At 69.1% G+C, this 55,413-nt stretch carries 58 protein-coding genes and 1 tRNA gene (1 of these 59 running past the window's edge); 31 read left to right on the top strand and 28 right to left on the bottom strand.

The window, feature by feature from the left end; all coding sequences use genetic code 11:
* The 4 genes from AB0M48_RS31645 to AB0M48_RS31630 form a co-directional block, all read right to left on the bottom strand.
* Window positions 1-1,002, bottom strand: the 5' portion of a protein-coding gene (locus AB0M48_RS31645; protein WP_363848964.1) for a cation acetate symporter. Its footprint begins 798 nt before the window's first position; only the first 1,002 of its 1,800 coding nucleotides appear in the window; the start codon lies at window positions 1,000-1,002; its stop codon lies beyond the left edge, outside the window.
* Between the two features lies 1 nt (window position 1,003).
* Complete coding sequence (locus tag AB0M48_RS31640; RefSeq protein ID WP_030480300.1) at window positions 1,004-1,432, bottom strand: hypothetical protein; 429 nt, start codon at window positions 1,430-1,432, stop codon at window positions 1,004-1,006.
* A complete protein-coding gene (locus tag AB0M48_RS31635; RefSeq protein WP_266036481.1) occupies window positions 1,429-2,295 on the bottom strand; it encodes a LytTR family DNA-binding domain-containing protein in 867 nt (288 codons plus the stop codon). Before AB0M48_RS31635 ends, AB0M48_RS31640 begins: the two co-directional genes overlap by 4 nt.
* A gap of 63 nt (window positions 2,296-2,358) precedes the next feature.
* Complete coding sequence (locus AB0M48_RS31630; RefSeq protein WP_319983537.1) at window positions 2,359-3,219, bottom strand: S49 family peptidase; 861 nt, start codon at window positions 3,217-3,219, stop codon at window positions 2,359-2,361.
* Window positions 3,220-3,317: 98 nt separating this feature from the next.
* On the opposite strand from AB0M48_RS31630, the gene AB0M48_RS31625 reads away from it, so the two are divergent.
* The gene (locus AB0M48_RS31625) at window positions 3,318-3,485 is read left to right on the top strand and encodes a hypothetical protein (protein ID WP_319983536.1); all 168 of its coding nucleotides are present in this window, start codon (window positions 3,318-3,320) and stop codon (window positions 3,483-3,485) included.
* Between the two features lie 233 nt (window positions 3,486-3,718).
* Here the strand turns inward: AB0M48_RS31625 and AB0M48_RS31620 are convergent, their stop codons facing one another.
* Window positions 3,719-4,981 carry a histidine kinase gene (locus tag AB0M48_RS31620; protein WP_363848961.1) on the bottom strand — a complete coding sequence of 421 codons (1,263 nt, stop codon included), beginning with the start codon at window positions 4,979-4,981 and terminating at the stop codon, window positions 3,719-3,721.
* A 111-nt stretch (window positions 4,982-5,092) separates the two neighbouring features.
* Here AB0M48_RS31620 and AB0M48_RS31615 point away from each other — a divergent pair, with 111 nt between their 5' ends.
* From AB0M48_RS31615 to AB0M48_RS31605, 3 genes are read left to right on the top strand one after another with little or no spacing between them, the layout of a single operon-like run.
* On the top strand, window positions 5,093-5,800 hold the full coding sequence (locus AB0M48_RS31615; protein ID WP_363848983.1) for a (Fe-S)-binding protein: 708 nt from the start codon (window positions 5,093-5,095) through the stop codon (window positions 5,798-5,800).
* Window positions 5,782-7,200, top strand: coding sequence for a LutB/LldF family L-lactate oxidation iron-sulfur protein (locus AB0M48_RS31610; RefSeq protein WP_363848959.1), 1,419 nt, complete (start codon window positions 5,782-5,784; stop codon window positions 7,198-7,200). Before AB0M48_RS31615 ends, AB0M48_RS31610 begins: the two co-directional genes overlap by 19 nt.
* Window positions 7,193-7,771 carry an LUD domain-containing protein gene (locus AB0M48_RS31605; RefSeq protein ID WP_363848958.1) on the top strand — a complete coding sequence of 193 codons (579 nt, stop codon included), beginning with the start codon at window positions 7,193-7,195 and terminating at the stop codon, window positions 7,769-7,771. Before AB0M48_RS31610 ends, AB0M48_RS31605 begins: the two co-directional genes overlap by 8 nt.
* Window positions 7,772-7,774: 3 nt before the next feature.
* On the opposite strand, the gene AB0M48_RS31600 is transcribed toward AB0M48_RS31605, so the two are convergent.
* The 5 genes from AB0M48_RS31600 to AB0M48_RS31580 all read right to left on the bottom strand — a co-directional run bounded on the left by AB0M48_RS31600 (window position 7,775) and on the right by AB0M48_RS31580 (window position 11,509).
* The gene (locus tag AB0M48_RS31600) at window positions 7,775-8,206 is read right to left on the bottom strand and encodes a hypothetical protein (RefSeq protein WP_363848956.1); all 432 of its coding nucleotides are present in this window, start codon (window positions 8,204-8,206) and stop codon (window positions 7,775-7,777) included.
* Window positions 8,207-8,297: 91 nt separating this feature from the next.
* Window positions 8,298-8,744, bottom strand: a complete 447-nt coding sequence (locus tag AB0M48_RS31595) for a hypothetical protein (RefSeq protein ID WP_363848954.1) — start codon at window positions 8,742-8,744, stop codon at window positions 8,298-8,300.
* A 34-nt stretch (window positions 8,745-8,778) separates the two neighbouring features.
* A complete protein-coding gene (locus tag AB0M48_RS31590; protein WP_363848952.1) occupies window positions 8,779-9,645 on the bottom strand; it encodes a DNA-formamidopyrimidine glycosylase family protein in 867 nt (288 codons plus the stop codon).
* Window positions 9,646-9,660: 15 nt separating this feature from the next.
* Window positions 9,661-10,098: a DUF983 domain-containing protein gene (locus tag AB0M48_RS31585; RefSeq protein WP_191302239.1), complete on the bottom strand. Its 438-nt coding sequence runs from the start codon at window positions 10,096-10,098 to the stop codon at window positions 9,661-9,663.
* A gap of 94 nt (window positions 10,099-10,192) precedes the next feature.
* Window positions 10,193-11,509 (bottom strand): sigma-70 family RNA polymerase sigma factor, encoded by a 1,317-nt coding sequence (locus AB0M48_RS31580; protein ID WP_363848950.1) that lies wholly within the window; start codon window positions 11,507-11,509, stop codon window positions 10,193-10,195.
* Between the two features lie 159 nt (window positions 11,510-11,668).
* On the opposite strand from AB0M48_RS31580, the gene AB0M48_RS31575 reads away from it, so the two are divergent.
* The 3 genes from AB0M48_RS31575 (at window position 11,669) to AB0M48_RS31565 (ending at window position 12,776) form a co-directional block, all read left to right on the top strand.
* Window positions 11,669-12,067 (top strand): hypothetical protein, encoded by a 399-nt coding sequence (locus tag AB0M48_RS31575; protein WP_363848949.1) that lies wholly within the window; start codon window positions 11,669-11,671, stop codon window positions 12,065-12,067.
* Window positions 12,068-12,100: 33 nt separating this feature from the next.
* Window positions 12,101-12,173: transfer RNA gene (locus AB0M48_RS31570), tRNA-Gly, on the top strand.
* A 174-nt stretch (window positions 12,174-12,347) separates the two neighbouring features.
* Window positions 12,348-12,776, top strand: a complete 429-nt coding sequence (locus AB0M48_RS31565) for an OsmC family protein (protein WP_363848947.1) — start codon at window positions 12,348-12,350, stop codon at window positions 12,774-12,776.
* Here AB0M48_RS31565 and AB0M48_RS31560 read toward each other — a convergent pair.
* Window positions 12,751-13,797 carry a cytochrome P450 gene (locus tag AB0M48_RS31560; RefSeq protein ID WP_363848945.1) on the bottom strand — a complete coding sequence of 349 codons (1,047 nt, stop codon included), beginning with the start codon at window positions 13,795-13,797 and terminating at the stop codon, window positions 12,751-12,753. The two genes, AB0M48_RS31565 and AB0M48_RS31560, sit on opposite strands and share 26 nt — an antisense overlap.
* Before the next feature lie 57 nt (window positions 13,798-13,854).
* Between AB0M48_RS31560 and AB0M48_RS31555 the strand changes: the two genes are divergently transcribed.
* From AB0M48_RS31555 to AB0M48_RS31540, 4 genes are read left to right on the top strand one after another with little or no spacing between them, the layout of a single operon-like run.
* On the top strand, window positions 13,855-16,644 hold the full coding sequence (locus AB0M48_RS31555; RefSeq protein ID WP_363848943.1) for a BTAD domain-containing putative transcriptional regulator: 2,790 nt from the start codon (window positions 13,855-13,857) through the stop codon (window positions 16,642-16,644).
* Window positions 16,645-16,683: 39 nt separating this feature from the next.
* Window positions 16,684-17,313: a hypothetical protein gene (locus AB0M48_RS31550; protein ID WP_363848942.1), complete on the top strand. Its 630-nt coding sequence runs from the start codon at window positions 16,684-16,686 to the stop codon at window positions 17,311-17,313.
* A gap of 28 nt (window positions 17,314-17,341) precedes the next feature.
* Entirely contained in the window at window positions 17,342-17,734 is a 393-nt protein-coding gene (locus tag AB0M48_RS31545; protein ID WP_363848940.1) for a contact-dependent growth inhibition system immunity protein, read from the top strand.
* Window positions 17,735-17,779: 45 nt separating this feature from the next.
* Complete coding sequence (locus AB0M48_RS31540) at window positions 17,780-18,136, top strand: septal ring lytic transglycosylase RlpA family protein (protein ID WP_363848939.1); 357 nt, start codon at window positions 17,780-17,782, stop codon at window positions 18,134-18,136.
* On the opposite strand, the gene AB0M48_RS31535 is transcribed toward AB0M48_RS31540, so the two are convergent.
* Together AB0M48_RS31535 and msrA are read right to left on the bottom strand one after the other, a co-directional pair.
* Complete coding sequence (locus tag AB0M48_RS31535) at window positions 18,123-18,488, bottom strand: hypothetical protein (RefSeq protein WP_363848937.1); 366 nt, start codon at window positions 18,486-18,488, stop codon at window positions 18,123-18,125. The genes AB0M48_RS31540 and AB0M48_RS31535 overlap by 14 nt on opposite strands.
* Before the next feature lie 175 nt (window positions 18,489-18,663).
* The gene (gene msrA / locus AB0M48_RS31530; RefSeq protein ID WP_363848935.1) at window positions 18,664-19,332 is read right to left on the bottom strand and encodes a peptide-methionine (S)-S-oxide reductase MsrA; all 669 of its coding nucleotides are present in this window, start codon (window positions 19,330-19,332) and stop codon (window positions 18,664-18,666) included.
* A 124-nt stretch (window positions 19,333-19,456) separates the two neighbouring features.
* On the opposite strand from msrA, the gene AB0M48_RS31525 reads away from it, so the two are divergent.
* From AB0M48_RS31525 to AB0M48_RS31500, 6 genes are all read left to right on the top strand, one after another.
* A complete protein-coding gene (locus AB0M48_RS31525; RefSeq protein ID WP_363848933.1) occupies window positions 19,457-20,080 on the top strand; it encodes a hypothetical protein in 624 nt (207 codons plus the stop codon).
* The gene (locus AB0M48_RS31520; protein WP_363848932.1) at window positions 20,077-21,120 is read left to right on the top strand and encodes a hypothetical protein; all 1,044 of its coding nucleotides are present in this window, start codon (window positions 20,077-20,079) and stop codon (window positions 21,118-21,120) included. The genes AB0M48_RS31525 and AB0M48_RS31520 overlap by 4 nt, the downstream gene beginning before the upstream one ends.
* Window positions 21,117-22,211, top strand: coding sequence for an acyltransferase (locus AB0M48_RS31515; RefSeq protein WP_363848930.1), 1,095 nt, complete (start codon window positions 21,117-21,119; stop codon window positions 22,209-22,211). Before AB0M48_RS31520 ends, AB0M48_RS31515 begins: the two co-directional genes overlap by 4 nt.
* A complete protein-coding gene (locus tag AB0M48_RS31510; protein ID WP_363848928.1) occupies window positions 22,208-24,574 on the top strand; it encodes a glycosyltransferase family 4 protein in 2,367 nt (788 codons plus the stop codon). Before AB0M48_RS31515 ends, AB0M48_RS31510 begins: the two co-directional genes overlap by 4 nt.
* 69 nt (window positions 24,575-24,643) lie before the next feature.
* The gene (locus tag AB0M48_RS31505) at window positions 24,644-25,777 is read left to right on the top strand and encodes a hypothetical protein (protein ID WP_363848926.1); all 1,134 of its coding nucleotides are present in this window, start codon (window positions 24,644-24,646) and stop codon (window positions 25,775-25,777) included.
* 1 nt (window position 25,778) lies between these two features.
* Window positions 25,779-29,201, top strand: a complete 3,423-nt coding sequence (locus tag AB0M48_RS31500; RefSeq protein WP_363848924.1) for a glycosyltransferase — start codon at window positions 25,779-25,781, stop codon at window positions 29,199-29,201.
* On the opposite strand, the gene AB0M48_RS31495 is transcribed toward AB0M48_RS31500, so the two are convergent.
* Together AB0M48_RS31495 and AB0M48_RS31490 are read right to left on the bottom strand one after the other, a co-directional pair.
* On the bottom strand, window positions 29,198-30,475 hold the full coding sequence (locus tag AB0M48_RS31495) for a glycosyltransferase family 2 protein (protein ID WP_363848923.1): 1,278 nt from the start codon (window positions 30,473-30,475) through the stop codon (window positions 29,198-29,200). The two genes, AB0M48_RS31500 and AB0M48_RS31495, sit on opposite strands and share 4 nt — an antisense overlap.
* Window positions 30,472-31,695, bottom strand: a complete 1,224-nt coding sequence (locus AB0M48_RS31490; protein ID WP_363848921.1) for a hypothetical protein — start codon at window positions 31,693-31,695, stop codon at window positions 30,472-30,474. Before AB0M48_RS31490 ends, AB0M48_RS31495 begins: the two co-directional genes overlap by 4 nt.
* A 354-nt stretch (window positions 31,696-32,049) precedes the next feature.
* Between AB0M48_RS31490 and AB0M48_RS31485 the strand changes: the two genes are divergently transcribed.
* Window positions 32,050-32,424, top strand: a complete 375-nt coding sequence (locus tag AB0M48_RS31485; RefSeq protein WP_355298089.1) for a hypothetical protein — start codon at window positions 32,050-32,052, stop codon at window positions 32,422-32,424.
* A gap of 9 nt (window positions 32,425-32,433) precedes the next feature.
* Here the strand turns inward: AB0M48_RS31485 and AB0M48_RS31480 are convergent, their stop codons facing one another.
* Entirely contained in the window at window positions 32,434-32,622 is a 189-nt protein-coding gene (locus AB0M48_RS31480; RefSeq protein ID WP_363848919.1) for a DUF397 domain-containing protein, read from the bottom strand.
* Between the two features lie 8 nt (window positions 32,623-32,630).
* Entirely contained in the window at window positions 32,631-33,443 is an 813-nt protein-coding gene (locus AB0M48_RS31475; RefSeq protein WP_363848917.1) for a helix-turn-helix transcriptional regulator, read from the bottom strand.
* Between the two features lie 73 nt (window positions 33,444-33,516).
* Here AB0M48_RS31475 and AB0M48_RS31470 point away from each other — a divergent pair, with 73 nt between their 5' ends.
* Together AB0M48_RS31470 and AB0M48_RS31465 are read left to right on the top strand one after the other, a co-directional pair.
* On the top strand, window positions 33,517-33,810 hold the full coding sequence (locus AB0M48_RS31470) for a hypothetical protein (protein ID WP_363848916.1): 294 nt from the start codon (window positions 33,517-33,519) through the stop codon (window positions 33,808-33,810).
* A gap of 28 nt (window positions 33,811-33,838) precedes the next feature.
* Window positions 33,839-34,183: a hypothetical protein gene (locus tag AB0M48_RS31465; protein WP_363848914.1), complete on the top strand. Its 345-nt coding sequence runs from the start codon at window positions 33,839-33,841 to the stop codon at window positions 34,181-34,183.
* A 101-nt stretch (window positions 34,184-34,284) separates the two neighbouring features.
* Here AB0M48_RS31465 and AB0M48_RS31460 read toward each other — a convergent pair whose 3' ends face one another.
* Window positions 34,285-36,066 carry a gamma-glutamyltransferase family protein gene (locus AB0M48_RS31460; protein ID WP_363848912.1) on the bottom strand — a complete coding sequence of 594 codons (1,782 nt, stop codon included), beginning with the start codon at window positions 36,064-36,066 and terminating at the stop codon, window positions 34,285-34,287.
* A gap of 335 nt (window positions 36,067-36,401) precedes the next feature.
* Here AB0M48_RS31460 and AB0M48_RS31455 point away from each other — a divergent pair, with 335 nt between their 5' ends.
* Window positions 36,402-37,160 (top strand): SDR family NAD(P)-dependent oxidoreductase, encoded by a 759-nt coding sequence (locus AB0M48_RS31455; RefSeq protein WP_090006670.1) that lies wholly within the window; start codon window positions 36,402-36,404, stop codon window positions 37,158-37,160.
* On the opposite strand, the gene AB0M48_RS31450 is transcribed toward AB0M48_RS31455, so the two are convergent.
* Entirely contained in the window at window positions 37,157-38,800 is a 1,644-nt protein-coding gene (locus AB0M48_RS31450; RefSeq protein WP_363848910.1) for a TM0106 family RecB-like putative nuclease, read from the bottom strand. The two genes, AB0M48_RS31455 and AB0M48_RS31450, sit on opposite strands and share 4 nt — an antisense overlap.
* A gap of 83 nt (window positions 38,801-38,883) precedes the next feature.
* Here AB0M48_RS31450 and AB0M48_RS31445 point away from each other — a divergent pair, with 83 nt between their 5' ends.
* On the top strand, window positions 38,884-39,318 hold the full coding sequence (locus AB0M48_RS31445) for a DUF6474 family protein (RefSeq protein WP_363848909.1): 435 nt from the start codon (window positions 38,884-38,886) through the stop codon (window positions 39,316-39,318).
* 59 nt (window positions 39,319-39,377) lie between these two features.
* On the opposite strand, the gene AB0M48_RS31440 is transcribed toward AB0M48_RS31445, so the two are convergent.
* Complete coding sequence (locus AB0M48_RS31440; protein ID WP_363848907.1) at window positions 39,378-40,979, bottom strand: BCCT family transporter; 1,602 nt, start codon at window positions 40,977-40,979, stop codon at window positions 39,378-39,380.
* Window positions 40,980-41,037: 58 nt separating this feature from the next.
* Here AB0M48_RS31440 and AB0M48_RS31435 point away from each other — a divergent pair, with 58 nt between their 5' ends.
* The 4 genes from AB0M48_RS31435 to AB0M48_RS31420 are packed head-to-tail and all read left to right on the top strand — an operon-like array spanning window position 41,038 to window position 43,871.
* A complete protein-coding gene (locus AB0M48_RS31435; protein WP_363848906.1) occupies window positions 41,038-41,553 on the top strand; it encodes a hypothetical protein in 516 nt (171 codons plus the stop codon).
* A 49-nt stretch (window positions 41,554-41,602) separates the two neighbouring features.
* Window positions 41,603-42,334 carry a YcnI family protein gene (locus AB0M48_RS31430; protein ID WP_363848905.1) on the top strand — a complete coding sequence of 244 codons (732 nt, stop codon included), beginning with the start codon at window positions 41,603-41,605 and terminating at the stop codon, window positions 42,332-42,334.
* Window positions 42,331-42,855, top strand: coding sequence for a copper resistance CopC family protein (locus AB0M48_RS31425; RefSeq protein ID WP_363848904.1), 525 nt, complete (start codon window positions 42,331-42,333; stop codon window positions 42,853-42,855). The genes AB0M48_RS31430 and AB0M48_RS31425 overlap by 4 nt, the downstream gene beginning before the upstream one ends.
* On the top strand, window positions 42,852-43,871 hold the full coding sequence (locus AB0M48_RS31420) for a CopD family protein (protein WP_363848902.1): 1,020 nt from the start codon (window positions 42,852-42,854) through the stop codon (window positions 43,869-43,871). The genes AB0M48_RS31425 and AB0M48_RS31420 overlap by 4 nt, the downstream gene beginning before the upstream one ends.
* Here the strand turns inward: AB0M48_RS31420 and AB0M48_RS31415 are convergent.
* The gene (locus AB0M48_RS31415; protein ID WP_363848901.1) at window positions 43,864-44,697 is read right to left on the bottom strand and encodes a LysR family transcriptional regulator; all 834 of its coding nucleotides are present in this window, start codon (window positions 44,695-44,697) and stop codon (window positions 43,864-43,866) included. The two genes, AB0M48_RS31420 and AB0M48_RS31415, sit on opposite strands and share 8 nt — an antisense overlap.
* 87 nt (window positions 44,698-44,784) lie before the next feature.
* On the opposite strand from AB0M48_RS31415, the gene AB0M48_RS31410 reads away from it, so the two are divergent.
* Entirely contained in the window at window positions 44,785-45,504 is a 720-nt protein-coding gene (locus tag AB0M48_RS31410; protein WP_363848899.1) for an SDR family oxidoreductase, read from the top strand.
* Between the two features lie 91 nt (window positions 45,505-45,595).
* Here AB0M48_RS31410 and AB0M48_RS31405 read toward each other — a convergent pair whose 3' ends face one another.
* Window positions 45,596-45,877: a hypothetical protein gene (locus AB0M48_RS31405; RefSeq protein WP_086664898.1), complete on the bottom strand. Its 282-nt coding sequence runs from the start codon at window positions 45,875-45,877 to the stop codon at window positions 45,596-45,598.
* A gap of 152 nt (window positions 45,878-46,029) precedes the next feature.
* The gene (locus tag AB0M48_RS31400; protein WP_266036404.1) at window positions 46,030-47,412 is read right to left on the bottom strand and encodes a helix-turn-helix domain-containing protein; all 1,383 of its coding nucleotides are present in this window, start codon (window positions 47,410-47,412) and stop codon (window positions 46,030-46,032) included.
* Window positions 47,413-47,603: 191 nt separating this feature from the next.
* On the opposite strand from AB0M48_RS31400, the gene AB0M48_RS31395 reads away from it, so the two are divergent.
* Window positions 47,604-47,894, top strand: coding sequence for a hypothetical protein (locus AB0M48_RS31395; RefSeq protein ID WP_093595003.1), 291 nt, complete (start codon window positions 47,604-47,606; stop codon window positions 47,892-47,894).
* 13 nt (window positions 47,895-47,907) lie between these two features.
* Window positions 47,908-48,267 carry a hypothetical protein gene (locus AB0M48_RS31390; protein ID WP_030480258.1) on the top strand — a complete coding sequence of 120 codons (360 nt, stop codon included), beginning with the start codon at window positions 47,908-47,910 and terminating at the stop codon, window positions 48,265-48,267.
* Between the two features lie 240 nt (window positions 48,268-48,507).
* Here AB0M48_RS31390 and AB0M48_RS31385 read toward each other — a convergent pair whose 3' ends face one another.
* From AB0M48_RS31385 to AB0M48_RS31370, 4 genes are read right to left on the bottom strand one after another with little or no spacing between them, the layout of a single operon-like run.
* The gene (locus AB0M48_RS31385; RefSeq protein WP_363848897.1) at window positions 48,508-48,747 is read right to left on the bottom strand and encodes a three-helix bundle dimerization domain-containing protein; all 240 of its coding nucleotides are present in this window, start codon (window positions 48,745-48,747) and stop codon (window positions 48,508-48,510) included.
* Window positions 48,748-48,784: 37 nt separating this feature from the next.
* Entirely contained in the window at window positions 48,785-49,564 is a 780-nt protein-coding gene (locus AB0M48_RS31380) for an SDR family oxidoreductase (RefSeq protein WP_363848896.1), read from the bottom strand.
* On the bottom strand, window positions 49,564-50,724 hold the full coding sequence (locus AB0M48_RS31375) for an MFS transporter (protein WP_363848981.1): 1,161 nt from the start codon (window positions 50,722-50,724) through the stop codon (window positions 49,564-49,566). Before AB0M48_RS31375 ends, AB0M48_RS31380 begins: the two co-directional genes overlap by 1 nt.
* Before the next feature lie 40 nt (window positions 50,725-50,764).
* A complete protein-coding gene (locus AB0M48_RS31370; RefSeq protein WP_363848895.1) occupies window positions 50,765-52,012 on the bottom strand; it encodes a GH1 family beta-glucosidase in 1,248 nt (415 codons plus the stop codon).
* A 113-nt stretch (window positions 52,013-52,125) separates the two neighbouring features.
* Between AB0M48_RS31370 and AB0M48_RS31365 the strand changes: the two genes are divergently transcribed.
* Window positions 52,126-52,740 (top strand): TetR/AcrR family transcriptional regulator, encoded by a 615-nt coding sequence (locus AB0M48_RS31365; protein WP_363848893.1) that lies wholly within the window; start codon window positions 52,126-52,128, stop codon window positions 52,738-52,740.
* Here AB0M48_RS31365 and AB0M48_RS31360 read toward each other — a convergent pair.
* Window positions 52,737-53,918, bottom strand: coding sequence for an amino acid deaminase/aldolase (locus AB0M48_RS31360; RefSeq protein WP_363848891.1), 1,182 nt, complete (start codon window positions 53,916-53,918; stop codon window positions 52,737-52,739). The two genes, AB0M48_RS31365 and AB0M48_RS31360, sit on opposite strands and share 4 nt — an antisense overlap.
* 86 nt (window positions 53,919-54,004) lie before the next feature.
* Here AB0M48_RS31360 and AB0M48_RS31355 point away from each other — a divergent pair, with 86 nt between their 5' ends.
* Window positions 54,005-55,285: a D-arabinono-1,4-lactone oxidase gene (locus AB0M48_RS31355; RefSeq protein ID WP_363848889.1), complete on the top strand. Its 1,281-nt coding sequence runs from the start codon at window positions 54,005-54,007 to the stop codon at window positions 55,283-55,285.
* The last annotated feature ends 128 nt before the right edge of the window (window positions 55,286-55,413 follow it).

Raw genomic sequence — 55,413 nt, 5'->3', positions numbered from 1 at the left:
CGGGTTGGTGTAGAAGCGGACCAGGACGTGCGGCAGGCCCATCGTGCCGAGGAACGTCGCGAAGATCAGCGAGTACGTCCTGATCAGTTCGGAGATGCCGCCGGTCTGCGGCCGCGTCCAGTCGAAGTTGCTGGTCGGCGAGCCCTCGACCACCGGCACCGGGCTGCCCGCCTTGAACTCCATCCTCGTGCCGGGGCTCAGCTCGTAGACGCCGCGGCCCCAGAACACCGCCCCGTCCGCGTTCCTGCCGTCGATCTGGCCGTGCACCTCCAGCGTCAGCGGCTCGTCGACGCGGACCTTCACGACCTGCTCGGCGATGGTGACCGACTCGGCCTTCGGGAACCGGACCACGCCGTCGTCGGTGATCGGCTGCGTGCCGCGGTCCGGCGAGGCCAGGAACACCACGAAGAGCACGAACGTGGGCGCGGCGATCGCGAAGAGCTTGCCCCAGTACTGGAACGCCTGCACGAGCGTGATCGCGCGCATGCCGCCGCCCAGCACGTTGACCACCACGATGACCGTGACGATCAGGCCGCCGAACCACGCGGGCAGGCCGGTGATCGTGGTCAGCGTGAGGCCGGCGGACTGCAGCTGCGGCACCAGGTACAGCACGCCGATGCACACCACGAAGAACGTGCTGAAGTGCCGCACGTTCGCCGAGCCGAGCCGGGCCTCGGCGAAGTCCGGCAGCGTGTACGCGCCCGACCTGCGCAGCGGCGCCGCCACGAAGAGCAGCAGCGCGAGGTAGCCGGCGGTGAAGCCGACCGGGTACCAGAGCGCGTCGACGCCGTCCTTGAGCACGAGCCCGGCGACACCGAGGAACGACGCCGCGGACAGGTACTCGCCGGAGATCGCGGCGGCGTTGCGGGTGGCCGGGATCGCGCGGCGGGCCACCAGGAAGTCCGGGGTGGTGTTCGCCTTGCGCGACCCGACGTAGCCGAGCAGGAACGTCACGGCCGCAACGAGGACGATGGCGCTGAGGCTGTAGATGGTGGCGTTCACGTCAGCGGTCGACCATGTTCACGAAGTCGCGCTCGTGCCGTTCGGCCTGCCTGCGGAAGACCCACCCGACGCCGTAGAGGATCGGGAAGGGCGCGAGACCGAGCACGAGCCACGGGATGGGAATGCCGAGGATCTTCAGTTCCCCGATCGAGGGAACCAGGTAGAAGGTGATCGGGAGCAGGCACATCCCGATCAGGACGGCGAACGCGAGCCCGAACGCGGACTTGAGCTGCTGCCGGATGAGGTCCCGCACCAGCTTCTCACCGACGCTGGTCTGCTCCTCCAGCTCGATGATCGTTCGTAAGGCCTTGCCGCTCTTCTTCGTGGAGTCCGCGAGCACGACCCTGCGGCGGCGAGGCCTGCTGCCCTGCTCGCCGAGCCAGGCCTCCCGGGCGGGCGGCTCGGGCTTCCCCGCGTCGTGCCTGCTCACCAGCCGCTCTTCGGCGGTCGCACGATCCGTTCCTTGAGCTCCTTGGTGTGCCGGCGGCTCACCGGGAGCTCCTTGGCGCCGTCACCGGTGCCGATGACGACCGCGTAGCCGTTCGCCGTCATCCGCAGCTCGCTCACCAGCGGCAACGCCACCAGGTACGAGCGGTGGATGCGCACGAAGCCCGCGTTCGCCCAGCGTTCCTCGAGCTGCGCGAGCGGGATGCGGACGAGGTGGCTGCCGTCCTGCGTGTGCAGGCGGGCGTAGTCGCCCTGCGCCTCGACGTACCGCACGGACGCGCGCGGCACGAGCTTGATGGTGCCGCCGAGCTCGACGGGGATGACCTCGTCGTCGGTCGGTTCGGCGGGGTTCTGCGCGGCCGGGCCCGACGGGTTCGCCGGCGCCGCCGTGCGGCCCACCCGGTCCGCGACCCGCGAGATCGCCTTGAGGACGCGCTCCTCGTTGATCGGCTTGTTGATGAAGTCGAGCGCGCCGACGTCGAACGCCGTGACGAGCGCGTCTCGTTCCTCGACACCTGTCACGAAGACGAGCGCGGGCGGATACCGGAACGCGCTGAGCACCCGGGCGAGGTCCATTCCGGACAGTCCGGGCATGTTGATGTCCGCGAACACCGCGTCGACCGGCGGCAGGCCGGCCTTGGTCCGCGCCATGACCTCCTGCTCGTAGTCACCCCTAAGGATGCGCAGAGCCTCGGCGGCGTCGAACGCCGTGAGGACGCGCCTGATGTGAGGGCTGCTCTCGAGCAGGAACTTGATCTCGCTCAGGCCAGGAGCCTCGTCATCGACTGCGAGGACGAGGAGACCGGCGTTGTCTTGGGTACTCACTGTGTCGGGCATCTTGCCCATCAATGTGCGGTCATGTCTACGCCGGGGCAGGTCTCGACACGCCCTGTGAAACCGAACTGATGCTCACAGCCCGAATCGGGACCAGCGAGCACGTTCCTCGACACTCGCCAGCACCTGCGCCACGAGATCGCCCGATCGGGTGGACGCCCCGGTCAGTCCCAGCTTGGCCAGCAAGGGCTTGCGCGGCTCCGCGATCGTGAGCTCGGCGTCCGGGAAGCGCTTGGCGATGACGGTCCGGATGGTGCCGATGCCGTCGATCAGGCCGAGCTGCTGGGCCTTGGTGCCGGTCCAGATCTCACCGCTGAAGAGGTCTTCCTCGCTCTTGAGCTTGGCGCCGCGGCGTTCGGTGACCCACGCCTTGAACTGCTCGTGCAGATCCGCGTGGAGGCCCTTCAACCACTCGACGTCCTCGGGCTTCTCGGCCTGGAACGGGTCGAGCCGGACCTTGTTCTCGCCCGCCGTGTAGACGCGGCGCTCCACGCCGGCCTTGTCCAGCAGGCCGTTCAGCCCGAACCCGGCGCTCACGACACCGATGGAACCCACGAGAGAGGTGCCGTGCGCGTAGATCTCGTCACCGGCGCAGGCCAGCCAGTAACCGCCGGACGCCGCCACGTCCTCGCAGAACGCGAGCACCGGCACGTGCTTCTTCGTGGCGAGCTCGCGGATGCGCTCGGCGATCAGTGCGCTCTGGGTGGGCGCGCCACCCGGAGAGTTGATGAGCAGGGCCACGGCGATCAGGCGCTCGTTGTCGAACGCCCTGTTGATGGCCGACTCGACGTTCTGGAGGTTGATCGTGTTGCGCGCGACAGGCGAGGACTGCGGGGTGATGACCCCGTGCAACCGCACCGCCGCGACCACCGGCGGCCGCTCACCCCGGTCCATGACCCTCGGGAGCCTGGCCGCGATCTTGTCCGTGACGCTCATGTACTCGACAGTACGTGCGTTTCGCGGACACGCGGGAGCCCAACTGCGCTGTCGGTTGCTCCCGCGTGACCTGGAACACAAGATGCTAGGTTCGGGCTGTGACGTTCAACCCGATCCGCTGGCTCGAACGGTATGTCGAGTGGTGGGACGACCGGGGCAGGCAGAACGCCGCCGGGCCGACGCCGATGCACATCTACTGGATGTGGGTGAGCTGGAGCGTGTGCGCCGTCGTGCTGATCACGACTTTGGCGGTCGCCTCCCGTTGAGCCGGGTGCTCGTCAGCACTTGCAGCTGCTGAACCCCTTGGCGGTGCACTTGATGCAGATGCGGACGCGCTCGGGTGCTTGTTGTTCCTGCACTGGATGTGGCCTTTGCTCCCGGCCGGCCGCTGGTTGCTCAATCAGCCGGCAGTTCATTGGTCAACACCACAATCGGCACGTTCCACGCCGGGGTTGAGCATGGTTGACCTTACAACTTCTTACGTGCCCATCAGCGCAGGTCAGGCGCGGACTACCGGTTGCTCCGCCGTCATCGGCTCGTCGGTCATCTGAGACCCGATGTTCAGGTTCGGCAGCACGTTGCGGGCGAACTTCGGCACCTTCAGGATGACCTTGGTGCCCGCGTTCGGCGCCGTCTCGACGACCAGCGCGTACTCGGCGCCGAACACCGTGCGCATGCGGTCGTTGATGTTGCCGATGCCGACGTGCGCGCCGGTCTGGTGGGCGTCCTTGATGTCGTCGAGGCGGTCGGGGTCCATGCCGACGCCGTCGTCCTCGACGCTGATCAGGGCCTCGCTGCCGTTGTCCTCGGCGGTGATGGTGAGCATGCCGCCGCCGGGCTTCTTGGCCAGGCCGTGGCGCACCGCGTTCTCGACCAGGGGCTGCAGCACGAGGAACGGCAGGACGACCTGCAGGACCTCGGGGGCGATCCGCAGCCGGACGCTCAGCCGCGCGCCGTAGCGGGCCTGTTCGATGGTCAGGTAGCGGTGGATGTTGGTCAACTCATCGGCGAGGGTCGTGAACAGGCCGTCGGTGCGGAACGAGTAGCGCGTGAACTCCGCGAACTCCTGCAGCAGCTCACGGGCGTGCGACGGGTCGGTGCGGATCAGCGAGGAGATCGTGTTCAGCGCGTTGTAGACGAAGTGCGGCGAGATCTGGGCCCGCAGGGCCTTCACCTCGGCCTGGGCCAAGGCCTGGCGTTGCTTCTGGACGACTTCCAGTTCGAGCTGGGTCGAGACGAAACGGGCGGTCTCCTCGGCCATGCGGATCTGGCGCTTCGAGGCGACGCCGGAGACCACGATCAACGTGCCGGCGACGTCCCCCTCGACGACCAGGGGCACCACGACGACGCTGTGCAGTGAGCACGGCCCCTGCAGCTCGCAGCCGAGCTTGCGGTGGTCGACGTGCTCCTTGTGGCAGTTGTTGATGGCACGGGCCACCGTGTCGCGGAGGTACTCGTAGTGGTCGTTCGCGCCGCCGTCCCACGACAGGACGGTGCCCTCTTCGTCGGTGATGGCGACCGCGACGCACCGCAGCATCTCGCGCAGGTGGGGCGTGGCCTTGTCGGCGGCCTCCTGGGTCAGGCCCGCGCGGAGGTCGCTCGACGCCTTGGACATCCGGTCGAGCATGTCCATCACAGCATCCTCGACAGAGGTGCTGACTCGTCGAGCGCGGCACAGCATCACGAAGAGGCCCAGAACGGCCAGGGTCGCGATGACACCGAGCACGGCGCGCTCGGTCAACAGGTCGCCCACGGTGCACATGCTGTGCTGTGGGGCACCCCTATAGCAAGAGGCGCGCCCGGCGTACCCCCGTACGGTCCACCGGCCCGGGTAGACATCCGATGAATTTGGGGAGAGGGTGTGCGCGTGAAAGTGGCACTGTTCGCGACCTGCCTGACGGACACGTTCTTCCCGGAGACGGCCCGTGCCGTGGTGCGCCTGCTGGAGCGGCTCGGCTGTTCGGTCGAGTTCCCGCTCGATCAGACGTGCTGCGGCCAGATGCACTTCAACACCGGCTATCGGGAGCATGCGAAGCCGTTGGCCCGCAAGTACACCGACGTCTTCGGAAGCTACGACTACGTGGTTGCGCCATCCGGGTCATGCGCCGGCATGGTCCGTGAGGTCCACCCCACCCTGGGCGAGTCCCCGCCGCGGACGTTCGAGCTCGCGGAGTTCCTGGTCGACGTGCTCGGTGTGACCGACGTCGGGGCCTGGTTCCCCCACCGGGTCACCTACCACCCCACCTGCCACTCGCTGCGCATGCTGGGCGTCGGCGACAAGCCGTTGGCGCTGCTCAGGGCCGTGAAGGCACTCGATCTGGTGGAACTGCCGGACTCGACGCAGTGCTGCGGCTTCGGCGGCACGTTCGCGGTGAAGAACGCCGAGACGTCCACGGCGATGCTCGCGGACAAGATGCGGTGCGTGCTCGACACCGGCGCCGAGGTGCTGTCCGCCGGTGACAACTCCTGCCTCATGCACATCGGAGGAGGGCTCTCGCGGCTGCGCGCGGGCGTGCGACCGGTGCACCTGGCGGAGATCCTGGCTTCGACGGAGGAGGACCCGTGGCACGCAACCCGGTGACGTGGCTGGGCAGCCCGACGTTCCCCAAGGCCGCGAAAGAGGCGTTGCAGGACACGCAGCTGCGGCAGAACCTGCGCAGGGCCACCGGCACCATCCGGGGGCGCAGGGAAGCCGCGGTCGCCGAGATGACCGACTGGGAGATGCTCAGGGTCGCCGGCGAGCAGATCAAGGACGACGTCCTGGCGCGCCTCGACACGCTCCTGGTGCAGCTCGAGGAGTCGGTCACGGCCCACGGCGGCGTCGTCCACTGGGCGCGGGACGCCGAGGAGGCGAACCGGATCGTGCTCGACCTCTGCCGCGCCGAACAGGCGGACGAGGTCGTCAAGGTCAAGTCCATGGCCACGGCGGAGATCGGGCTCAACGAGGCACTTGAAGCCGGTGGCGTGCACGCGATCGAGACCGACCTCGCCGAGCTGATCGTGCAGCTGGGCGACGACCGGCCGTCGCACATCCTGGTGCCCGCGATCCACCGCAACCGCTCGGAGATCCGCGAGATCTTCCAGCGCCGCATGGGGGTCGAGGTCTCCGACGAACCGGCGGACCTCGCCGAGGCGGCGCGGGTGTACCTGCGCGAGAAGTTCCTGACCACCAAGGTGGCCATCTCGGGAGCGAACTTCGCCGTCGCCGACACCGGGTCGATCGTGGTGCTGGAGTCCGAGGGCAACGGCCGGATGTGCCTGACGCTGCCGGACACCCTGATCACCGTGATGGGCATCGAGAAGCTCGTGCCGACGTGGCAGGACCTCGAAGTCTTCCTGCAGCTGCTGCCCCGGTCGTCCACGGCGGAACGGATGAACCCGTACACGAGCGTGTGGACCGGCGTGACCCCTGGCGACGGCCCGCAGCGGTTCCACCTCGTGCTGATCGACAACGGCCGCACCGCGACGTTGACGGATTCCGTCGGGCGCCAGGCACTCCGGTGCATCCGCTGCTCGGCGTGCCTCAACGTCTGCCCCGTCTACGAACGCACCGGCGGCAAGTCGTACGGCTCGGTCTACCCGGGACCGATCGGCGCGATCCTGACGCCGCAGCTGGTCGGCGACCTGCACGACCCGCAGGCGGCCTCGCTTCCGTTCGCCTCTTCGCTCTGCGGCGCCTGCTTCGAGGTCTGCCCGGTGCGGATCGACATCCCGGCCGTCCTCACGCACCTGCGTGCCGAGGTCGTGGAGGCCAAGGGCCGCACGCCGGAGTCCGTCGCGATGGCGGCCGCCGCGTGGATGTTCAGGGAGGCCTCGCGCTACGAGAAGGCGCAGAAAGCCGGTTCCCTGGCGCGTTTCCTGGCCAGGGACGGCAAGATCACGTCGCTGCCGTGGCCGGGGTCGAGGTGGACGTCCTCCCGCGACGTGCCCGCACCGCCTGCCGAGTCGTTCCGCGCCTGGTGGAGGAAGAACCGTGGCTAGCGCCCGAGAAGAGATCCTTCAGCGCATCCGCGGCGCGAAGGTGCCGCCCGCCCGGCCTGTGGTCCGCGGTTACAACAAGACGGGGCCCGGCGGCATCGAGCTGTTCGCCGAACGGGTCGCCGACTACCGCGCGATCGTGCACGTGGTCAGCGACGTGCCCGAAGCGCTGAAGACCTTGGCCGGCAAGCGGATCGTCGCGCCGCCGGACGTTCCGGACGAGTGGCTGATCGACGGCGTCACGTGGCTGCGCGAGCCGTTGTCGATCGAGGAGCTGGACGGGGCGGACGGCGTGCTGACGGGGTGCGCGGTCGCGATCGCCGACACCGGCACGATCGTGCTGGACGGCAGCGAAGGCCAGGGCCGCCGCGCGCTCACGCTGCTGCCCGACTACCACCTGTGCGTGGTGCGGGCGGACCAGATCGCGGCGTCGGTGCCGGAGGCGTTGCAACGACTGGAACCGACCCGGCCGCTGACGTTCATCAGCGGCCCGTCGGCGACGAGCGACATCGAGCTCAGCCGGGTGGAGGGCGTCCACGGCCCTCGCACCCTGGAGGTCCTCGTAGTCACTTAGCGGCTAGTGGTCCAGTTCGAAGTCGCGGTGGTCGTCGGGGTCGACCGCCGCGACGAGCCTGTTCCCCGGTCGCAGGCCGGGGTCGTACCTGGCGTCGTGCTCGATCACGAACTCGGGCACGTCCGGGCCCTTGATCAGGAGCCGGACGCGGACCGTGGCGTCCTCGCTGATCGGCTCCATGGACAGGACCACGGCGGTCGCGGGCAGACCCACCTCGTCCAGGCGCAGCAACCGCCGCTTGGCGCGCGCGATACCGCGCCACACGGCGATGCCCAGTGGCAACAGCACCACGGTGAGCACGATGCCGACGGTGCCGCCGTCGTTGGCCGCGTAGACGATCGGTCCGGTGACCATCAACGCCGCGGCGAAGAGGTGCAGGAACACGTTGTTGCCCCGGTTGGCCCCGCGTATCTCGACGAACCCGTCCTCCGCCATTCCGGCACCTCAAGCGGGTCGCGGGATGCCGTGGGCCGGGTTGGCGCGAGTGCGGCCGGACGGATCACCGGGCCGAGGTTCGGAGACGCCGCTAGCCGCAGTGGACTCCGACGGCGTCCTTGATGGCCACCTCGTCGTAGTAGTAGGTGATCGCGCGGATCGTCACGCACTTTCCCTTGGCGTACACCTTGACCGGGCCGGCGTAGTACTGGAACTTGCCGGAGTCGAAGTCGTTGTTGTAGCCGGGACGGTTGTTGTCGTCCTCGCGGAAGTCCTGGTTGTACATGGAGATGCTGGCCTGGTGCTTGAACTGCGAGTAGTAGGCCGTCTTCACGTTGGCCGCGCAGTTGTAGCCCGTGCTGGAGTTGTAGTAGAGCCGGATCGTGCTCAGGTGGTTCGGCACGCGCGACATCACCTTGTAGGTGTCGATCAACGTGCCGGTGCACCCGTACTCGGCAGCGTGGGCGTTCATCGGCGCGAGAAGGAGGGCCGCGGCAACGGCCGTCACGACGGCGACGGCTTTCCTCAGACGTGTCATGAGCACAGGCTGAGGAACGCCGGTTGAGCCGTGGTTATTTGAGCAGGCGGGACAACCGGCGGTCGGCCAGCGGCTTGCCGCCGGTCTGACACTTCGGGCAGTACTGGAACGCCTTGTCCGCGAACGACACCTCACGAACCGTGTCACCGCAGACCGGACACGGCAGCCCTGTGCGCGCGTGCACCCGCAACCCCGACCGCTTCTCGCCCTTCAAGCGCGCGGCGTCCTGCCCGACGGACCGTGCGACCGCATCGGTCAGGGTCGTGAGCATCGCCTCGTGCAGGTGGTCGAGCTGCTCGGAGTTGAGCTTGCCCGTCGTCGCGTACGGCGAGAGCCGCGCCATGTGCATGATCTCGTCGGAGTAGGCGTTGCCGATGCCCGCGATCAGGCTCTGGTCCGTGAGCGACGTCTTGAGCCGCTCCGTCCGCTTGTCGAACAGGTCTTCCAGCTGCGTGCGGGTGATCCCCAGCGCGTCGGGACCCAGCCTGGCGACGCTCGCGATGGTCTTCGGGTCGCGCACGATCCACGCCGCGAGGCCCTTCTTCGTGCCCGCTTCCGTCAGGTCGAACCCCGGCCCCTGGCCGGGCGGACCGAGGTGGACGCGCAGCGCCAGCGGCCCGCGGCCCTGCTTGGGCGGTGGCGCGGACATGGTGTCGGCCCAGCGCAGCCAGCCGGCACGGGCGAGGTGCACGACCAGGTGCAGGCCGTCCGCGACCTCCAGGTCGAGGTGCTTGCCGTGCCGGTGCGCGGCCACGACCTCCTGGCCGTGCAGCGCAGTCCACGGCGGGTCGAACGTCTTGAGCACCTGCAGTGATGCGACGTCGACGCGGTGCACCACACGGCCCACCGCGTTCTCACGCAGGTGGTGAACCAGTGCTTCTACCTCGGGTAGTTCGGGCACCGGTCCAGTGTCGCATCAGTCGACGGGTTGCAACGGACCTTCGACGTCCGGCAGCGAGTGCATCTCGATCGTCCTGGCGACCCGGGAGGCCTCCTGACGCACCGCCATCGGGCCGCGAACGGAGCCGATCCACCGCTCGGGCGGCAGCTCGTCCGCCGTGGCCTTGCTCTCCGCGACCAGCGTGTGCGGGCGGCGCAGCGCCCAGCGGACCGGGAAGAAGGCGAACAGGAAGATCAGCGCGAGGATCAGCCACGCCGGCACGACGACCTGCTCCGGCGTCCAGGCGATCAGCACGACCACCATCACGACGAGCATGCCCGCCATCATGATGCCGGGCAGCGCACCGCCGCTGACGTCGTGTTCGAAGTCGTCGGACTCCACCGGGTTGCGCCACTCGATGCGGCTGTGGACCGTCCACATCCGCCCGTCCGCACCGCGCACCAGCCGCGTCATGTACCCGTCTCCCACGCTCGGTCGGTCTTGGTGAAACCGTACCTGGCGCGGGCAGAGCCTTGTGGGTGAACTCGCCGGACCTTGATCGTCACGGTCAGTTCAGGCGCGGCTCCGTCGGGTAGAGCGTGGCCGTCGTGACCGTCGTCCGCGGTGACGAGCACGGCGTCGAGGACGGCGCCGGCGGTTCGGACGACGTCGACTGCACGTTGAGCGACCTGACCTCGCGCGACGTCGTCGACGCCGTGCTGACCAGGGCGGACGGGCCCGACGACGCGACGATCGTCTCGGCCCGCTCGACCGGCGGGTCCTGGCGCTGCTCGCTGGTCGGCGGCACGGACGAGGCGGTTCTGCGCACGGTCTCCTGGCGCTGCTGCTTGCCGGGGTTGACCACGTTCTCCTGCGTCTTGACGCGCTGCTGCTCGGGAGCGGGCGGCTGGGCCACCACGAGTTCCTGGCTGCGCTCGGAGCTCGACGACCCGGACGTCTCCATGGCGATCACCGGGTTCTGGTCCGGCTGCAGCACGGCGACACCCGCGGCACCGTTGAACACGGCGGCCATCGTCCCGAACAGGCCGACGGTCGCCACGCTCGCCGCCGCGACCGCCAGCTTCGCCTTGGTCAGGAACACCTTCCCGGCGAACGCGAGCCCCAGCGCCGGAACGATCAGGTACGCCGCGCTGGCGCGCAGCGTCGCGCAGACCTCGTTCAGCTCCGTGTAGAGCTGGGTGCAGGCGGAACAGGTGTCGAGGTGGGCGCGGATCCGGCGTTCCTCGACGCCCTGGACCCCGCCCGCGGTGTAGGTGCCGAGCTTCGACCGGATCGCCGCGCACGACGAACGCCCGTCGTCCGCCGCGAGGTGGGCCTGCAGGTACGCCGCACGCAGCCCCTCGCGCGCACGGCGGGCCAACGCCGACATGGCGTTCGGCGAGAGTCCGAAGTGCGGTGCCACGGAGGCGGGGCGCTCGCCCTCGACCTCGACGCGCCACAGCACGACCCGCCAGCGTTCGGGCAGGCTGGAGAACGCCCTGGTGATGAGGTTGTGCTCGGCCCTGCTGTTCGCGTTGTCGCTCACCGGCTCGACGCGACGGCCCAGCTCCTCGTCCTCCACCGGCACGTCACGGCGCCGCCCGCTCCACTCCCACGCGACGCGGCGCGCGACGGTGAGCAGGTAGGTGCGGACGTGGTCGGTGGGCCCGCTGCCGCGGCGGATCGCCTGGAGCATGCGGAAGAACGATTCAGCGGTGAGGTCGTCGGCCTCGGCCGCCTCCCGGACGTGCCTGAGAGAAAAACGGCGGATCGCGTCCGCATGCCGGGAGAACAGTTCGCCGTAGGCCGAGTCGTCTCCCTCGCGCACTCTGGCGAGCAGGTCCCGGTCGACCTCGTTCTCGTCGACCATCACAGGCTTCAACATGCCACAAGGGGCCAGAACTGCTCCTCAACGAGAACAGGTCGATATACAAGACCATCCGTTCGGCGTGGGCCGATCAGCGCAACGCGATCGGTGACAGGACGGTCACAGGTGGGCGTCGGACGGTCGGCGCGACAAGATCGAGCGACTATCGTCACGCACGTGGTGGACTGGCGAGAACGTGCTTCGGCCCTGGTGCCGGAACTCCGGGGTGTCGCCGAAACCGAGGAGTGGTCCTGCCACGTCTTCTTCTCCGAGCTGTACCAGCTGGCGCAGGAAGCGCACCGCGAGCAGGACGACGAGGTGCTGCGGCGCGCGTACGGCTTCGCTCACTGGTGCTTCCACCAGCCGGAGCAGTTCCTGGAGAACGCGGCGTTGGTCAGCTTCTACGAGCACGTGTTCGACGACTGGGACCTCCGCGAGGAGGTGGCCGCGTGGCTGCCGGTCGACGTGCTGCCCAAGGTGCGGGCGTTGTGGGAGTGGCGCTGGCCGAAGGAGCAGTTGGACGAGGTAGATCAACTGCTGGCCGGTTTGGAACCCCCCTCGCAAGATGCCGTCTGAGGCCTGTTGTATAGTTCTCTCCCGTAAGGCAGTGCGGATGTAGCGCAGTTGGTAGCGCATCACCTTGCCAAGGTGAGGGTCGCGAGTTCGAGTCTCGTCATCCGCTCTCGGAAGAAGCCCGGTGTCCACAAGACGCCGGGCTTCTTCCGTTTCTCGGTGTTCACGCGGTTGTCGAGGTTCACGCGGTTCTCGAGGTGATCTCAGGGGCCACCCGTGAAAAGGTGGTCCCAGACCGCTCGAATCATCCTGATCGAGCTCGTTCGACAAGGACCTGGAGATCATGGCCATCAAGCAGACGGCAAACGCTCACTGGGAAGGCTCCCTCGTCGAGGGCAAGGGGAACGTCAGCCTCGCCACCTCCGGCAGCGGCAGCTTCGACATCGACTGGAAGGCGCGCGCCGAGGAGGCGGGCGGCAAGACCAGCCCCGAGGAGCTCATCGCCGCCGCGCACTCGTCCTGCTTCTCGATGGCGCTCTCGCACGGCCTGGCCGGCGCGGGCACGCCGCCCACCTCGATCGACACCAAGGCCGAGGTCTCGTTCCAGGCGGGCGTCGGCATCACCGGCATCCACCTGACCGTCCGCGCCAGCGTGCCGGGCCTGTCCCAGGAGGACTTCGTCGCGGCCGCCGAGGGCGCCAAGGCGAACTGCCCGGTCTCCAAGGCGCTCGCTGCCGTCGAGAACATCACCCTCGACGCTGCCCTGGTCTGAACCGCAGCTCCGCGGGCCCGTGACTGATCAGGTGCCTGCGGTAGCGCACGTCGCCGGGCTGCTCGGCCACCTCGGACGAGCGGTCGAGCAGCTCTTCGGCGACGATCCGGCCCTCCAGCCGTGCCAGCTGGGCACCCAGGCAGTAGTGCGGCCCGTGCCCGAAGCCGAGGTGCCCTGGCACGGACGGCCTGCCGGGGTCGAAGTCCTCGCTGAACACCTTCGGGTCGCGGTTGCCGGCCGCGTAGTCGAGGAACAGGTGCTCGCCCGCCTCGATCCGCACCCCGCGCGTGGTCACCGGGCACGTCGCCGTCCGGAAGAACCCGGTGAACGGCGTGTCGAGCCGCACCACCTCCTCCACCACGCCGCCCAGCCGGCGTTCCTTCGCGTCGAGCCGCAGGAACGTGCTGGCCAGCATGTTCGTCGTCGAGTCGGTGCCGGCCACGACGATCGCGAGGCACAGCGACAGCCGTTCCTGCTCGGACAGCTGTCCGCCCCGGAACGCGTCCGAGCGCGCGAAGTAGGCGCAGAACTCGTTCATCCCGGCGAAGTACGAACCGAGCGCGCGTTCGCTGACCTCCTCACCGCTGGTCAGGTCCAGCACGGGTGCCACGAACTCGCGGAACAGCGGGAAGTCCGCTTCGGGCACGCCGAGCACGTCACCGACGACTCCGAGCGCGAACGGTGCGGCGAACTCGCTGACGAACTCGGCTTCTGCCGGCAGTTCGTCGAGCAGGGTCCTCGCACGTTCCCTTATTGAGTCAGCCATTTGGCGCACCGCCGTTGGGGTGAATTTCTGATTCGCCGCCGCGCGAATTCGGGCGTGCCTCGTGCCGTCCGCCGCATTGAGCGAGGACATCAATTCGAGTAATCGCCGCTGCTCCGGCGGCATCAGTGCCGCCACGGCCGCGACCTGCGGACCTGCCATGTTCCGGGAGGAGAACGTCACCGGATCAGCCAGCACGGCACGCAGCTCGGCGTATGCGGTGACGCGCTGGGCGTTGATTCTCGGGTCGAATTCCATTGCGCTATCTTTGCGCGGTTCCGGCCTTTGTCGGGGGCTGACGACAGGACCAACAACGTGATCATCCGCCTGCTCGGGCCGCTCGAACTCACCGGCCCGAACGGAGCAGTTCAGCTCAGCAGTGCGGGACAGAGAACCCTCGTGGCACGACTGGCGCTGAACCCAGGTGAAACGGTGCCGAGGAGTGCGCTCGTGGACGCGCTCTGGTCGGACGAGGTACCGGCGTCCGCCACGAAGACCCTGCACAGCCTGCTCGCGCGCCTGCGCGGTCAGATCCGCGACGCCGGGCTGGGTGAGCTGATCACCACCCGCGAGCCGGGTTACGTGCTGAACGCGCCCGCAGACACCGTCGACGCCGCACGGTTCGAGGCGCTCGTCGCAGCAGCGCGGCACAGCGACGAGCCGTTGGCGTCCGCGAAGCTGCTGCGCGAAGCCCTCGCGTTGTGGACGGGCGACCCGCTCGCGGACTGCCGTCCCGGCGAGTGGACGCGGCACGAGTCCGCGCGGCTCATCGACCTGAGGATGGACGCGACCGAGGAGCTGATGGAGGCGTCGCTCGCGCTCGGCGAGCACGCCGCGGTGGCACCGCTGGTCAACGCGCTGGTGGAGCGGCATCCGTTCCGCGAGCGGCTGTGGGAGCAGCTGATGATCGCGCTCTACCGGTCCGGGCGGCAGGCCGAGGCGCTGGCCGCGTTCCAGCGGGCGCGCGGCGTCCTGGTCGACGAGCTCGGCATCGAGCCCGGCCCCCGGCTGCGGGACCTCGAACAGGCGGTGCTGACCGCCGACCCCCGTCTCGACCTGCCGGAACGCACGCCGGTCGTGGTGCGCGGCAACCTGCCGGCCGACCGGTCGAGCTTCGTGGACCGCCCGGAGACCGCGCACGTCGCGGACCTGATCAGGAAGCACCGGCTGGTCACGCTGATCGGCGTCGGTGGCGTGGGCAAGACGCGGCTCGCGATGCACGTGGCGCGCGGCGAGCAACCAGCGGACGGCGTGTGGCTGGTGGAGCTCGCGGCGTTGCGTGACAGGGCTCTCGTGCCGCACGCCGTCGCCGAGGCGCTGGGCGTGGTGGACCAGACCGGGCGCGGGCAGCTGAGCGTGCTCACGGAGTTCCTGGCCGGCAAGGACGCCTTGCTGGTGCTGGACAACTGCGAGCACGTCGTGGACCACTGCGCGGTGCTGGTGGACACGCTGCTGCGAGTGGCGCCGGACCTCCGTGTCATCGCCACGTCCCGGCGCGCGCTACGGGTCTACGGCGAGCAGGTCATGTCCGTGGCGCCGTTGTCCGTGCCGTATCCGGCGGCGACGTTGTTCGCCCAACGCGCTGATGCGGCGATTCCCGGCTCGTTCGTCATCACGGCGGCGAACGAGCAGGCCGTCAGCGACCTGTGCCGGCGGCTGGACGGCATCCCGCTGGCGATCGAGATGGCGGCGATGCGGGTGCGCGCGCTGAGTCCGGCGCAGCTGCTGGAACGGCTCGACGACAGGTTCCGGGTGCTGACCGACGGCGGGCGGACCGCGTTGCCGCAGCACCAGACCCTGCTCGCGACGATGGAGTGGAGCTTCGACCTCTGCTCACCGCGCGAGCAGCTGCTGTGGGCGCGGGCGTCGGTGTTCGCCGGCAGTTTCGACCTGGCCGCGGCGGAGGCGGTGTGCTCGGACGACTCGCTGACCGCGGACTTCATGTTCGACGCGGTGGACGGGCTGGTCGACAAGTCCGTGCTGCTGTGCGAAGAACACGCGGGCGTGGCGCGCTATCGGTTGCTGGAGACCATGCGCCAGTTCGGGCAGACGCGGTTGCGTGCGGGCGATGAAGAGCCACGGCTGAAGACACGCCATCGTGACTGGTACGCAGGTATTGCCCTGCAAGGAGAACGGGCCTGGTTCACGCCGCGGCAGGCAGCGACCGTCACGGCGATGACGGCCGAACGCGGCAACCTGCGGGCGGCGCTGGAGCACTCGCTGACGACGCCGGGCGAGGCCGACTCGGGCCTGCGGCTGGCGGCGGCGCTGTGGTTCTACTGGGTCGGCTGCGGCCGGTTCGCCGAGGGACGGCACTGGCTGAACTGGGCGCTGTCCCTGCGGACCGAGCCGTCACGGGCGCGTTGCAAGGCGTTGTGGGTCACCGGGTACCTGGCGACGTTGCAGGGCAACACCTCCGCGGTGCCCGCGTTGCTGGAGGCCTGCCGTGCCGAGGCCGCGGTGCTGGGAGACGAGGACGCCGACGCCTACGCGACCTACGTGCAGGGCGCGGCGGCGGTGTTCGACGACGACCTGCCGCTGGGCGCGAGGCTGCTGGCCGAAGCCGACCGCAGACATGCCGAGCTCGGGCACATGGACAGCAACGTGGTCATGGCGCGGGTGGCGCTGGCGATCACCGTGGCGTTCGGCGGCGAACTCGACCGTGCGGCGGAGATCTGCACCGAGGCACGGGTCGTGTGTGAGGAGAACGGCGAACTGTGGGCGCGCGCGTTCGCGCTGTACGTCCTGGCTTTCGTGGCGATGGGACGTGGCGACGTCGTCGAGGCCCGTGAGCTGGCCATGTCCTCGTTGCGCATCAAGGAGAAGTTCAACGACCTGCTGGGCATCGCCGTGTCGGTGGAGTTGCTGGCGCTGATCTCGGTGGTCACCGGGTCCGCGTCGCACGCCGCGGTGCTGCTGGGCGGCGCGGACCGGGTGTGGCAGTCGGTCGGGTTGCCGCTCTTCGGGTCGGCGAACTTCGCGGCGTCGCACGACCGATGCGTGGCGTTGTGCCGTCAGGCGTTGGGACCTGAGGAGTACGAGGAGCACTTCTCGCGCGGTGCGGCGATGACGGTGCCTGCGGTGATAGCGGCCGCGCAGTCCTGACGCAGGTTCCGTGCAACCGGGCGCCGGGACGCTGTCCGGATGAGGACCAGCGTTCGCACACCTGACGCGGGAACCGTCGAGGAAGTGCTGAAACTCGCCGCCAGGGCACCGTCGTTCGGCATCGTTCCGCCGTGGCGATGGCGGAACGGCAACGAGTGCCTTGAGCTCGTGACCACACGCACGGACCAGACGGCGTTGCTCGCGTGTGGTGCGGTGCTGCACCACACGCGGGTCGCGTTGTCGGCGATGGGCTGGGACTGCCACGTGCTGCGGACCCCTCAGCCGGACGGCCAGGTCGCGTCGGTGCACCCGCGCTGGGAACTGGACCCGTTCTCGTGCGAGGTGGCCTCCGCGGCAGCGATCTCGTTGCGCAGGGCCGATCCGCGCCCCTACCTGGGCGACGAGGTGCCGGACTCGGCGCTGACGTGGCTCCTGCACGCCGCCCACGCGGAGAACTGCGAGCTGGAACTGGTGGCACGGCGCAGCGGAGTGCTGTTGCGGATGCTCGGACACGACTGGCTGAGCCTGGGCGAGGCCGTGAGTGCCGTGCTGCTGGCGTCGACCGTGTGGGGCCTGGCGTCAGAACCGTTGCTGTACGAGGGCGAGGTGCTCGTCCGCGTGGGCTGGCAGTCGCCCAATGCCGAACCGTTGCCTCAGTCGGCCCGCTAGCGACTCCCTTTGCGGGGACTATGGGTGCGTGGACCGGGACAGAACGCTGGCGCACCTCAGCGAAGACGACTGGGGCAGCCCCGACTCGTCGTCGACCCAGCTCTACCGGGACCTGTGTGCGCTGCGCGATCTGCCGGTGGGGCAGCTGACGCCGACGTCGTTGCACCTGCTCGTGACGCACCAGGTGGGGCTGGACGTGACCGCGCTGCTGGCGCTGGAACACGTCGAATGCGACCCGTTGCGGTCGGTCGCCCTGTACCCCGGCGACCTGCTCGCCGCTCTACTGAGAGTAGATCACTCGTTCTGGACCGATCACCCAGCGTTGCTGTCCAGGACGTCCGCCTTGCTTGATCGACTGCGCACCCTGCCGGACGGCGACTGGCACCTGCTGGTGTCCGCGGCCGAGCAGTTCCCCGGTTAGGCGCGCATTAGGCGGCTCTTTGCCGGTGCGTGAGTTGCTTGCACCATGGCAAAGACTCTCGCGGCGGCCGGCCTCACGCTGGCCTCTCTCGCCGCCACCGCTGTGTTCTTCTCCCCCGTGGCTTCTGCCGAGACCTGCAAGGCTTCCTACTACTCGGGCGGCGGGACGACCGCCAGCGGCGAGCGCTTCGACCCCGACAAGCTGACGGCCGCGCACAAGACCCTGCCGTTCGGCACCAAGGTCAAGGTGAAGAACCGTTCCAACGGCAAGACGGTGACCGTGCGGATCAACGACCGGGGCCCGTTCATCACCGGCCGCTGCGTCGACCTGACCCCCAAGGCCTTCAAGACGATCGCCCCGCTGTCACAGGGCGTAGTGGGCGTCACCGTCACAAAGGTGTGAACACGGAGAAAAAGACCAGTTTGCTTGACCCAATCGAGTGAACGAGATAGTCAGTCCGGGTGTTCGCGGCGATGAGTGGGCCTGCCAGGCTCGCAACCGGAGCGTTGATCGGCGCGGTCGTCGCCGCGTTTTGCGTGCTGGGGACGCACGTCGGAGCGCTCGTGGCGAGCGATCCGACCGGGCCGGACGGCGATTTTCCGGCCCGCGTCTCACTCATCAACACGCCTTCGCTGATCCCCACGGAGTCCGAGCCTCCGTCACAGACAGTGGCGTCCAGCTCATCGTCCGCACCGTCGTCGTCATCATCATCGTCGTCGTCGTCGTCCAGCACAACGACTTCGACGACCACCACGACCACAACCACGACGACGACAACTCAGGTGCCGCCGGCCGTGACGACGACAACGACAACGCGACCACGGCCCCCAACCACGACAACAACGACCACACGTCAGTGCGGTCTCATCTTCTGCTGATCAGACAGCCCTGCGTCCGGCCATCGCGGTAACCGCTTTCAGCCTTGCGGCTCACTGCTCCGCGAGCTTCAGCCCCACCGGGCACGACACACCGGTGCCGCCCAACCCGCAGTAGCCGTAAGGATTCTTGGCGTCGGACAGGTACTGCTGGTGGTAGTCCTCCGCGTAGTAGAACTCCTTCAGCGGCGCCAGCTCCGTCGTGATCTTCCCGCGCCCCGCCTCGCTCAGCGCCCGCTGGTACACGGCCGCGGAAGCCTCGGCCGTGACCCGCTGCCCTTCGTCGGCGTAGAGGATCACCGACCGGTACTGCGTGCCGATGTCCGCGCCCTGCCGCATGCCCTGGGTCGGGTCGTGGCCCTCCCAGAACACCCGCAGCAGGTCCTGGAACGGCAGCGCGGCGGGGTCGAAGACGACGAGGACGACCTCGGCGTGGCCGGTACGGCCCGAGCAGACCTCTTCGCAGGTCGGGTTCGGCGTGATGCCGCCCGCGTAACCGACGGCCGTGGACCAGACGCCGGGTGTCTGCCAGAAGAGCCGTTCGGCGCCCCAGAAGCAGCCCAGGCCGAAGACCGCGGTGCGGTGACCGGAGGGGAAGGGTGGCGCAACGCGACGGTCCGGGAACACCGCGTGGAAGTCGGCCGCGGAGATCGGGTCCGGGCGGCCCGGCAACGCGTCGGCGTCCGTCACCCGGCGGGCTTTGTCTCGACCGAACAGGGCCATGACCTGCATTGTATGGATCAGTCGGCTCCGATGTGACTTGGCACATGAAAGCATCCCAATCGGGCACCAAAGCAACTGGCGATCAGCGAGAATTCCCGGACCGTCGTTCGCTGGGGGTTCCGCCATGTCCGATCGCGCCCGCCGCGCCGTGCCCGTCGTGGCCGTGCTCGCGCTGCTCGTCGGCATCGGCGCGGGAGCTTGGGCTATCTGGGGAGACGGCTCCGGGAACGCCTATGCGGTCGACGTCGTGACGACTCCGGATCCGACGCCTCGGTTGCCGTACGTCGAGGCGACGGACCCACTGGTGGACCCGCCCGGCGACATCGCGTTCAAGAAGACCGGCCGCACGGACGTCTTCGAACGTGACACCCTGCTGTCCGAGGACGAGCTCGAGATCGCCCGGGAGACCGGCGTCGCCAAGATCGACGCACGCGTGACCAGGCAGGCGGACGGCACGGTGCTGGGCGTCTGGAGGTTCACGCTCCGGGACGGCACGGACCCGTTCACCGCGCTGGACGAGTTCGACGGGCTCTACAACCGCGGCAACCACCAGCTCGTCCCCGGTGGGGACGACGTCCTGCTCCGCCGTTTCGTCAGCGAGGACGGGAGCGCGGTCTACCACGCGCACTACGTCCGCGGCCGGGACGTGCTGCGCGTGGACGGCTACGGTCCCAGCGCCGCGGACGAGGTCATGGACCTGCTCGGGCGGCAGCTCGCCCACTCGCCGGCGGAAGCCGAGCCGGAATGATCTCGACTGGAACCGCCGTGGCGCCGAGTGCCGAGGCGACGCGGGTGCCGAGACCCGGCGTCGTGCTGATCCGCGCGGTCGCCGCCGTCCTCGTCCTGCACGGCTTTCTCGTCGGGCTGTGGACGACCCAGCACGACGTCCGGCTCGGCTACCTCGACGCCGTGCGGCACGTGCTCAACCGGCCGCTGGGCATCGGCGAGGACTTCGGCGTGTTCGCCGTCATGCTGTTGCTGACGACCGGCGGCTACCTCGCACAACTCGACCGCGCACCGCTGCGGTGGCAACTGGTGCGCGACTACCTCCCGGTCGGCGTCACCTCGGTCCTCGCCACGATCGTCGCAGCGCTCGGCGCGCAGATCTGGACCGTTCCCCTGGCGCCGATGACCGACGTCCTCACGGCCGCCGGCAACGTCACGCTCGTCAGTCACCTGGTCAACGAAGTCCAGTTGCTCGTGCCGCTGGCCTGGTTCGCACTGCTCCTGCTGGCCGGCACCGCGGCCGCGGCGGTGATCAACGAGTACCGCGGACTGGCGATGCTGGTCGTACCTCTCGGGCAGATCGTGCTGTCGGCGGCCGTGGTCGCCGTCGCGCCGGACAGCCGGCTGGCCGGGGTGATCGTCTTCTTCCCCCTGGTGGCCGTGGGACAGCTGATCGCACTCGCTCAGCGAGGCGGGCTCAAGACGGGGCCCGTGGTCGGGTTCGGGTTCCTCGGCCTGTTCGTCATGGTGATGCTCCAGACGCTCAAGCCCGAGTTCGCCAGGTGGTGGTACCCGGTCCCGGCGGTGTTCACGATGCTGCTGGTCGGACTGGGTGTCGTGTTCAGCGGCGAACTGGCCGCACGACTCACGACCTTCCGCGTGGTGCGCTGGCTCAGTGACCACGCCGTCTGGCTCGCCCTGCTCCAGGGCGTCGTGGGATACGCGGTGCTGGACGTGCTCGGCGGGTTCTTGCCCGTCGGCGTGGCGCTGGTGGTGGCGGTGGGCGCGACCGGCGCGGCCGCGGCGGCATGCCATCTGCTCGTGCGGCGGGTACCGGCATGAGCAACAAGCCGGGATACATGCCCGGACTCGACTTCGTCCGCGTCGTCGCGTCGGTAGCCGTCGTCTACCACCACTACGCGGACTGGATCCACCTCGATCGCGAGCAGTACGCCACGGCCAACGAGGTCAACTCGCTCCTGGTCGACACCCTGCACCTGAACCCCACCCTCGGGTTCGCGGGCGTGGCGGTGTTCCTGCTGATCAGCGGCATGGTGATCACCGGAGCGTCGTTCCGGGAGAGCGGTCCCGAGTTCCTGGCGCGACGGTCGGTGCGGCTGCTCCCCGCGTTGTGGGTCGGGGTGTTCATCGCCTGGTCCGCGGTCAGTCTGGGGCTGCTGCCGTCCACCCTGCCCGCGGACTTCGACGACCTCTTCCTGAACGCGTTCCTGGTCAACTACCTGGTGCCGGGGACGTCCGAGGTGCTCGGCATCGACTGGACGCTGGCGCTCCAGTTCGTCTTCTACTTCTACGTCATCGCGACCATGCCGCTGCTCAGGCGCTGGCCGTGGGTGCCGCAGGCCGTCGCGGTCACGCTGGTGTCGGTGCTGATCTCCGTCGTGCCCCCGGACGGCGGGCCGCCGTTCAGCTTCCTGCGTCAGGTGGCGACGTTCCTCCCCGTGCTGTTCATCGGCCAGCTGATCGCACTCGTGCGGTCGGGAAGACTGCCGATGCTCGCCGGCGTCTCCCTCGGCGCGATGCAGTACCTGCTCTTCATCCGGGCGGACCTGACCAGCGAGACCTGGCCGGGAAACGGCGAGGCCTATCCGCGTACGCTCGCCATCCTGTTGATCGTGGTGTTGCTGGCCAGCCGGGCTGACGGAAAGCTGGTGCGGGCGCGGTGGGTCGCGGTGGCCTCCCAGCGCACGTACGGCATCTACCTGCTGCACATCCCGGTCGGCATCCCGTTGCGTCGCCTGATCACCCCGTTCACCGGATACTGGCTGGCCATGTGCATCGCGATCGTCGTGGTGCTCATCGCGACAGAGCTGATGTACCGCTTCGTGGAGACTCCGGTGGAGCAGTGGTACCGAAAGCGGACGAAGGCACGCAGCACCAGGTCGGCCATTGGTCAGGGGAACCGGGGGACATGAACGCGGTCGCATGCACGATCACCAGGGAGAGCGGTCTGCCGCTGGCGACGGTGCTCGCCCGGTCCTACCTGGCGCACCACCCCGGCAGCCGGTTCGTCATCGCCGTGCTCGACGCCGAACCCGGTGCCCGCTCGGAAGACGGAATCACGTTCCTCGGTCCAGGTGCGATGGGGGTGCCGGAGGACGACTACTTCAGCCTGGCCACCGCCTACCCGCCGGAGCAGCTCGCCGAGGCGCTGAAGCCGTTGCTGCTGCGGGAGCTCCTGCTCGACGCCGACGTCGCCGTGCACCTCACGTCGTCGAGTTTCGTGCTGGCGCCGATGGACGACCTGCTCACCGGTGCGCACTCGCTCGTGGTCTCGCCGCACTTCCAGCAGCCGTTCGACGACGTGAAGTCGGACGAGGGCCGGCTGGTCGGCACCGGGGTGTTCGACCCCGGCTTCGTCGTGGTCTCGCAGGGTGCGGCGGAGTTCCTGGACAGCTGGGCGGAGGCCGTCCGGACCTTCCACGCGATCGACCTCGGCCGTGCCGTGTGGGCCGACCAGGCGTGGTTCGACCAGGCCGTGAGCCAGCGGGCGCACCACGTGGCGCGCACGACGGTGGGGGTCTGGAACGCCTTCGAACGGCAGGTCGGCGCCGGTACGCAGGTGATCGACCTGCTCGGGTTCGACGCGACCAGGCCGTGGCTGCTGAGCACGCACCTCGCCGGGCGTCCGCGCACGTTGCTCTCCGCGCGTCCCGACCTGGCACCGGTGGTCGCCCGCTACGCCGAGGCGCTGACCGAGGCCGGGTTCATCGCGCCGGAGGACGTCGCGCCGTCGTGGCTGAGCGAACTCAGCGACGGCACCAAGATCACGCCGCTGCTGCGTGCGATCTACCGGAAGGCCTCGGTCGAGGACGACGAGCAGCCGCCGCACGCGTTCAGCGGCAAGCCGTTCCGCGACTGGCTGACCGAACCCGAGCTCGGCACGCTGAACCGGTGGGCCGCGGCGATCTGGCGCGACCGGGCAGACCTGCGCGGCTACTACAACGACGCGGCCAACCCCGGCTACCTGGACTGGCTGCGGGCGTTCGGGGTGCCGGCGGGCGACCTGCCCACCTGGGCGATCCCGGCGCCGCCCGCGCCGATCGCGCCCGCGAACGACGAGCTCGGCGTCAACCTGCTCGGCCACCTCACGGCGGTGCTCGGCGTCGGTGAGCTGGGCCGGTCACTGCACGACGCGCTCGCCGCGGCGAACGTGCCCACGGCGTCCGTGATCGAGGACGAGTTCGTGGTCAACGAGCTCGGCATCGACGCCCCGGACGACGTCAGCAGGCCGCGGTTCCCGGTCAGCGTCCTCTGCGTGAACGCCGATCTCACCCAGGCCGTGCTGCGGGCGCACCCCGAGGTCGCCGAGGGCCGGCACAAGATCGGCGTGTGGTCGTGGGAGCTCGAGGAGTTCCCCGAGTCGATGCACGTCTACGACAGCCTCGACGAGATCTGGACGATCAGCGAGTTCTGCCGCGAGGCGATCGCCGCGCACACCACCAAGCCCGTGAAGGTGTTCCCCATCCCGGTCAAGAACCGTGCAGCGGTGTCGAAGAAACCGGGCGGGCGCACCAGGTTCCTCTTCGCGATGGACTTCAACAGCGTCTTCAAGCGCAAGAACCCGCTCGGCACCATCGAGGCGTTCCGGCGCGCCTTCCCCGGCCGCGACGACGTCGAGCTGGTGCTGAAGGTGATCAACGGCAAGCAGCACGTCCCGGCCGCCGAGCAGCTGCGGGCCGCGGTCGCGCTGGACGACCGGATCACGTTGATCGAGAAGTACCTGTCCGCGCAGGAACTGCACGAGCTCTACGAGAACAGCGACTGCTACGTGTCGCTGCACCGCTCGGAGGGTTTCGGCTTCACGGTCGCCGAGGCGATGTCCATGGGCATCCCGGTGATCAGCACCGACTACTCCGGCACGGCCGAGTTCCTGGACCCGGTGAACTGCTGGCCGGTGCCGTACGAGATCGTTGAGGTCGGACCGGATGCCGCGCCGTATCCGCCTGACGCGCACTGGGCCGAACCGGATCTCGACGCGGCCGCACAGGCCATGCGCGAGGTCGCGGACGATCCGGCACGAGCCGCCGAACGAGGGCTGGCCGCGCGGGACCATCTGCGTCGCACGCGCAGCACCGAAGCGGCAGCGAAATGGATCGAGGACCAGGTCGGCAACGCGTTGCGGGCCTGGCGGGAGGTTTCTCACCCGGCTCCGCCCGTCGTTCCCGAACCGGAACCGGCGGCAGGGGGAGGTGTGACGCCGGTTCTGCGCAAGGCGATACTGCGGGTGGTCAGTCAGGTCGAGCGGTATAGGTCATCCGGACCAACGGTCCGATAGGCCGGATCACGACTTGGCGGTTGGCCGGTCAGCCCTCAGGCAGGACATGCACAATGGCCGGGTTCGCACATGGAGAAAGGGGCTGTCAGCGTGAACTGGCAGGACGAACTGCGCAAGCTGGACGACGAGCTTGCGAGCGGCCGGATCTCGGCTGACGACTACCGGGTTCGCCGCGACCAGGTGCTGTCCTCCAGCAACGCGGGCGGCCAGCAGGCTCCCGGACAGCAGCGCTGGCAGGCCCAGCCGCCGTCGGCGGGGCCCGCGACCGGTTCCCAGGCGACCCAGTACATCGCCCCCGTCGGCGAGCCGCCGAAGGCGCCGAACCCCGACGCCACGCAGGTCGTGACGCCGCGGCCGCCCGACGCCGACCGCACGCAGGCCGTGCCGAGCGCGGGCATGGGCCAGCCGAACTACGGCCCTCCCTCTCCCGCGCACGGTTTCCAGCAGCCCGGGCCTCCCCCGCCGCCGTGGCAGGTCAGCAGCGACCAGGCACCGCCGTGGCTGACCCAGTCGAACGACAGCTGGTCGCGCTCCGGGCCCGAGGTGTTCGACGAGACCTCGTCGGGCAAGGGCAAGAAGGTGTTCGCGATCATCGGCGTGGTGCTGGTCGTCGCGCTGATCGGTGGTGCGGTCTGGTGGTTCGGCCTGCGCGAGGGCTCCGGCGGTGGCGGGAACACGACCGCTGCTTCAACGGCAACGACCACCACGACCACCAAGCCCAAGACCCCGCTCGAACTGCTGCCGGCGGCGCCGGGCACGGCCGACCCGAACAACGGTGAGGCGACGGCGGAGAAGCTGGTCACGGCCGGCTTCCTGACCGCGGACGACGCCGAGGCGCTGACCACGGCGGGCGTGCAGAAGATCGCGTTCAAGGGTGGCAAGGAAGACGCGTTCACCTACCACGCCGCGGTGTTCGAGACCGACTCCCCGGAGAAGGCGACGAAGCTCGCGACCGACCTCGCCGAGGCGGCGGGCAGGTCCGGCATGGTCGAGGGCGCTCGTGGCGCACTGCCCGCGAAGTCCAACGTGCTCCAGCTGATCAAGCCGAAGCAGAGCGGCTCGTACCTCGTCGTGTACGCGACCGGCAAGCAGGTCGTGCGCGCGATGACGGTCCAGGAGCCCATCGGCGACTCGGACACCGACCTGATCAGGAAGTTCCAGGAGTACAGCGTCGCGGTGTCGAAGAAGTTCCCGACCTCCTGACATGAGCAACGACGTCGTCGACTACGCGGACGGCGCCGAGGACGCCGTTCTCGAACGGCTCCGCGCGGCGGCGGACGTCAGCGCCGGTTCGGCTGAGCTCGCCACGAACCTGGGTGGTTCGTGGGAGCTCAGCTACCACTTCTCACCGCAGCGGCTCGGGCTGCTCGCGCCCCTGGACATCCGGCCGGGGCAACGGGTGCTCGACGTCGGCTGTGGAAGCGGCGTCCTGAGCCGTGCCATGGGCGAGGCGGGCGCGGAGGTCGTCGGTGTCGAGGGCGTGCCGTTGCGCGCGGCCGCGGCACGGGAGCGGTGCCGCGACCTGCCGGGCGTGCGGATCGTCGACAGCCCTGCCGTGGAGCTGAGCAAGCACGGGACGTTCGACGTCGCGATGGTCTGCGGGGTGCTCGAGTACTGCGATCCCGAGCAGCTGCTGGGTGACGTCGCCGAAGCGCTGGACACCGATGGTGTGCTGGTGCTGGCGATCGAGAACCAGCTCGGGCTCGGGTACCTGCTCGGCCGGGCGGAGGACCACCGCGGCAAGTCGTGGGTCGGTCCCGCCGGCTATCCGGGCTCCGGCGCGCGGACGTGGAGCAGGCAGCGGCTCGGCGAGCTGCTCTCCGCCGCCGGCTTCACCGCCCAGCGCTGGCTGGCGCCCTACCCGGACTACAAGATCCCGCGGATCGTCGTGGACGCGTCGCTGCACGACCGTCCCGAAGCACCCGAACTGATCGACAAGCTCGTGCGCGACCCGCTGCAGGGCGCCTTCGGCGGCACCGTCGGCGCTGTCGCCGGCAGGCTGCCGCACCGCCTGGCCGTCGCCGACGGGTTCGGCATGGCGGTCTCGCCCTCGTTCCTCGTGGTCGCGGCACGCACGCAGGAGTCCGTCGACCGGACCATGCGGCCCGGCCTCGCCTGGATGGTCAACAACGGCAGGTTGCCGCAGTGGCGCCGTTCGCGGACTCTCACCGGCGATCTCGATTTGGTGATGGCCGACGGCCGCGAGAGCGCGGCGGGATGGCTGCGCCAGGTGCTCGTCGAGCGCGATCCGGTGCTGCCGGGTGTCGCTCTGGACAGCCTGCTGCTCGACGCCTTGGCGGACAACGACCTCACCGGTCTGCGCGATCTCCTGGAGCGGTGGCGCCAGTACTGCACGGTGGACGCGCGGCCTGTCACCGGCGCGGACGTGCGCCACCCGTTCCTGCCCGGCCGCGAGGGTGTCGCGGTGCTGCCGCCGGACTGCCTCGACGTGCACCCCGGCAACTTCATCGTCGCGGACCACGGGACGTACCACCGGATCGACCTCGAGTGGCAGGCCGAGTCCGGAGTGGACTCCGAGCTGGCGCTCGTGCGGGCGCTGCTGGAGTTCGCCCGCGAGGTCCACCGCAGCGGCGCCGCGCATCCGTGGCCCGCGGAGTGGTCGATCCGCCGGCTCACCGAGGAGCTGACCGCGCTCGCCGGGCTGCCCGCCCCGAGGTGGGACGACCTGCTCCCGGCCGAGGCGACGTTGCAGGAACTGGTCAGCGGCACGCCGGCGGACGAGGTGCTCGCCGCGTTGCGCAGCGAGCTCGACGTGCCCGGCAGGCCGAGGCTCTGGGAAGGGCCCGCGCTCACCGAACTGCAGGACGCCGCGGCCGCGGTGCCGCAATTGCACGCACAGGCAGTGGAGCTGAACGCGCGAGCGGTCGAACTGACCGAGCGGCTGCACGAACGCGGCGAGGAACTGGAGAAGCTGCACGAGCAGTCGAACACGGCCGCCGCCGCGTTGCGCGAGGAGATCGGCCGGCTGGACGACCTGGTCGGCAACTCGCTGATGGAGCTCGCCGACACCGACGCACGCCTCTCCGAGCAGACGGCGCTGGCGGAACGGCTCGCCCAGGAGAACGCGGAACTGCGGGCACGCCTGGACAAGCTGGACTCGTCGTCCATCGTCCACATCGGACGCGACTACGTCTGGCCCGCCGCCCGTGCGGTGCGCGGCACGCGTGACCTCCTGCTCGGCAGGGGCGGCGAGGAGACCGACGCGGTGCTGCGGCGGCTGGGCCCGATCGCACCGCTGGTCGGTGGCCGGGTCCGCGAGGTGAGCAAGCACCAGCGCGCCGAACGGATGCGCTACGAGGTCGCGGTGCCGGCGGACGAGGTCGTGGTCGGCCGCGGCCAGGTCGTCGAACTCGAAGGCACGGCCGTGCACGAGGACCTCCCGGTGCACGCCGTCGCCATCCGTGCGGACGGCAGGACCTACCCCGGCACGACCGGCCACCCCGGCAACGGGATCCGGCTGCGCGTGCCGGTGCGCGCACGCACGTCACCGGGGTCCATCGCGCTCGAACTCCTGGTGACGCTGGCGGACGGCACGGTCTTCCACAGCGACCTGCCGCCGTTGCGCGTCCGTCCACAGTCGACGGTCGAGCGGGTCGAGGCGATCTGGCCCGCCACCGGGCCGAAGGTCGCGATCTGCCTCGCCACCTACAACCCGCCGCGGCACCACTTCGCCGCCCAGCTCGACACGATCCGCGCGCAGACCCACCAGAACTGGGTGTGCGTGATCAGCGACGACAACTCGGACGAGACCGGCCGGGCCACGTTGCACGACGTGGTGGGCGACGACCCCAGGTTCGTGGTGGTCGAGCACGACCGGAACGCGGGCTTCTACGGCAACTTCGAGCGGGCGCTGCGGATCGTGCCGGCGGACGCGGAGTTCGTCGCGCTGTCCGACCAGGACGACCTGTGGGACGCCGACAAGATCGAGACGTTGCTGGCCGAGTTCGCCGACCCGGCGGTGCAGCTGGCGTACGCCGACATGCGGCTGGTCGACGACGACGACAGGGTGATCGCCGAGAGCGTGTGGACCGGCAGGTCGCGCCAGAACACCGACCTGGAGCAGTTGTTGCTGCTCAACACGGTGACGGGTGCCGCGAGCATGGTCCGCGCGGACGTGCTGGCCGAGCGCATGTTGCCGCTGCCGCCGAGCACTCCGGCGTCGTACCACGACCAGTGGCTCGCCGCCTGCGCGCTGTCGATCGGCCGGATCGCGTTCGTCGACCGGGCGCTGCACTCCTACCGCCAGCACGGCGCGAACGTCACCGGCTGGCAGGTGCCCCGCCTCGCCGACGGCCTGCCGGGGCTCAAGGGCCTGGCCAGGTACGCGCTCGGCCTCGACCAGGACTCGCTGGCGCACAAGCAGCCCGAGCTCGACCACATCGTCGAGCACGAGACCCGCCGGATCGCGCAGTTCGCGACGGTGCTGCTGATGCGCAACCACGACCTCATGTCGCCGGAGGCGGTCCAGCACATCTCGCGGCTGACCACGGCCGAACGCAGGCTGTGGCCGTTGGTGCGCCTGGCACTCGAAGGCGACCGCCCGGACACGGCAGGTGCCGAACGGAGGCTGCTCGCGGCCGCCTTGTTGCGGCGCGCCCAGCGCTAGGCGGTGTCTGACTTCGCAGGCGCCAGACCGCAGTCGACGAGCACGTCGTCCAGCACGTCGTCCGCACGAATGACGGTCTGCGCCCACTCCTCGGCGCTCGCGAGCCGCGCGCGTTCGACACCGGCCCGGATCGCGTCCTCGCGCTTGCGGTCGCGGGCGTACTTCTTCTCCCAGGCGACGTGCGGCAGGACGTCGAGGCGCAGCACCCGGACGGCCTGCGGCTGCCACTCGGTGATCTCCGCCGCGGCCGTGCCGGGACCGAGCGCGATGACGACGTCGTAGAGACCGACGCGTTCACGGCTCCACGGTTCGGGTTCGGCGCCGGACACGACCTCGATGCCCGCCGGTCGCCAGTCGTGCTCGGGTTCCTCCGGCACGAACAGCGTGACGGCGGCCTCGTGGTCGCGGTCCCTGAGTTCGGTGAGCAGGGCCGCGTCGAGCTCCTCCTCGCCACCGACCACCAGGATCCGCGCGGTCGTGGGGCGGTCGCGCAGCCACCAGAGCCGGTGGGGGTGCTCGTGGATGCCCAGCGACGGCGGGCGGGTCGCCAGGTCGTCGGCGTGACGACGGCGGAACACCTCGCGGTTGATGTCGGAGAGGCGTTCAGCCGTGGCCGTCGAGCTCGTGCCGTGCCGGACGTGCAGCACCCGTGACGCGGGCTGGACCCACACCTGCCAGCCGTGCCGACGCAGCATGAACTGCAGATCGGTGTCCTCGTAGTAGGCGATGTGGTACTCCGGCGAGAACCCGCCGACCTCGTAGAACGCCTTGCGCCGCATCACCAGGCACGCGGCGGAGGCGTAGTCGACGACGCGGGGGTAGAACGAGTCGACGTCGTACTGCCCGTCGCCCCAGCCCCTGCTGTACGCGTCACCGCCGAGGAGACTGCCCGCCTCCTGCACCCGTCCGTCCGGGAAGACCATCAGCGGTGCGACCGCGGCGGCCTCGGGCTTGCCGTCGAGGAGCTCGAGCAACGGCGGCAGCCAGCCCTCGGTCACCTCGACGTCGGCGTTGAGGAAGCAGACGAACTCGGTGCCCGCGTGCTCGACGCCGACGTTGCACCCGGCACCGAACCCGAGGTTCTGGCTGAGCCGGATCACCGTGGCTGATTCGAGGTTGTCCTGCAGCCACTGTCCGGTGCCGTCGGGCGACGCGCTGTCGACGACCACGACCTCGTAGGGCTCGTCGGTGTGCTCGGCGAGGACCTCCAGGCAGCGTGCGGCCATCGGCCCGCCGCCGTAGGTGACCAGGACGAACGTGACGCGGGGGTTCACCGGCCGCGCAGCTTTCCGTAGACGACGCGCGGCAGCCGGGACCACCGGTAGAGCTTGGTGGAGCGCATCGCCGCCAGCTCGGCCCGTTCCGCGGCCAGCGCGGCGAGCACGTCGCGGTGCCGGTCGGCCAGGTCGGCGTGCAACCGCCGTTCCGTGGCCAGGTCGGGCCCGATGTCGCCGCTGCGCAGGAGCATGTGCTCGACGAGCGCCTCCCGTTCGGCGATCAGCCGTGCGTGCAGCTGCCGGTGCGCCTTGCGCAGCGCCCGGTTCTCCGCGGCGAGCAACGCGATGCGCGGCTCGACGGCGCCGGTCTGGGCGAACGCCTCCTCCGCCAGCCGGGCCACGGCGTTGAGGTGCTCGTCCAGCAGCCGGACCGCCTTGGCGGACCGCTCGACCTTGAGCGCCCGGCGCATGGCCGTGACCAGCCTGCTCGGGGCGGTGACGACCTGGTCGGGACTGCCGAACTGCTCGACGGCCTGCCGGTCGGCACCCTTCGGGTCGAACAGCACCCAAGTCCGGCCAAACGCTTGCGCGGCCGCCGCCACGTGTTCGTCGCAGGCCACCACCGCGGCCGCGTTCGCGATCACGGCCAGCCTGTCCTCGACGACGGCGTCGTGCGGCATCGCCGGCCAGCTGGACTCCTCCGGCTCGACGCCGGTCGGCAGCACCACGACGTGGTCGATGGCGAGCAGTTCGGCGGCCTTGGCGACGGCGGGCCGCAGCCGGGCGAGCGGCGTGGTCGCGGTGACGTGCAGGACCAGGTACCGGTGCTCGGGCAGCCTGCCGAGCTGCTGGAGGTGCTGCACGCGAGCGGTGAGGACCTCGGGCTCGACGAGCCGGTCGGCGAGCACCCCGAGGTTCGGCACGACGTCGGGACCCTCGTCCCGGGTCGAGAGCACCTCGATGCCGGTCCGGCCCCCGGACTTGACGGCGACCCCGACCGCGCGACCGGGCAGTTCGGAGATGTCGAGCGGCTCGGACGGCGACACGACGATCAGGTGGAAGTCGTCGGGGCCCACCGAACTGATCGGTGTCGCCCCCAGCCCGCCATCGGCGCGATGCGAATGCTCCCTGCGCGCGAGCGCGGTGATGCGCCAGTCACCCAGCCGGTCACGCAGCTCCCGTTCGAGGACGCGCACCGGCAACTGGTCACCGAGCCCGTCCAGCTCGGTGCTGCACAGCAGGCCGAGTGCTCCCCCGACGGCGGTTTCTTCACGCACCGTCCTGACTCTACTGGCCTGACCTCGCGCAGAACGGCGAGTCGGCAAAGGTGCAACCCGCAACGCGTGCTACACGTCTAGTACGGGTGTAGGAGCCACTCGGAGGCGACGATGTTGATCACCGTGACATTAGTCACATTGGCCGGTTTGGCGTTCTTGGTGCGAACCGTAGCGGTGCTCCAGGCCGTTTCCTCAAGCAAGAAGGCCAACGATTACCCTGCGCCACAAGCGTCTGCCAATTGAGATACTCGTTCGGAGTACGTCTTACGGCAGAACGTTGCCTTACCGTACGATCCTTTCGGGTCGTATGACTGATCAGTCACCCGAAGGGGACCTCACAGGGGTAGGTGCGCCATGGACCACGCACTGAACAAGGTCATCGAGCTGCGCGAGAGTGGCTTTCAGTTCCTCCACCTGAGGGACGACGCCGGGCAGCTCGACCGCATCATGGCGTTCAAGCAGCGCAGAGGCTTCATCGACTCGATCCTGTTCTGGTCGGAGACAGAGGCGCGCGCGGGACGACTTCCCGCGGTCCGCGACTCGGCTCGCCCGGCACAGGCCGTGTGGATCTACGAGGGCCCGCTGATCGAGGCCGTGGACAGGCTGCTGGACCTGCCTGAACCCGGCGCGCGCAACGCTCCTTCTCTGATGAAGGCGACGGCATCGGACCTGGCCGTCGTGACGACGCTGCCGTTCAAGCTGAAGCTGCCGCCGGGGGCCATCGCCTAGGCCGGCCCGTCAGCTCTCTTCCAGGTCGCCGCGCTTCACGGCGCTGATGAACGCTGCCCAATGGGGCGCGGTGACCTCAGAACTCGTCTGGTTCTTGGAGTCGCGCACGCGCGCGACTGCGCCGGTCAGAGCAATCTCGACGCAGTTGCCGTTTCCGCCGTTGTTGCTGCGGCTGCTCTTGCGCCACACAGCAGACACTTAAATCCCTACCTCTCGGCAGCCAACCTCTCGATCCACGCGGCGGACTCTTCGGGGGTCAACGCCAGCTTCGAGAGGTGCTTGAAGGCAAGGGTAGTGGTCTTCACCCGGTTCTGGTCTTCGATGTGCATCGAGCCTCCAGCGTGCTCGACATAGAGGACTTTGGGGTCTCCGGCGTACGGAAACTCCAGCAGGGTGAAGGGACCGTTGTGTCCGTCGTGCAGTCCGGCTGTGTCCAATACGACCTGGATGGTGACGTTCGGTAGCAGGGCGACCTGGTTGATGTGCAGCAACTGCTCGCGGTCGGCATGCCGTAGCGCGGACTCAGCGATGATCGCGTGGTAGCGCACGGGGTTGCTGCCGAACAGGCGCTCCTGCCGCCGCACACGAACAGCGATCTGGTTGTCGACCCACTTCTTGGACCTCTGGGTACGAGCACCCGCGAACACCGCGCGCATGTATCCCCTGGACTGGACCATGCCTGGGAGATAGCTCGATTGAAACTCTCTGATCGCTGACGCATCGTGCTCCAAGCTGATGTAGCCCTGGTCTTCGAGGCGGTACTGCTTCCACCACCCCTTCTCCTTGGCGAGCTGCCACATCTCGATGTATGGCGCCTCCTCGACCCCGATCACGCCATAGAGATCGAGCATCGCGCGGAATGCGTGGATGTCCGGCACCTGGCCGTTCTCAATGCGACTGATCTTGGGCACGTTGTAGTGCAGCCGTTCGGCGACCTGCTGCTGGCTCATGCCCGCACGCTCGCGCAGCAACTGCAGCGCCTCCCCGAGACGCTGCTGCCGGAACGTGGGTTCAGCCACGGCCCGAACGTTACGGGCAAGATCCGGAATTTGAGATTCTCACTCGCCGGGTGCGGTGAGGAACGTCCTGGTCATGGACCACTTCCACCGCATCGAGTACCACCGCCGCCTTCCCGACGGCGCAATGGTGCTCGAGCACACCGAAGAGGTCGTCGACCACGGTTGGTACATAAGAAAAGGCGACGACTGGCGGCGCCGGTACACGCTGGAGTGCGCGTGCGACTTCATGTCCAGGGCCGGAACGAAACCGGGGCTGTACGCGATATCCGTGTGGCGCGGCGCGGATCGGGTTTGCACGACCACTGTGCGCTGGCGCCCCCTAAAGGATGAAGAACTTCCCTCGCCTGAGTTACGCAGCTTGATGTAGAGGGTCCGAACACGACACGTTCGCGCCTATGAACCTCAGGAAGACCGTCGCGGGGGCCGCTGTTGCCCTCGGCAGCGCTACCGTCATGCTCGGCCTGGGTGGTATCGCCAACGCGGACACCGGGTCCGCCGCCGTTCACACCACGCCCGACCTCGGTGGTCAGCTGGGCGACATCGCCACCGTCGGCGACCTCGCGTCCGTGGACACCGCCGATGCGGCCGGCAAGATCCAGGCGCTCAACGCGCAGGACCTCGACGCCGCCGCGCTGGTCGAGAACGTCGACGCCGGTGCCAGCGGTCTGCCGGCCGCCACGCTGCTCGGCCTGAGCGAGCCGACCGGTGTGCCGAACGGCGCCGCGTCCGTCGACATCTGATCTGACAGACCTTCCTGGCCGGGGCGGCGCCCGATTCCCTCCCCCTCGAATCGGGCGCCGTTCCACTTTTCCGGCGAGATCAGAGATCTCGGTGGCTGGAGCTACCGGCCTGCCGCATAGCCCTGCGCACCGCGTGGGTTCGCGCCGGCGCGCAGCAGTCCGTCGAAGGCATCCCTTGCCACGGCGGACATCCGGCCGAGGGTCCACTCGCCGGCGTCCACGACCTGGTGGCCACGCGATCGCAACGCATCCAGGACGTCCGCGCCGGCGCGGGACTCGATGACGAGTTCGCCCGGCGTCCAGGCCCGCGGGTAGAACGAGCTCGGGAACGCGTTCGAGTGCCACATCGGCGAGTCGATCGCCTCTTGCAGGTTCAGGCCCGCCTGGTGTGCCAGCCAGAAACCGAGCTGCCACTGGTCCTGCTGGTCGCCGCCGGGAGTGCCGAACGCGAGTGCCGGGCGGCCGTCGCGCAGCGCCATCGACGGCGACAGGGTGATCCGCGGACGCTTGCCGGGGGCGAGTGAGTTCGGCAGACCCTTGTCCAGCCAGAACATCTGGGCGCGGCTGCCCAGGCAGAAGCCGAGCGACGGGATCGTCGGCGACGACTGCAGCCAGCCGCCGGACGGCGTCGCGGAGACCATGTTGCCCCAGCGGTCCACGACGTCCACGTGCACGGTGTCGCCGCGCGTCACGCCGGAGCGTTCCACGGTCGGTTCGCCGATCGCGCCCGTCGGGTCGGCGAGCTGGGTCGCCGGCCCGCTGATGATGTGGTTGGGCAGCAACGGTTCCCGGCCGTCGGGTGAGCCGGGCCGGAGTTCGAACGACGCCGTGGACGAGATCAGCGCACGCCGTTCCGAGGCGTACGAGCGCGACAGCAGCGTCTCCAGCGGCACGTCCGGAACGTCGCCGTACCAGGCCTCGCGGTCGGCGAACGCCAGCTTCGCGGCCTCGACGGCGAGGTGCACGGTCTCGGCCGTGGGCTTGCCGTCCACATAGGACAGGTCGTAGCCCTCCAGCAACCGGAGCTGTTGCGCCAGCACGGGGCCCTGCGTCCACGCGCCGGCCTTCACCAGCGACCACTCGCCGAAGTCCGCGACGATCGCGTCCTCGTAGGAGGCCTCCCACGACGCCATGTCGGCACCGGTCAGCACGCCCGCGTGGTCACGGCCGGAGTCGTCGCGGAACTCCGAACGGCAGAACTCGTCGATCTGCGCGGCGACGAACCCCTGCGACCACGCCCGGCGCGCGGCTTCGATCTGCGCCTCGCGATCGGCACCGGCGGCCTCGGCGGCGGCCAGCAGCCACTCCCAGGTGTCGGCGAGCTTGGGGTTGCGGAACCGGCCGCCGGGAGCCGGCGCGACGCCGTCGGGCATCCACTGCGCGGCGGACGTCGGCCAGTGGTCGCGGAAGAGGTCCGAGACCATCCCGATCGTGTGGGCGGCGCGTTCGACGAGGGGGAAGCCGTCACGGGCGTAGCCGATCGCCCGGTCGAGCACCTCACGCAGAGTCTTGGTGCCGTGGTCGCGCAGAAGCGTGAGCCATCCGTCCCACGCGCCCGGAACGGTCGCGGCCAGCAGTCCGCTGCCGGGGATCAGCGACAGCCCCAGATCGGTGTAGTGCTCGATCGACGCCCCGGCCGGCGCCACGCCCTGCCCGCAGAGCACCTGAGGGGCCGCGCCGGCGGCCGAGAAGATGATCGGCACCTCGCCGCCGGGGCCGTTGAGGTGCGGTTCCACGACCTGCAGGACGAATCCCGCGGTCACGGCGGCGTCGAAGGCGTTGCCGCCGTCCTCGAGCACCGCCATGGCCGACGCGGAGGCCAGCCAGTGGGTCGATGCGACCATGCCGAAGGTGCCGACGAGTTCTGGGCGCGTGGTGAACACCCCATAAAGGTACGCGAGGCTAACTAAATTGCGTGACTCCAAGTGACCTACGCCCCAGGCCCGAACGGAGCAGACCCTGATACCCGTACGACTTTGGTCGTAGCGGACCGTGACAGATCTCCTACCAGAGGTCTACCGACGCGGACGATGTTTCGAACACCGTCGAACGGCACAGTTCTACACATGGGAATTCTGGGAATCGCGACGATCTTCATCGGCCTCGCGCTCGTGGCAGCGGTGCCGTTGGTGGCCCTGCTCCACTGGACCGACCGTTGAGTTCCAGGTAACGAGCGTTAACCTCCTCGCGAGCAGTTCGCTTCGAGGAGGATGAAGGCATGGAGATCTCGGGTACCGCGGCCATCGTCACCGGTGGCGCGTCCGGCCTCGGCGGCGCGACGGCACGTGCGCTGGCGGCGCGTGGAGCGCAGGTGTTCGCTCTCGACCTGCCCAGCGCCATCGCGAACGCCGACGCGATCGAGAACGTCACCTACCTGGCCGCCGACGTGACCTCGGGCGAAGAGGTCCAGGCCGCCGTCGACACGGCGGCAGGCTCCGGCGCCCCGCTGCGCATCACGGTGAACTGCGCGGGCATCGGCCCGTCGTCCCGCACCGTCGGCAAGACCGGCCCGCACGACCTCGACCTCTACCGCAAGATCATCGAGGTCAACCTGATCGGCACGTTCAACGTCCTGCGCCTGGCCGCCGCGGCCATGGGCAAGACCGAGGAGCTCGAGCACGGCGCACGCGGCGTCATCATCAACACCGCGTCGATCGCCGCGTTCGACGGCCAGATCGGCCAGGTCGCCTACGCCTCGTCCAAGGGCGGCGTCGTCGGCATGACCCTCCCGGCCGCCCGCGACCTGAGCAACGTCGGCATCCGCGTGCTGACCATCGCACCCGGCATCGTCGACACCCCGATGCTCGCCACGGTCTCCGACGAGTTCCGCGCGGGCCTCGCCGCCGGCATCCCGTTCCCGAAGCGCCTGGCCCAGCCGTCGGAGTACGCGCAGCTCGCGCTCTCGATCATCGAGCACGACTACCTGAACGCAGAGGTCATCCGCATGGACGGCGCTCTGCGCATGGCTCCTCGCTAGAGGTCTCCGGCAAACGGCAGGCGGGTCATCGCGTCCGAGGTCATCCACTCGCGCAGGCGGTGGGTGGCCCGGACGTCGTCCTCGTTGTACCAGAGCAACCGCTGTCGCTGATCGACGTCGAGCTCGTCGTCGTTCATCCCCACCGCGGACCGGTACCAGCGCATCGAGTTCTCGCCGCCGGCCTCGGGATCACGCCACGAGAACCCGGCGGCCGGGGCGATGACCTTCAGGCCCTTGCCGTGCGCGCACAGGAACTGCTCGCGCACGATGCCGAACAGGTCCACCCACGAGTCGGACCCGATGAACTCCTTGATCTGCGCGACCGTCGGGATCCCCGGCATGCCCGCGAACCGTTCCGCCGACGCGAGCAGCCAGCGGTTCTCCGCCAGCTCGTTGTAGCAGTAGGCGCGGAACGACAGCCCGCGCGCCTTGGCCCGCAACCGGATACCGGTCAGCCAGGTCCAGAACTCGGCGAACGAACGCGCCTCGTCGTCGCACGGCAGCGCGTCCCACGTCACGAACGCGCGGTAGCCCTGCTCCTCGTCGATGTCCTTTCCGGACAGCAGGCAGCCCCACATGTACGCACCGAGATCGCCGAAGCTCTCCATGTCGACATCGACCTCGACGTCCGCGCGCGGCACGTTCATCTCGGGCACCCGGCGCACCAGCGTCAGGTCGCGCAGCCACGCCCGCGCCAGCACCACGGCGTCGCCGAACGGCATGCCGACGAGCTGGACCGGGCCTTCCGCCGACGGGTCGAGCTCGGCCAGCTTGTCCACAGTGGACAGCCCGATCTTGCGCAGCGCCACGGCGTCCTCGCCGCGCACGACGAGGCTGACGTCCCTGCCCTGCTTCAGGTCGCGGTCGCACGTCGGCCACCACGGGCACGTCTTGCAGTCGACGATCCGCGACGGGCGGGCCAGCGGGTCCTTCTCGTTCGCGGCCGCCAGCGCCACGGCCAGCCGGTCGCTGAAGCGGGCGTCGTACTCGGCCAGCGCGTTGCGGCCGCCGGGCCACGTCGGCGCCTCGAGGTCGTGCCACAGCACGACGTCGGCGTCCATGCCGATCACGCCACCGGTGGCTCGCCCGTTGCGGGCATAGCCGGCGGCCTGCAGCTGCCGTTGCGCGTGAGCCAGCCGCAGCTGGTCACGGGGCTGGGGACGGACCTTGCGGTGCGGGTCCGTGCGGCTGCCGTCGGGCAACGGCATCGTCAACGGGCTCGTGCGCGCGCCCTGGCCGGGATCGGTGATCTTGTGCCGGACCACCAGCACCGGCACGTAGCCGGTGGAGTCCTTGACCAGCAGGTCGATTCCGCCTCGGCGGCCACCGCGCTGGTCACGGGGCAGCGCGGCACCCCAGATGTACTGCGCGCCCATCTCCATCGCGGCGAGCGTCACGCGTTCGCGGTCCGCGCTGCGCACGTCGGGTCCGCTCGGCACCTCGAAGAGGTTCGAGCCCACGATCCGGCCGAGCGCGTCCGCCACCGCGCGACGGTGGTTCGCCGCGTCCGCTTTCCGTTGTTCCGAAGCCGGATCCGGCGCCGCCTTGGGGGCGTCGGGCATTTCCGGATCGTTTTCGAGGTGCACCCGCCGCCGACAACGAGTGACCACGCCGGCGTCTAGCTGCACCTGGGAAGTCACAGGATGCAGGGTATGTCGCGCGTCGGGGAGATGTGTCGGCAACCTGGGCAGTAAGTTTCACGTGACGGAGGAGGTGTACCCGAATGGCGCGCAAAGCGAAGGCCGGCTTCACGCCCGGCCGAGCCAAGAACCTGGTCGGTGTCGCGAAGGTGGTGGCGCCCGCGCTCATTCCGGTGCTGGCTCCGGTGATCGCCCGCGGAGCTGGGGTTTTGAGCGAGCAGTACGACCGGTACCGGGCGCGCAGGCTCGGCATCGACGTCGCGGACATCGGCAGGTACTCCGGATACGGCGCCCGGTTGCACGCGCGGATTGTCGGCTTTTCGGAGTCGCTGGAGACGTTGCGGGCGACGGATTCCGATTGGGTGTCGAAGACCGAGGCCCGGCTGACGCAGTTGCTCGCCGCCGTCCGCGCGTCCGAACGCATGCCGACGGCCCGGCGCAAAGCAGCGCACCGGGCCGTCGGGACTGATCTGGAGATGCTGGAGCAGGAGTTGCTCAGGCGCCTGAACGTGCGCTAGCAAGATCAACAGGCCGGGGTCACACCCCCACCCTCCCGGGGGACCGGCCCCGCTCCAGTTTATCGGGGTACGGGCTGGTCGAGCTGCCGTTCAGCGATCTGTGGATAACCGTCGGCGATTTCTTCCATCACCTCGGCCGTCCGCTCCTCACGCCTGATCATCGGGTCGGAGCGCAGGTCCTTGGCCAGCGAGACGCACAGCCCGACCATGACGACCATGAACGGCAGCGCCGCGATGATCGTCAGGTTCTGCAGCCCTGTCAGCGCGTTCGACCCGCCGACCAGCAGCATGACCGCGGCGACGGCACCGGTCAGCACACCCCAGAAGATCACCACCGGCTTCTTGGGCCGGATGGTGCCCTCCTGCGAGAGCGTTCCCATCACGATGGACGCGGCGTCGGCGCCCGACACGAAGAAGATCGCCACCAGCACCATGACGATCACCCCGGCGACTCCCGCGAGCGGGAACTGGTCGAGCAGCGAGAAGAGCTGCGACTCGGGCGACGCCTGACCGGCGAGATCCACTCCGTTGCGCTGCTCGAAGATCGCCGTGCCACCCAGGATCGCGAACCACACCAGCGACACCGCGGACGGCACCATGATCACGCCGGCCACGAACTGCTTGATCGTGCGGCCGCGCGAGATCCGCGCGATGAACATGCCGACGAACGGCGTCCACGAGATCCACCACGCCCAGTAGAAGATCGTCCACCCGGACATCCACGTCTGGGTCGCGTCGCCACCGGAGGCGGCGGTCCGGCCGGCCATGTTCGCGAGCTCGCGGAAGTAGTCGCCCAGCGCGGTCGGCACCAGGTTCAGGATGAAGACCGTCGGGCCGACCACGAACAGGAACAGCGCCAGCACGACGGCCAGCACCATGTTGATGTTCGACAGCCACTGGATGCCCTTCGCGACACCCGAGACGGCGGACGCGACGAAGGCGACGGTCAGGATCGCGATGATCGCGACCAGCACGCCCTTGCCGACGCCACCGGCCCACCCGGCGGCCTCCAGCCCGCTCCCGATCTGCAGGGCACCGAGACCGAGCGAGGCGGCCGAGCCGAACAGGGTCGCGAAGATGGCCATCACGTCGATGGCGCGGCCCCAGCCCGACGAGGCACGACGGCCCAGCAGTGGCGTGAACGCGGAGCTGATCAGCGAGGACCTGCCGCGGCGGAAGCTGCTGTACGCGATGGCGATGCCGACGATCGCGTAGATCGCCCACGGGTGCAGCGTCCAGTGGAACAGCGTGGTGGCCATCGCGGTTTCGAGGGGATCACCCTCGGTGCCGGGCGGCGGCTTCACGAAGTGGGTCAGCGGCTCGTTGACGCCGTAGAACATGAGGCCGATGCCCATGCCGGCGCTGAACATCATCGCGACCCAGGACACGGTCCTGAACTCGGGTTTCTCGTCGTCCTGGCCGAGCGGGATCTTCCCGTACCGGCTGAACGCGAGCCACAGGGCGAAGACCACGAACCCGGAGGCCGAGATCACGAAAGCCCATCCCAGGTTCTGGATGATCCAGCCGAGCGCGGCCTTCGAGGCGGCGGCCAACGAGTCTGTTCCTACGATTCCCCAGGTCACGAACGCAAGCGTGAGACCTGCGGCAACGCCGAACACAACCCGGTCGGTACGGCCCGGCCTGTCGCATTGAACGGTCATGCGGCCCTTGGTACCCGGTCGTAGACCTGGCCAAACTCCTCCGATTACCCTCAAACCCGTGAGCACACGGACGAGTGAGTTGCGCACCCTTCGTGGTGCCGCACTCGCGCTGACGTCCGCCGCGCTCACGATCACCGCCCACGGGCTGGGCGGCGGCGAGATCTCCGAGTTCATCCACGCGCTGCCCCTGGTGGCGCTGATCGCGCTCGCGGCGGCGTCACTGGCCGACAAGCGCACCGGGAAGCTGTCGGTCATCGCCGGCCTCGGCACGGCCCAGCTCGCGCAGCACCTGCTGCTGACCTGGGTCAACCACGAGCACAACAACACGCTCACCGGTCAGATGTTCGTGGCGCACCTCGTCGCCGCGACGCTGACCGGCATCCTGCTGTTCCACGCCGAGAACGCCCTGTTCAGGCTGATCGCCGCCGTCACCCGCCTGATCCCCCGCAGGCTCACGCCGCTTCCGGTCACCACGCCGGCGCGGACGTTCACCAGCACGCCGTACGTCCAGAACGCACGCCACCTGGAACTGTCGCGTGTGAACGGGCGGCGCGGCCCGCCCTGTGACTCCTGATCATCCGCATCCCTCTGCAGATCCCTTTGGCATCAGGAGCCACAACTTCATGTCGACAAATCGATTCGGCGTGCGCACGCTCGCCGTCCTCGCCGTTGCCGGAATCGCCGTCCTCGGCACCCCGACCATCGCGTCGGCGCACGTCAGCGCCCAGCCCGCGGAGTTCACCCAGGGCGGCCGCGCGACGTTCGCGTTCCGCGTCCCGAACGAGCGCGACAACGCCGGCACCACCAAGATCGAGGTGACGCTGCCGAAGGACACACCGCTCACGTCGGTGCGCACCAGGCCGCTGACCGGATGGAAGGCCGAGGTCGTCAAGGGCAAGCTCGACAAGCCCGTGACGATCGCCGGCAAGGAGGTCACCGAGGCGTTCACCTCGATCACCTGGACCGCCGAGCCCGGCACGAAGATCGGGGTCAACGAGTACCAGGAGTTCTACGTCGCCCTCGGCACCCTCCCGGAGAAGGACACCCTGCTCCTGCCGACCAAGCAGACCTACGAGAACGGCGAGGTCGTGGACTGGAGCCAGGCTCCCGGTGCCGACGGCAAGGAGCCGGAGCACCCGGCGCCCGCGCTGAAGCTCGCCCCGAAGAAGGCCGGCGACGACGGCCACGGTGGTCACGGCACGACTCCGGCCGCCAGCGGCACCGACACGCACGAGGCGTCCGCTGCCGGTTCCGACCAGACCGCCCGCTACCTCGGTGGCGCCGGTCTGGCCGTCGGTGCGCTCGGCCTGGGCTTCGGTGTCGGCGCGATCCTGCGTTCGAGGCGCAAGGCATGAAGCGCGCTTTGATCGCGTTCCTGTTCGCTGGTGCGGCCGTGCTCGTCACGGCCGCCCCCGCGGCGGCGCACAACGCACTGATCGGCAGCGACCCGAAGGACAAGTCCTCGCTGGAGGTCGGTCCCTCGACGGTCACGCTGACGTTCGACCAGGACGTGCAGGGCGGCCAGGGCATCAACACGATCTCGGTGGTCGACTCGAACGGCGGCCACTACGAGGCCGCGGGCGACCCGACGATCAAGGACACAACGGTCTCCGCGAAGGTCGACGCCCTGGGCAAGGCCGGCGAGTACAAGATCGGCTACCGCATCCTGTCCGCCGACGGGCACCCCGTCTCCGGTGAGCTGACGTTCACGCTCACCAAGGACGGCACGGGCACGCCCCGCGCGATCGACGCCAACAACCTGATGGACACGCAGCCGTCCGACGGCCTGCCCATCTGGGTCTGGATCGCCGGCGCCGTGGTCCTGCTCGGCGGTGGCGTGTTCTTCGCCCTGCGAGGCGGAGGCACGAAGGCATGAGCGACGTCCGGACCGCCGCCCCCACGCACTACCGCGTGCTCGCCGGACTCGTGTTCGGCGCACTCGGAGGCATCGCGCTCGGCCTCGTGCTGGCACCACCCGTGGTGGTCGCCGGGGTCGTCGACGCCGGGGCTGCGGTCCGGTACGGCCTGCCGGTCACACGGGTGCTGCTCGACGTCTCGGCGACGATCGTCGTCGGGCTGTCGATCCTGCCGAAGCTGCTCGGCTTCGACCGGCCCACGCACACCGAACCCGTCATGCGCATCGCCCGGCCGGTCGCGGTCGTCGCCGCCGCCGTCTGGGTGGTCACCGCGCTGGTCGCGATCGTCCTGCAGGCCGCAGAGCTGCGGCCGGGCAGTGACGTCAGCGTCGGCAACGCGATCGACTACATCGCGACCGTCGGCGCCGGCAAGGGCCTGCTGTTCAGCGCGGCCTGCGCGTTCGTCTACCTGGTCGTCGGCGTGATGGCGGTCCGCAGCGGCGAGTCCGTGCCCGCTGAGCTGCGGATCCTCATCTCGATGTTCGGGCTGCTGCCGATCCCGGTGACCGGGCACGCCTCCAACTGGAAGTACCACGACTACTCGATGGTCTCCATGGAGCTGCACGTGCTGGGCGCCGCGGCGTGGACCGGCGGGCTCGGCGCGCTGATCGCGCTGGTCGCCTACCGCAAGGGGCTGCTGGCGATCGCGCTGCCGAAGTTCTCGAAGGTCGCGACCGTCAGCCTGGTCGTCGTCGCGGTCACGGGCCTGTTCAACGGGTTGCTGGAGCTGATCCTCAACCCGGTCGTGCCGTTCCCGCAGTCGCTGTTCACCACCGGTTACGGGCTGCTGTTCGTGGGCAAGGCCGTCTGCGCCGTGCTGATCGCGGTGCTCGGCGCCCACGTCCGGTGGCGGCTGCTGCCGAAGATCTCCCAGCACAAGGTCACCGCGATCGTGCAGTGGGCGATCCTGGAAGTCACGATCATGGGCGTCGCCTTCGGGCTCGCCGTCGTGCTGAGCCGCGCGCCGGTCAGCTGAAGCCCGTCGCGACCCTGACCAGGTCGGCGAGTGCGCGTGACCGGCTGTGCGGAGGCCACGCGATCACCGTCGTGACCCGAGGCGCGTCGACGACCGGAATCGCGACCAGCCCTTCGGCCAGCCCTGTGCGGACGGCTTCCGGCAGGACCGCGACAGCTCTGCCGAGCTCGATCAGCTGGAACAGCTGGGTCAGGTTGCGCACCTCGGCCCCGGAGCCGTCCGGGTAGGTGCCGTCCCGGCGGGGCCAGCGCGCGAGGTCCGGCAGGTCGCTGACGTCAGCCGCGCGCAGCTGGGACCTGGCGGCCAGCGGATGTGCGGCCTGCACGACCGCGACCTGGCCCTCGGTGTTCAGGACCTCCACGTCGAGGCCTGTCGTCGGGTCGTACGGCTCGTGCAGCAACGCCACGTCGGCCCGTCCGTCGAGCAGCGGGACGTGGGTGTTCGACTCGCACAGCAGGACGTCGACGGGCACGGCGCCGGGCTCGCCGGCGTACGCGTCGAGCAGCTTCGCCAGCACCTCACCGGAACTGCCGGCCTTGGCGGCCACGACGAGCGACGGCCGGTCGGCGGCAGCGGCACGCGTTCGCCGTTCGGCCGCCGCCACCGCCCCGAGGATCGCCCTGCCCTCCGCGAGCAGCACCTCGCCGGCGCCGGTGAGCGAGACCTTGCGGCTGGTGCGGATCAGCAACGCGACGCCGAGCCGGTGTTCGAGCTGGGCGATCGCCCGGGAGAGCGGTGGCTGGGCGATGCCGAGGCGTTCGGCGGCGCGGCCGAAGTTCAGTTCCTCGGCGACCGCGACGAAGTACCGGAGCTCTCGTGTCTCCACCCCGCCACGGTATCCATACCGGCCGGGTATCGCTGCGGCACCGAAGTGATGTTGGTCCTGACGGCGTTCCAGACGACGATCAAGTGCATGAGCGAACAGACGATTGCGCTGGTCACGGGCGCGAACAAGGGCATCGGGTACGAGATCGCGGCAGGCCTCGGCGCGCTGGGCATCAGCGTCGGAGTCGGGTCGCGCAACCGCGAACGCGGCGAGGAAGCGGCGGCGAAACTGCGTGCGAACGGCGTCGATGCGTTCGCTGTGCCGTTGGACGTTACCGACGACGAGAGCGTGGCTTCCGCCGTGGCACTGCTCGACGAGCGGTTTGGCCGTCTCGACGTGCTGGTGAACAACGCGGGGATCGCGGGGCCGTGGCCCATGGCGCCCTCGGTCGCGACGGCTGCGAGCCTGAGGGAGGTGCTGGAGACCAACGTGATCGGCGTCGTCAGGGTCACCAACGCGATGCTGCCGCTGCTGGGACGGTCGGCGCGGCCGCGCATCGTCAACCAGTCGAGCCATCTCTCGTCGCTGACCCTGCAGACCACGCCGGGCGTGGAGCTGGGTGACGTCAACGGGGTCTACACGCCGTCGAAGACGTTCCTGAACGCCATCACCGTCCAGTACGCCAAGGAACTCACCGGCATCAAGATCAACGGTGCCTGTCCCGGCTACGTCGCCACCGAGTTCAACGGTTTCCAGGGACACGAGACGCCGGAGGACGGCGCGAGGATCGCGATCAGGCTGGCCACGCTGCCCGACGACGGTCCGACCGGCGGTCTGTTCGACCACGCCGGGACCGTGCCCTGGTGAGAACGGGTCGAATGTTCAACGTGAAACATCCACTACTTCGGCTGGACTCGACGAGTGGTCCGATCGGAGCGACGAGCTGCACACGAACGGACTAGTCGGTGATCAGTCGGGCAGAAGATTCTTCTCGCATCCGCGCCAGCCGGTTCATCGTCCGCTGACCGCGGCGGTCCAGCTCACGGCTGTCGATCCAGCCGTTGGCGTAGTAGCGGTAGTCCTGGGCCAGCGCCACGAGTTCGGCGAGGTAGTCGGCGGATCGCCGCCGGCGCTCCTCGTCGAAGCCCGCCAGCAGTGGTAGCTGGGTGTCCACCACCTCGTCGAGCAACTGCGCGGACCGCAGCGCTCTCTTGGAACGCCACCTCCGAGTAAGGCTCACGCGCCGCACCTCGTCCTTCGCCCCGACCTGCCGCACCTTAGGCGTGGATTTCTCGCCCGTCGATGCTGCATTCGTGTGCGAAGGTCCTGGCGTTACCGGTTCGTGTCCCACACCATTCAAAAGTGGTGCTATAGGGCCCAAACGAGATGAGATCAGGCGGCCGACTCGGCTCCGGTGAACCGGGCGACGCGGTCCGCGAGCTCGCGGGCCTCGGGGTTGTTGCGGCGCTTGTCGGCTTCCTGGCGAAGCGGCTCCATGCGCTGCTTGGTGCGGACCGACTTGAGGCTCTCCGACAGGTCGACGGCCTGGCGGCCGATCTTGGCGCCGTGGTCGATGTCGCCCTCGAGCAGGTGGTTGATCGCCATCGAGGTCAGGTTGAACGAACGGCTGCGCGCGTACTCGTCGCCGAAGTTGTTGATCGCCTTGGACAGCGCGGGGATCGCGGTCCTCGTGTACTTGGGGTCCACCGTCTGAGCGAGCTCCGTGTGCACCGTGCCGATCATGGACGAGAGGTCGATCTCGTTGAAGAACCGGGCCCACGCGGGCGCTTCGGCGATGTTCGAACGGGAGAACTCGTCACGGGCGCGGCCGAGCAGCTTGAGCGCCTGCTCGTCGGAACCCATCTTCGCGTAGGCCCAGGCCTCGTTGGCGCACAGGATGCCCACGGCCAGTTCGGAACCGGAGTTCTGCGCGGCCAGCTGGCCCAGCTGGAACACCTTCAGCGCGTCGTCGGGGGCGTTCTGGTGCAAGTAGACGCGACCCATGCGGTACAGGATGTTCGCCATCAGCGCCTCGTTCTCGCCCTGCTTGGCGAGGTCGAGAGCCTGACCGAAGTGGTTGCGGGCGGAATCCATCAGACCCGTGTCGAACGACGTCCAGCCGGCGAGGTTGTGCAGGTCCGCCAGTGCGACGAAGAGTCGCTGGCGGACGATGTCCGTGGAGCTGGCACCGAGCATCTGCTGTCCCCAGGACAGCTGGGCGACCACCGCGTCGCGGCAGGAACCGCCGCCGTACTGGTAGTCCAGGGCACGCAGAGCCCGCGTCGCCGCTTCGACCTGGCGCACATCGGTCATGCCGATGCGTCCCGGAGCCGGAGTCTGTGTGGGGTGTGAAACCCACGACCCGGAGTCCGCTCCGAACACGGCCGCGCCCACTGTCACGGCGGCGGCGTGCGCGAGGAACTTCCGACGCTTCACCGACTCGTCCTCCTCAGGATGGGGTGAGTCCGCGGTCGCGGCCACCCGTACTGCCGTTGTCTCGTCATAGGCGAGACCCATGTATCCACGTGGGACACCCAAGCCGACGGCGATCCTCGTCAGGACGTCGTACGCCATCACCTGGCGTCCCTTGAGGATCTCCGAGACCTCGGACTGCGATTGCCCGGTGAGCGCCGCGATCTGGCGCTGGGACACGCCGTGCCTTCGGAGCAGCCGGTAGACCGAGCTGATCTCTCGTCGGGCAAGTGCGTCCCGCATCTCCTGGTGGTCCCACACCTCGGTGGGGATCGGAGAGCCCTGGGAACTCATGGTGTTCATCGCGCACCCTCACAGTCCGTTGGGCGTCATCGGCAGACTAGGGGCAGGTCCCCGAGCCCGAGAAGTCCTCTTCGGCGGAGCTGATCGGCTCTACCGAACACCGCTTACCGCTCACCGTAAGAGTTCCACCGGTCAGCGCTGTGACGTCCCGTTCCGGCATGAATCATCGCAATCTGGACTCCGGTAAGCGAGTGAGCACGGAGAGGAACGACCTAATAGTGGACAGCTCCTCCTCAGGCTCCACCTCCATTGTGGAGACGGGTGACACCGACTCCACATGGCGCGGCATGACCGGGCAACGTCGGACGTGGCAGATCAGCTGCGGCGACGTGGTCGACCGGGACCGCCAGCTCACCGTGAAGGTCGTTCAGGGCCAAGTGGTCCTGGTAGGCCCTCCCGGGGAGACGGCAGTCTTGTCCCACGACCAGCTCGTACAGCTCAGGGCTGCGCTACGCGAAGCCGCCGACCAGGCGGAAAGGTGACGGTGACGTTTCGATGGACGCGATCCTCGGACAGGTTCTTCGCAACGCTGTGTGGGAACGCCTCGACCTGCTCACAGAGCTGGCGAGCCGCGCTGACGCCCCGTCCCTCCTGTCGGTGGCTCGATCCGAGCTCCCTCGGCTGACCGAGGGATGGCGTGCTCTGCTGGCAGCGCACGAGCCGGACGAGAAGGGCAACTGCCCTGAATGTTCCGGCCGTTGGCGCCAGCAGAAGTCACCTTGCTCGGTGTGGCGCGCCGCGTACGAACACCTGGTCGCGGGCGGACTCGCCCCGCGCCCGGCTCGCCATCTGCGCGAGGCCCCGGTGACTCCTCCTGTCACCCGGTCCCGCCGCGCGGTGGCTCGAGCCCACTAACGGGCGTTTGCGACTGACCTGGCGTCCCCCCGACACGACCAGGTCTGCAAACCGCCTACTGACCGGTGGCCCGCGATGTGCGAACCCCCGACCGCGACATCGCGGGCCCCGGTCAGCTTGACAACTCCACAGATTCCCGCGGGCCGGTGACGTGCACCTTCCCTCCCCGACCGTCGCCGGTCCGCGGTCACCAACCACGGCCCTTGCCTGCACCTCCCGCGCAGGTGAGGGCCGTTTTCGCTACTGGGCGAGCTTCTGCTCGGCCGCCCGCGCGGCCAGGATCGGCAGGAACGACTCGATCTTCGCGTGATCGTGGATCTCGTCGTACGAGTCCCGCACAGCACTCCGCACAGCCTGTTCGTCGTACTCGTCGCCCACGCGGCGCCGCACTTCGGCAACCGCCTGGCGCAGCTGGTCCTCGGTTTCGGCGTGCAGGCCGTGCGGGTCGCGGACGAGATGGCCGTCGATCATGCGCGTCATGGTTGCCTCCCAGGGTTTTCACCTGGGATGCCCGCGTTCAGCGGTGCGTACCCGTCTTCCACGCCAGGTACGAGGTCAGGCCGGGGAACAGCCGGCCGGAGATCTCGAACGCCTTGAGCTGCCAGGGGAACAGGTGCTCGGCGCGTTCCTTCTCCACGGCGTCCACGATCGCCTTCGCGCACTGCTGCGGCGTGACGGTCGGGATCATCCGGGCGATCGCCGGGATCCGTTCCTCGGCTCCGGGGTTGTTGTTGAAGTACTCGCTGGAGACCTTGCCGGGCACCACTTCGCTGACGCCGACACCGGTTCCCCGCAGGTCGAGGCGCAACGACGCGGTCAGCCCGCGCAACGCCCACCGCGACGACTGGTAGCCCGCGCAGCCGGGGATCGGCAGCCGCGACACCGGCGAGTTCACGTTGACGATCCAGCCGGACCCACGCGACCGCATGGCGCCCAGGTACTCCCTGGTCAGCAACAACGCCGCCATGTAAGGCACAGCGGTCATCGCGACCAGCTCGTCGGACGACGTGTCGTCGAGGAACAGCCAGCGCCCGACACCCGCGTTGTTGACCAGCACGTCCGGGGCCGGCACGTCCTCGGCGAGTGCGCGGATCTGCTCGGCGTCCGCGAGATCCGCCTGATGAGCTGTCGCCGAGCCGCCGAACTCCTTGATCCGTTCGACCTGCAGATCGAGCAGTTCGGCGCTGCGGGCCACAAGGTGGACGTGTGCGCCGTGGGCCGCGAACCGGAACGCGGCCTCGGCGCCGATTCCCTGGGACGCTCCCGTGACCAGAACCTTCTTGCCCTCGACCTGCATCAGACCACCGATCGCACTCGACTCATCAACACCGCGGCCAGCGTCGTCGCCAGCGCGGAGACCGCGAACAGACCGCGGTAACCACCCAGGTTGGCCAGGATCAACGCTGTCAGCAAGGGGGCGATGACCTGCGGCAACGCGTTGGCCACGTTGAGCACGCCCAGGTCCTTGGCCCGATCGGTCGCGGTCGGCAGCACCTGCGTGAGCAGCGCGATCGCGACGGCCCAGTACGTGCCGAAGCCGACGCCGAGCAGCGGGGAGGCGATCAGGACGGCGGTCCAGGTCGGCCAGATGACCAGGATCAACGCCGCCAGCGCCATCACGGCCGAGGCACCGTACACATACGGCTTGCGACGCCCGGAACGATCACTCCGTGCGCCGAACAGCACCGCTCCTGCGGCGAGCGCCACCCCGTAGAGCGCCATGAGCACCAGCAACCCGTCCTCGGGTGACTCGTGGTGGACCACGTCGCCGAGGAAGTAGAGGAGGTAGAGCGTCCCGAACGCGTTGCCGAGGTTGATCATCAGGTGACCGCCCCACGCCCACGCGAAGTCGGGGTTCTGCCTGGGCGAGATCCAGAACGTCGGCGTGACCGGCTTCACGACGAGCTGCGTGTCCGGCGTGCGCAGGACGAAGAAGACGGCGCCGACCAGCACGATGACCGCGCACGCCAGGTAGCCCGCGGTCAGTCCGCTGACCAGCAGGGTCACCACGACCGCGCCCAGCACCGTGCCGAGCATCTGGCTGATCCCGATCAGCCCACCGACCTGGGCGCGTTGCTCGATGGGCACCCGGTCCGGCACGGCCGAGGTCAGCGCGGCGAGCATGCCGCCGATACCGGCCTGCACGAGGCACCAGCCGATGGTCATCACGACGACGGACGGCGCGTTGGCCAGCACGGCGAGCCCGAGAGCACCGATGACGGCGCCGGCCAGCGTCCACGGGTGGCGACGGCCGAACCGCGAGGTCGTGCGGTCGGACAGGAACCCGATCAACGGCACGACGAGCAACGACACCAGGCCGCCGAACCCGGTGACGATGCCGAACACCAGCTCCTTGCCGGCCTTGTCCAGCATCTCGGCCTGTTGCGGCAACAGGACCTGGATCGGCGCGTAGACCGCCAGCCACAACCCGAGGTTCGCGCAGAACAGCCAGGCCATCCAGCCGCGGCGAACCCGCACCACCGGCTCAGCGAGGGCTTCACTCACCGCTGATCACCTTTCTGTACCAGTGGAACGAGTCGCGCGGCGTGCGGGTCTGCGTCTCGTAGTCGACCTGGACCAGGCCGAAGCGCTGCGAGTACCCGGCCTCCCACTCGAAGTTGTCGAGCAGCGACCACACGAAGTACCCGGCGACGTCCGCTGCCTGCGCGGCCTTGAGGTGTCCGTCCAGATAGGAGATCCGCTCGGCGTCGTTGATCTCGTCGGGGAAGCTGCAACCGCTTTCCGTGACGTAGACCGGCGGCAGGCCCGGATGCCGCTCGCGCAACGCGCCGATCATCTCGGTCAGCCCGGCCGGCACGATCGGCCAGCCGAACGCGGTGCGCTCGTACTCGTCGATCTCCACCAGTTCGAACGGCAGCGGGTTGCCCTCCGACGGCGCCTTGAGCCGCGTCGGGTTGTAGTAGTTCACGCCGTAGAAGTCGAGCGGCTGGTGGATCGTGGCCAGGTCACCATCGGCGATAGGCAGAAGCTCGGCGACTGCGTCCGGATATCGGCCCGACAGCATGGGGTCCGCGTAGATCCAGTTGTGAATCTCGCTGTAGGCCTCGGCGGCTGCTGCGTCATTCGGCCCATCCGGCCACGCGGGGGTGTGGTTGTTCGCCGTGCCGACGGCCTGCGCGTTGTACGAACGGAGCACTTCGACCGCACGGCCGTGAGCGAGGTTCAGGTGGTGGGCGGTCGGCAACGCGTCGAAGAGCAGCGTCTTGCCGGGAGCGTGCTCACCGATCGCATAGCCCTGCAACATCACCATCGCGGGTTCGTTGATCGGGATCCACATCTTCACGCGGTCGGCGAGCCGGTCCGCGACGAGCGCCGTGTAGTCGGCGAACCGGTCGGCGATGTCCCGGTTCAGCCAGGCGCCCTCGGCTTCCAGTTCCAGCGGGGTGTCCCAGTGGTACAACGTCACCACGGGGGCGATACCGACGTCGACGAGCGCGTCGACCAGACGGTCGTAGAAGTCGAGTCCCTCGGCGTTGGCAGGTCCTTTGCCGGACGGCTGGATGCGCGGCCACGCGATCGAGAACCGATACGCGTTCACGCCGAGCTGCGTCATGAGCGCAACGTCCTCGCGCCACCGGTGGTAGTGGTCGCACGCAACGGAAGCGTTCTGGTTCTCGTGTACAGGAGAGAACTCGTCCCACACGGAGGGGCCCCGGCCGCCAGCGTTGAACGCTCCCTCGATCTGGAACGCGGACGTCGACACTCCCCAAAGGAAGTCGCTCATCGATCCTCCAAATGTGAAACTTGTTCGGATCGTAGGCGTGTTGACAGGTTCAGGGAAGTGAAAGAGCCGTGCAACAGGCAAGATGTGAAGTACCCGAACTACTGGGAGTCGCCGTGACGAGCACCACCCCGCTTCGCCGCCAGCCCGTTCAGCAGCGCAGCGCCAAAAGAGTCGAGCGCATGCTCGAAGCCTGCGCCACCCTGATCGACGAGGTGGGCTACGACGGCGTCACCACGACGTTGATCGCGGAGAGAGCGGGCGTCGCAGTCGGTTCGCTCTACCAGTTCTTCCCCGACAAAAGGGCCGTCGTGCAGGCACTGACGCTGCGCAACGTCGACAAGTTCTCCCTCGGCATCACCGAACGGCTCGAGCAGGCGACACTCGAGCACTGGTGGGACGCCGTGGACACGGTGTTCGACGTCTACGTGACGATGCACCGCGAGATCCCCGCGTTCGGGAAGCTGCACTTCGGTGACGTCGTGGACATGCGCCTGCTCGACGACCGCCGCGACAACAACGCCGTCATCTCCGACAAGATCTCGGAGCTGATCTCGGGCAAGTTCGGCATCCCGATGGCCGAGGTCGGGCTGCCGATCGCGATCGCCGTCGAAGCCGCCGACGCCGTGATGAAGATGGCGTTCCGCAAGAACCCGACGGGCGACCAGGCGATCCTGACCGAGGCCAGGGCCCTGGTCAGGGGCTACCTGTCGTCACGCCTGCCGGTCTAACCGAAGTTCCGGCGCTCGCCGCGGTACGTGGGCACGGTGCGCTCGATGCGGTCACCGTGCACCAGGTGCACCTCGTCGAACCGCTCGAACAGCTCGCCGGCCTTGGCGTGCCGCATCCAGACGCGGTCGCCGATCCGCAGCTGCTCCGCCGCCTTGCCGGTGACCGGCGTCTGCACCTCGCCCGCGCCTTCGAGCCCGAGCGTCTTCAGCCCGGCCGGCAGGTACGGCGACGGCTGGCGGTCGGGCGTCGGCGTGCCGGACGCGATGTAGCCGCCGGCGAACAGCGTGGCCACCCGCTTGGTCGGCTTGCGCACCACGGACAACGCGAACAGCGCCGCCGGTTCCGGCTTGAAGGCCTGGTAGCCGTCGAACAGCGTCGGTCCGAAGAGCCCGGACCCCGCCGCGAGCTCGGTGACCGACGGGTCGGACCCGGTGAGCTCCAGGCTCCCGGTGCCGCCGCCGTTGACGAACTCCAGGTCGGCGACCTGGCGGACCGCGCCGACCACGGCCGTGCGGCGCCGGATCAGCTCAGGCCCGGACTTGCTCTGGATGAGCCGGATCCCGATCGCGCGGAGCGGCTGACCGGGCGGGTTGTCCCCCAGGCCGGCGATCTGTCCCTCGTAGGCCATGACGCCGACCAGCGTGAAGCCCTGCCGCTGCACGATCTTGGCGGCGAGCGCCTTGGCCTGCTGCGGCGTGTGGATCGACGAACGGCGCGGTCCGATGTGCACACCGGGCAACGGCCGCCACGAGACGTCGAGCTCCAGGCAGACGCGGATGTCGGCGTGCGGACCGATCGCCGCGTCCACGAAGTCGAGGTGCTCGGTCGAGTCGACCATGATCGTGACGCGCTGCCGTGCGGTCTCGTTGGCCGCGAGCTTCTGCAGCGACGCGCGGTCGGCGGTCGGGTAGGCGACGAGCAAGTCCTCGCTGACGTTCTGCTCCGACAACCACAACGCCTCGGCGAGCGAGTAGCACATGACGCCGGCGTAACCGGGCCGTTCGAGCGCCCGGCTCACCAGTTCGCGCACCCGGATCGACTTGCTCGCGACCCGGATCGGATGACCGGCAGCGCGGCGGGCGAGGTCCGCCGCGTTGTGGTCGAAGGCGTCCAGGTCGACGATCGCGAACGGAGGATCCAGGTCCTTCGTCGCGGCATCGAGTCGAGTTCTGCGCATGCACTGACCGTACGTCCTGAACCCTTGAAACGTGAAGAGCTTTCACTTACGTTACTCGCAGGTCACACTCTCTCGTGGAGGTTCGCGTGTGGACGAACTGGGCTAGAACGGCTTCGTGCACGCCTGCGCGCGTCGTCCACCCGTCCAGCACTGACGAGATCGCCGCAGCCGTCCTCTCCGGCGGCCGCGTCCGGGCGCGAGGCAGCGGCCACTCGTTCAACGACATCGCCGTGGCCCCGGAAACCGCACTCGACCTGGACCGGTGGACCGGGATCGTACGCGCGGACGCGGAAACCGGACTGGTGACCGTCCGCTCCGGCACTCCCCTGCGCGTCTTCAACGCGGACCTGCACCGCCTGGGCCTGGCGATGCCGAACCTGGGCGACATCGACGCCCAGACCGTCGCCGGCGCGGTCTCCACCTCGACCCACGGCACCGGCGGAAAACTGGGTGTCCTCGCCACCGCCATCGAAGCGCTGGAACTGGTCCTCGCCGACGGCTCCGTCGTCACCTGCTCCCGGACCGAACGCCCGGACCTCTTCAACGCCGCCCGCGTGGGCCTGGGCGCACTCGGCGTCATCAGCACCCTGACCCTGCGCTGCGTCCCGTCCTTCGTGCTGCAGGCCCAGGAGGCCCCCGGCCGGCTCGACGCCGTGCTGGAGCAGTTCGACGACCTCTGCGCCGTCGAGGACCACGTCGAGTTCCACTGGTTCACCCACTCCGACCGCGTGATCCTCAAGCGCAACAACAGGATCACCGAGCCGGCGCGGCCGCTCTCGAAGCTCCGCCAGGCCTGGGAGTACGAGGTCATGGAGAACGCCGCGTTCGGCGCGGTCACCAAGGTCGCCAAGACCTTCCCCCGCTACACCAAGCGCCTCAACGAACTCTGCGGCTCGCTGATCTCCGAGCGGTCCTATTCGGACTACTCGCACAACGTCTTCGTGACGCCCCGGCGCGTGAGGTTCGTGGAGACCGAGTTCTCGATCCCCCGCGAGACCCTGATGGACGTGATCGGCGAACTCCGGACCGTGGCAGCCAAGCTGGGAGAGCGCGACCACCTGATCGTGCCGTGCGAGGTGCGCGTCGCCCAGGCCGACGACATCTGGCTGTCCACGGCGAACGGCCGCGACACCGCGTACATCTCGATGCACCAGGCACTCGGCATGCAGTACAAGGCTTTCTTCGACGCGTACGCGAGCATCGCGGCGTCGGTCGGCGGCCGCCCGCACTGGGGCAAGATGCACGACCTGACCGCGACGGAGCTCCGCCCGCTGTACCCGCACTTCGACGACTTCCTGCGGGTGCGCGACGAGGTCGATCCAGGCAGGACGTTCACGAACCCCTACCTGGACCGCGTGCTCGGCTAAGCACCTGACCGGAAGTCCTGTCCGCAACACCGCAACCAGCAGCGAGCCTTCTTCACGTTGCCGGACCGCACGCGGGGCGGGGGTTGGTGGGGGTGCTACCCCCGCGAGGCGCCCGGGGGGGCGGGTAC

This window comes from Lentzea sp. NPDC051208 (genome assembly GCF_040682435.1).
Lineage (GTDB): Bacteria > Actinomycetota > Actinomycetes > Mycobacteriales > Pseudonocardiaceae > Lentzea > Lentzea kristufekii.
Note: the sequence above shows the minus strand (reverse complement) of the source record. Positions and strands in the feature narration are given on the sequence as shown.

Bases quoted from the DNA above. Each gene is read 5' to 3' on its own strand.
- msrA (WP_363848935.1), bottom strand. From the start codon at position 19,332: ATGGCCCTGTTCGGTCGAGACAAAGCCCGCCGGGTGACGGACGCCGAC.
- AB0M48_RS31375 (WP_363848981.1), bottom strand. From the start codon at position 50,724: ATGGCCTGGCTGTTCTGCGCGAACCTCGGGTTGTGGCTGGCGGTCTAC.
- AB0M48_RS31410 (WP_363848899.1), top strand. From the start codon at position 44,785: ATGAGCGAACAGACGATTGCGCTGGTCACGGGCGCGAACAAGGGCATC.
- AB0M48_RS31525 (WP_363848933.1), top strand. From the start codon at position 19,457: ATGTCCGATCGCGCCCGCCGCGCCGTGCCCGTCGTGGCCGTGCTCGCG.
- AB0M48_RS31400 (WP_266036404.1), bottom strand. From the start codon at position 47,412: ATGAACACCATGAGTTCCCAGGGCTCTCCGATCCCCACCGAGGTGTGG.
- AB0M48_RS31630 (WP_319983537.1), bottom strand. From the start codon at position 3,219: ATGAGCGTCACGGACAAGATCGCGGCCAGGCTCCCGAGGGTCATGGAC.
- AB0M48_RS31380 (WP_363848896.1), bottom strand. From the start codon at position 49,564: ATGCAGGTCGAGGGCAAGAAGGTTCTGGTCACGGGAGCGTCCCAGGGA.
- AB0M48_RS31360 (WP_363848891.1), bottom strand. From the start codon at position 53,918: ATGCGCAGAACTCGACTCGATGCCGCGACGAAGGACCTGGATCCTCCG.
- AB0M48_RS31420 (WP_363848902.1), top strand. From the start codon at position 42,852: ATGAGCGACGTCCGGACCGCCGCCCCCACGCACTACCGCGTGCTCGCC.
- AB0M48_RS31585 (WP_191302239.1), bottom strand. From the start codon at position 10,098: ATGACGCGGCTGGTGCGCGGTGCGGACGGGCGGATGTGGACGGTCCAC.
- AB0M48_RS31485 (WP_355298089.1), top strand. From the start codon at position 32,050: ATGGACCACGCACTGAACAAGGTCATCGAGCTGCGCGAGAGTGGCTTT.
- AB0M48_RS31385 (WP_363848897.1), bottom strand. From the start codon at position 48,747: ATGACGCGCATGATCGACGGCCATCTCGTCCGCGACCCGCACGGCCTG.
- AB0M48_RS31550 (WP_363848942.1), top strand. From the start codon at position 16,684: ATGAGGACCAGCGTTCGCACACCTGACGCGGGAACCGTCGAGGAAGTG.
- AB0M48_RS31445 (WP_363848909.1), top strand. From the start codon at position 38,884: ATGGCGCGCAAAGCGAAGGCCGGCTTCACGCCCGGCCGAGCCAAGAAC.
- AB0M48_RS31510 (WP_363848928.1), top strand. From the start codon at position 22,208: ATGAACGCGGTCGCATGCACGATCACCAGGGAGAGCGGTCTGCCGCTG.
- AB0M48_RS31465 (WP_363848914.1), top strand. From the start codon at position 33,839: ATGAACCTCAGGAAGACCGTCGCGGGGGCCGCTGTTGCCCTCGGCAGC.
- AB0M48_RS31560 (WP_363848945.1), bottom strand. From the start codon at position 13,797: ATGGAATTCGACCCGAGAATCAACGCCCAGCGCGTCACCGCATACGCC.
- AB0M48_RS31565 (WP_363848947.1), top strand. From the start codon at position 12,348: ATGGCCATCAAGCAGACGGCAAACGCTCACTGGGAAGGCTCCCTCGTC.
- AB0M48_RS31425 (WP_363848904.1), top strand. From the start codon at position 42,331: ATGAAGCGCGCTTTGATCGCGTTCCTGTTCGCTGGTGCGGCCGTGCTC.
- AB0M48_RS31600 (WP_363848956.1), bottom strand. From the start codon at position 8,206: ATGGCGGAGGACGGGTTCGTCGAGATACGCGGGGCCAACCGGGGCAAC.
- AB0M48_RS31620 (WP_363848961.1), bottom strand. From the start codon at position 4,981: ATGTGCACCGTGGGCGACCTGTTGACCGAGCGCGCCGTGCTCGGTGTC.
- AB0M48_RS31370 (WP_363848895.1), bottom strand. From the start codon at position 52,012: ATGAGCGACTTCCTTTGGGGAGTGTCGACGTCCGCGTTCCAGATCGAG.
- AB0M48_RS31635 (WP_266036481.1), bottom strand. From the start codon at position 2,295: ATGGGCAAGATGCCCGACACAGTGAGTACCCAAGACAACGCCGGTCTC.
- AB0M48_RS31455 (WP_090006670.1), top strand. From the start codon at position 36,402: ATGGAGATCTCGGGTACCGCGGCCATCGTCACCGGTGGCGCGTCCGGC.
- AB0M48_RS31500 (WP_363848924.1), top strand. From the start codon at position 25,779: ATGAGCAACGACGTCGTCGACTACGCGGACGGCGCCGAGGACGCCGTT.
- AB0M48_RS31440 (WP_363848907.1), bottom strand. From the start codon at position 40,979: ATGACCGTTCAATGCGACAGGCCGGGCCGTACCGACCGGGTTGTGTTC.
- AB0M48_RS31430 (WP_363848905.1), top strand. From the start codon at position 41,603: ATGTCGACAAATCGATTCGGCGTGCGCACGCTCGCCGTCCTCGCCGTT.
- AB0M48_RS31515 (WP_363848930.1), top strand. From the start codon at position 21,117: ATGAGCAACAAGCCGGGATACATGCCCGGACTCGACTTCGTCCGCGTC.
- AB0M48_RS31505 (WP_363848926.1), top strand. From the start codon at position 24,644: ATGGAGAAAGGGGCTGTCAGCGTGAACTGGCAGGACGAACTGCGCAAG.
- AB0M48_RS31595 (WP_363848954.1), bottom strand. From the start codon at position 8,744: ATGACACGTCTGAGGAAAGCCGTCGCCGTCGTGACGGCCGTTGCCGCG.
- AB0M48_RS31390 (WP_030480258.1), top strand. From the start codon at position 47,908: ATGGACGCGATCCTCGGACAGGTTCTTCGCAACGCTGTGTGGGAACGC.
- AB0M48_RS31470 (WP_363848916.1), top strand. From the start codon at position 33,517: ATGGACCACTTCCACCGCATCGAGTACCACCGCCGCCTTCCCGACGGC.
- AB0M48_RS31540 (WP_363848939.1), top strand. From the start codon at position 17,780: ATGGCAAAGACTCTCGCGGCGGCCGGCCTCACGCTGGCCTCTCTCGCC.
- AB0M48_RS31580 (WP_363848950.1), bottom strand. From the start codon at position 11,509: ATGTTGAAGCCTGTGATGGTCGACGAGAACGAGGTCGACCGGGACCTG.
- AB0M48_RS31520 (WP_363848932.1), top strand. From the start codon at position 20,077: ATGATCTCGACTGGAACCGCCGTGGCGCCGAGTGCCGAGGCGACGCGG.